Raw genomic sequence first — 57,671 nt, forward strand, 5'->3', positions numbered from 1 at the left:
GCAAGTTGGAAGTGCATTAGGTAGTGCTCCTGGTGCAGTGGCTGGTAGAAGTGTTGCTGCAGTCGGCGAAGGAGCTGTAGCTTTAGGAAAACATATTGGTTCCAGTGTAAAAAAGGGTGCGGACACGTATTCAAATCTAAATGGCGAATCTTATCCGGAACTAACCGATGAAGATATCGCACAGGATTTAGCTACAAAAGACTTTGAAAATTGGAAAGCAGATAATCCGGATTCTGCAGTTGCAAGCCGTTTAAAACAAGCATTCCCTGGTGCATCTGATGCAGAGATTGCTAAAAAAGTAGCGAAAACAAACAATGATCAAATGTCTCGTTTCTCAAATCAGCGGAAACAAGATTTACAAAATATGAAGAAAGCCGCTACACCATATGGAAATGCTAGAGATTTAGTAAACGCTGCAACGAATGCATTCCAAAAGGGGTATGAGGCAGACCATAAAGACACGTTTATGAGTCAGTTACCAGAAAATATGTCAGCAGAAGAGAAAGAGAAACATTGGAACGATCATCTGAACACAAAAGTACAAGGATTTAGAAATCACGCAGAACAGGCGGCAACAAAAGCGGGAGCTATGCCAGTTGATGCGAAGGACAAACAAGGAAATAATCTGTTTGATAAGTCCTATGTGAATAAAGATGCGTTTGCTTCTCGACTTGCATTAGGAAAAGTCGGAAAAGCAGTCGAGGATGTAAAAGGAGAAACGTTAGAAAGTGGCCATCAAAATATGGGACAAGTCGGTGCTCTTGTCGGTGCTTCTACTGCTGCATTTAAGAAAGCGTATAGTGCAGACCATAAGGCTGGATTTATGAAACAATTCCCTGCAGATATGCCACAACAAGAAAAAGAAGCAGCATGGAATAAGCATTTAGATCAAAAAGTACAAGGATTTCAAAATCATGCGCAACAAGCGGCAGCATCAGCTGGTATTGTACAGCAAAAAGACGGTACAAACTATGCGAATAAAGAAGCTTTCGCGTCTCATTTATCACAACAGTTACAAAAAAATCCTGGTTTAAATGCTATGGGTGTATCTAGTGTGGCAGGCATTCAGAAGGCAGTCAACGGCGTGAAAACGCATGGTTTGACAAGTGGAACAGGAAGCCAGCAAGCAAAACAAGTAAGTAATGTTGGGAACCTGGTACAAGCTTCTACAGAATCCTTTAAACAGGGCTATGCAGCAGAACAACAGGCAAACTTTATGAAAAAGTTGTCTCCAACTATGTCTCAACCACAAAAAGAGCAAGCTTAGCAGTCTCACCTGAATGAAAAAGGAAATGAATTTAAAGCAGTCGCACAACAAGCGGCAGTACAAGCGGGAGCGATGCCCGTACAGGCAAAAGATATGAGTGGTAAGAGTCTACATAATCAATCGTATATTAATAAAGATGCCTTTGCTTCGCAATTAACGAAAGGTTTACAAAGCCATGCAAGTCTTGGAACGGTGAGCCAACAAGTAGGTTCTGGAATTACTAGTGCGATTCAAGGTGTTCGTTCACATGGCGTTGCGACAGGTGGCGCAATCAATAAAGCTGTATATGCAGCGACACAAACGCAAGCGAGTATCGCACGTGCAGGAGATCTTTCCGTTGCGGAAATTGAACGCTCTTATGCAGATGCATCAACAAGTGTAGCGAACATTGCACAAAGTGCTGGTAAAATGTCTATCCCAACTTCCGCAGTGGGACGTATGACACAGCAAAGTACAAAACTTGGCATGAGTGTAATGGAAGGTGCGAAACACCTTATGCTTGCGGATCGCATTGATACGGTATCAAATGCATACTTTAGTGCCGCGAGTGCTGTTCAACAATCCGGAGGGAATGCAGTACAAAGAGTAATAAGTGGGACTACTGCTGCAGTTAATACATCATTAGGTGGGAATGCAGCAGAGCGCCACTATAATGTGACAAAAGGCTTAAGTTACGCCGCAGGTGTGATTGGTGGTGCTGGTGCTTATCAAGCAACTGCACGTATGGTAAGTAAACATAATCCGTATAACAGTGCAGTTCGTACAGAAGCAAAAGAGATTCAGGAAATTCAACAGATGGTACCGACAACAACAGATCATACAGGCGCGCAATCGGTTGTAAAAGGTGCCGTACGTCTTGTGACGACAAATAATAAATCTTGGATTGAAGCAAAAGACGCTAGTGGTATGACGCAAGTTGTATCTCGTTATGGTAGTGGAGATAGCAGTATACGATCTGGACAAGTCGTATATCAGGACTTAAATATTTCAGATGGACAATTAACGCAGTATCGTAATGGTGCGAAAGCATCTCCCGCTTATATACAAGATTCAAGTGGTGGAAAAATCAATATCAATCGCTCGATCAATGTAAATCCAAATCAATTAGTAGGAAACCAAAATCAAAGACCGTTACAACAGAAACCGGTATTTAATGAACCACCACTTACGGTCAATCACAAGGTAGACAATGGTCACTTCTATATGTCTGATTTAGACCAAGGTGGTTATAAAAATGTACAAATGGTTGTAGAAAGAGATCGTAGTTATATGGTTGCGACAACAACAGACGGTACAGTGTCACGTATTTCGCCGTTTGGAAAAGGAGATACGCGCTTACAAGCAAACCAAAGGATAGAAAGAGCTTGTGAAGTGAAAGACAGTAGTATTAAGCCAAGAGAAGAAATCTTAGTAACACAAACACAGGACGAAGTAGTCCGTACAGAGACGCATTTAAATTTATCAGAACATGACCCACAAAATCTGATTCCATTTGCACCAAATCCTCGCTTAGCACAGCGAAGAGGAAGAAATGCTCAAAATGGAAAATATGGTGTGATAAGTCTATGAGTCAAAATCCTAACGATCCAAATGAACAGAAAAAAAGTAATCCTTTAAAAGATGTAGCTTCCCACTTTATTAAGAAAAAAGGGATGCAAGCGCGTGGGAAGATGGCAAAATTGGCAGGAAAAGCAGGAAGGGCGGCAGCGAAAGCTGCTGCCAAACTGCTAAAAGCAGGTATATTAAAAATTGTGGGTGCTGTTGTGGCAGTGGTTGGAGTACCTGCCGCTTTGATTATGGGAGTAATTATTGCTGTGTGTGTGATTTTAGTCTCTTTTGTACCTTTTACCGATGATGAAGGTAAAACAGAGGAACAAGTAAAAAAATATATGGAAGTCTCAATGGCTTTGAATGTGGATTGGAAAGAGGTCGTCGCCTTTGACATGGCACGATATGATAATGATTTAACTGGTAAAGATCCGCATGATGCTATATCATATTTCTTGGATATCCAATATGAAGAATATACGGAAAAAGAGGTATGTGAGGCGGGACCGAATGGTCCTTGTGAAAAAAAGAAAAAAGAGATGCAAAAAACAAAATCTGAAAGTTACTCCGGACCAGATGTAAAAAAGATATTAGGAGATACAGATTTTAAGAAAAAAATAGATGAGATTAATGCGAGTGGAAGTAAAAAAGTGACAACATCTTCTCATGGGCTAGAGAAAGCTATGGAACTCGCAAAGTTTAGTAAAAGTCAAAAAGAGCGTGCGCGTGAGATATTAGAAGCCGGGATGTTAGAAGGTATGTATGGACATCTTGCTCCTACTACTGGTGGATTTATTGGTGGTATGTGTGTAGGTAATGTGAGTCCTGGCGGAGAGCCTGTTAACCTTAATGCAAAAGTTACAGGATATCTTCCTAAGATTAAAGAAATGGCAGAAAAACATGGAGTTGCTCAATATGTTGGTATTTTGGCTGCCCAAATGATGCAGGAATCAGGTGGAGCAGGAAATGACCCGATGCAGGCTTCAGAGGGCCATTATGGAGATATGAGCCCATCTTGTATAGGTGTAAAGGGGAATGCACGTGTAGGATGTATTAAAGATCCTAACATTTCTATTGAAGCAGGCGTACAAGAATTTAAAGATGTGTTAGCAAAGGCGAATGGAGATATAGCCCTAGCCTTACAGTCTTATAATTTTGGATCAGGATTCATTAGCTATGCATTAGCAAAAGGTGGATATTCAGAAGAAACAGCCATTGCGTTTTCTAGGGAGCATGCTCGTGAAAATCCAGCAGGTTGTTCTGATCCTAATAACTTCCGAACCAAAGTTGGAGCGTGTTATGGGGATTATACGTACGTTTCCAAAGTTTTGAAATATTACAAAGATTTAGGTTGTGTAGCAGATGTATCTGGCGAATGGATTTCGGATAAAGGTTGGAAATGGCCAACGAAATCAGGTCGTATTACAGATACGTTTGATGCTTTTCGTGGTGGAAAACAACATAATGCTGTTGATATTGGAGCCATGACAGCTGGAAAAGCTGGAGACCCCGTATGGTCAATGGAAGTAGGTATTGTAACAGCCCAAACAGGAAATGTAAATGGTGGTGGTCTAGGTGTCTATGTAGATCATGGAAATGGTATTGTATCTCGTTACTTACATTTGAGTAAAATCTTAGTTGCACCAGGAACTATGGTAACAAAAGGACAAATTATTGGGGAAATGGGCGGTTCTAACTTTGATAGAGATACAGGTTTCCTTAATATGAATGGATACGCTGTCCATTTAGATTTCCAAATTCGTATTAATGACCAACCAACAGATCCAATGAAATTCTTTAAGAAAAATGATGATCCAGGGTTATCATCTGGTGGTTCTCCTACAATGACAAATGCTAAACGACAAAAGGTACTGGAAGAAGCGAAAAAATGGATTGGGCAAGGGAAAGTGAGCTATGTATCCGGCGCTAGAAATCCAGCTGCAGGTAGTGCTGATTGTTCTGGATTCACACAATATGTGTTTAAAACCAGTATAGGTGTCCAGTTAGGAGATTGGACAGGTGCTCAAATTGGACAAGGAAAACAGGTTCCAGATATTGGTCGTGCACAACCAGGAGATTTAATTTTCTATGAAAATCCGAACCATGTATCTATTTATTTAGGAAATCAGAAAATGATTCATATTGGTGATAATAAAGGTGTACAAATTACAGGTCTAAACTATACGGCAAGAGGACAACATATGACGCAAGTCCGTAATGTAATAGACTGATTTGGGATGTGAAGATATGAAGAAAATTATGAATGTGTTAGCGAATCTGCCTCGTAAGTACTTAGTTATATTGGGGATTATTGTGTTGGTAGTAGGCGTTGCTACTTATAATACTATTCATCGTTACATGATGAAATCTCAAGTACAAGAGGAAGAGCAAGTAAATCAAGATGAAATCGAGATGCTTGGAGATAAGCCAAAGGGATTTGATACAAAAGAAGAGGAATATATCGCAAAGACAAAAACTGTAGAGGATTTACTACGAAAAATTTCTAATAGTAGTTATGATGTACCGTACTTGTTTACAAAGGCTGGATTTGGTATTGAACCAATGAAAATGACAAGTAATGAGCGTATGCTGGCTACTGAAGCTGTTCAACGATATTTCCTAAATGGGGATAAGTTTTACAATGCGCGAATTACCAAAATTGACCGTGGGAAAAAAGTAGATACGTTTCATATTGAAGTTTTAATTCAACAGGTAAACTTTTTGGAACCACGACAATTTAAAGTGCAGGTAAACAAATATGCACAAATTGTAACACCAATTGCACAAATTCCACATGGACAAGAAGAAGTACCTGTGGATTAAGAAGGAAATGAGGGTTGTGGAAGAAAAAACACAACCCTTTTATAAAAAAATAAAGAGTACCTAAAATAATTTATTGAATATTCATAATTTTTAGATATAATAAAACCATGGTTTAAAGAATTTTGTATATAACGCTAAATGAAATGGATATGGAGGAATACAAATGAGAATGTTAATTGGAACAGCTGCGAATTTTGTTTCGGGGTATTATATAGGACGAAATTCTGGATTATTAGGAACGTTGCTTGGATGGGCTTTTCTGTTGGGTGGTGGCTATCTGCTAATAGAGAATTGGGATAGTATCACAGTATGGATGCATAGTTTGAATATTGTACGAGGACTAGATGGTTACGAAGACATGAGCAATGGCTTTATTTTCGTCTGTTTGGTAGTAAGTGGCTTTATTTTTATCTTGATGTCCCCGATTTTCATTATTTTATTAATAGTTTGTTTTGTGTTAATGAATATTGTTGCTTGTACACTTGTGTTATTAACATCACCAAGTACGTACATAAAGAAGAAAGGTAAGGAGAGTGAGTGGGAATGAGTACAATTCTAGTTTTAGGTGGATCAAATGGAAGAACGTTAGAGAAGTTGGCCAAAAAAAGAGACTGCCAGGTTATTTTCCATGATGGGAAAAATCACGGAGGCGTAAAGAAAACCTTTCGAAGTGTTATAAAAAAATGCGATGTTATTGTCATTCAAAAAGGTGCATGTGGCCATGTATCTATTGATGTAGCAAAAGAGTACGCAAAGAAGTTTGATGTCCCCCTTTTATTTAATCAAGGATTTGGTGGAACTGGTGCGCTTGAAATGGGATTAAAGCATTTGAAGGTTGCATGAGGTTTGATACATATCTATGGAATTATAATTGTTAAATCAATATATAACATTTAAAAAGAGAGTGGAGGAAGATAGTGTTTAAAGATATATATGTATTATTTCCACCAGAAGGGAAAGAAAGCATCGAATTTCAATTCTTTTTAGATATAGAGGGAGAGAAGTTTTACGAATTTTATAAAGAAAAATATAAAGACCCTATGTCCGATATATCTGTATATTTTCCGATGTTTCAAAATACGTATGAATCCTATTTAGAGGGATTTTTGTACCCGTATATAAGTAGCTTTAAAGAAATCCGATTAGGACGGGATACATGGGAAAATGAAGGTATTTGGTTTGGTATTCATCAAGACGGAAGGGAACTGGGGATTCTTTTGCCTAGAGTTGATTTTACTTATTATAAAGGAGCTATATCCTACAAAAATTGGAGAACAAAATAACTGTACGAAGTCTTTATTTACATACAAAAAAGGAGAAATGAGAATGACACAAACAGCCGCATATCGTTATACAGTTCCGTCAGTAGATGGAGAAGGATGGGGGGGATTTTTATACAATTAATCCGGAGTTTTTACAGCTGTTACAGACTTCGGTAACTTTGCTCATTGGTTTTCATTAGGAAGAAACAAAAGTATAGAAGAATACTTAATTAGCCGAAGACCGGATCAGATACTTTGCAAAATTACAAAAGAAGATGTGGTTGATATTGAAGGAACCATTACTTATATCAAAAAGAATTTGCTATATGATCGTAGAGAAGGGCGCTTTACAGAAGATGATGCAAGGACAGAATGGAAGCTTATTGAGGAATTACAGGTAGATTTGGAAGAGTACTCAAATGAAGTAGCATTTCAATATTGGTACGACAAAACAAAGATACAACTTGACGACGGTTTTTTTCAGTACAAATATCCAAGTGCAGCTGTTCGATTTTCAAATGAAACATTTGTGAGGTTTCAAGAGAAATTGAAGGTGGAATTAAAAGAGGTGCAAGCATGAAGCCAACACTTGAAATGATAAAAGATGAACGTGGTGGAGTGGAGATGACTTATACAACAAGTGGAGGTAAGCAATGCTCTACTTACTTTACCGGTCCTCTAGAAGATATAGATCATGTTTGCTTGGATTATATGAAGGGACGTTTTGCAAATATTAGAACAAAGAAGCAAGTTGATTTCATAAAACGTAGATATAAAGAAGCATATCAAACGGTATTTGGTGTGATGGACGGATTAAAGGTAGGCGACAAGGTAGTAATGCACACTTGCTCAGAGTCAAAGCGTTATGACGGAAAAGTATGGACTTGTAGGACAGATCAGTTTACAGCAGAGAGTGGCACGCAAGTGATTTTTCTAGAAGAGTTTAGAGGGTACTTTGCAGTTAAGTTTTTACAACGAATTAGTTTGTTAGAAAACTAAGCAAAATAATTATGTGGGAGCGATTAGTAGCTGAAATGCTAGTTATCTAGCATTTTGTGCTTATTGTTGCTGTAATGAGTGGTATCGAAAAGATAAAGAAAGTGGAGGATGGAATTAAGAATATGAGTAGTGGTATTAAATATAAATCGGGTTTCGTCATTTTAATTTATTTTGTTATGACACAATTTGTAGGGATAATAGGTGTACTATTGCTAGCAAAGACAGGTTGGTATGATATTCAGGGAAACCAACAGCAAGCAATTCAACAACTTCTTGTGCATTGGGAACTAATTGGTTTTTCACTTATGCTGATAATCATTTTTCTTATATATAGTAAAGAATTAATAAGTGATCCAAAGTTATCGATTAAATTATCAAGAAAATCATTCATATGGATTTTAGTTGGGATTATATTCGTATTTTTTGCGCAGATGGTTGGTAGTGTATTAGATAAGAGTGTATTTCAGCTAACTACGCAATCAGCAAATACGTCTAATACAGTCGCTGCTGCAGCAATATCTCCTGTGGCACTTATTTCAATTATTCTTCTTGCACCGTTAGTAGAAGAGTTTGTTTTTCGTTATGCCGCAATAAACATTTTAATGTCTAAGTTTAAGCAAACTTGGAGCATAATAATAAGCTCATTGTTCTTTTCTATTATGCATTTTGATTTTCCATTTATATTTGGATATTTTTTAATTGGAATTATACTAGCTCTAGTGTATGTGCGTACCAATAGGTTACTGGTATCATTCGTTGTTCATGCTAGTATGAACTTAATTGTTGTGATACTCCAGATTTCTTGATGAAAAAGAAGGGGATATTTTTAGGTTGTTATGTTGTTCTAGCACGTGAAAATATTATTTGAACTACTCACCACGATTCCTACTTTAGTTTGGTTTTCGCAACTTCAGCAAACGTGGAGCAAAAGAACGTTGAAGATTTTACGGTTGCAACGTTTTTCTGCAACCAACCTCATATCTTCAGTTTTCAAAGAGCAATTTGTACAAGAATATGGTAGCAAACATGTTGGCTTATGACAACTGACATTTATATCCCACCTAAAATTGGTGTTTCACACCTTCACATTTTTGAGGAAGGAGTCTTCTGTTAGAAAACGATAAAAACTTATTATAAGCGATTTTTCATCTTGTTTTCTTTTTCTGTTACAAAATAAAAAACAGTGGATTCCCGCTACTTAATAGTATTTTAGGTTTTTTAATGTAAAATTTAGTATATGAAATGCTAACCTAAAGAAGATTTGTTTCTTTACAGTCTAGTATAGCTTGATTAATGCTAGTAACAAGGTAACTACGATAGTCTGTAAAGTAAAATTTAATATGTTTTATCCATATTTCATAAATATGCAGTTTACTTGATAAATGATTCTAAACGTAAAATTTTCTTAGAATCATTTAGTGATCCCCATCAAGTTAAAGTTTTATAATGCCCCCAAAATGAAAAATACGCTATTCTTTTTGTAGAATCATAGGAATGGATGGCGTATTTTTTTATTTTGTTTCGCTAACTTGATGTTGATGTGACGTAAATTTAAGTATTTAAAAAATTAAAAAGGTCCCTTAGTAATGTTAAAGGGACCTTGCTCATACAAATGATCTGTAAATCAATTTATCTTTGATATACAGATCATTTGTATGATAATTTTTATAAATAATTACTAAATAGTGAATTTACATAAATGCTTTTAGAAGTTCTTGAATTAATGGAATTGCTCCTCCTACAAATTTTAAAACTGCCATTGCGATTTCCATGTTATTCTCTCCTCTTTGTTCGTATTAAGATGTGGTGAATCTTGATAACCCTATTATAATTATAGCGAGCGCTTACAAATTTAACAATACGTTTTTTGCATGTTTATACATTTAGACAAAAATTAGACATCTATTAGTCATTCTTTAATGGTACCATAGCGAGGTGAGCATTTTTAAGGGTTCTACTTAATAGGAGGAAATATGGAAAGAGTGCAAGCGATTTACAGTATTCTAAAACTTAAGAGTTGGATTAAACAGGTATTAGCTGTAGGAGGAATATTAGGATTCTATTACTTGGTGTTATATGTTTTCAGTTTCTTAGTTGCTATGTAAATATCATACAACTAAACTAGTAGAGTCTTATCTAAAGAGGTAAGGCTCTTTCGTTGTATCTAAGATGAGCAAGCTACATACAATACCTCTAAGGTGTGTCAGATTACTTTGTATGGAGCCTTATTTCTCTATGTTCTAGGGAACCCCTAACTCCTAGCATTAAAAATAAATAAACTTCTATTTAAAAGTTTCCATTTATATTAAAAAAACAATTGTATTGTTGAACTACCCCCACTTTCACTTCGTTTAGAAGTAAAAGTGGGGGTAGTTCAATATATAGTATGCAAATAATTTACGTTAATTTATAAATATAAAAAATAATTCCCATTTAGCGTTAAGAAAGAAACTGAAGTTTGTAAGTGCTATATAGGTAAAATAGATAGATTATAGTGTATTTTTATAGAGTAGAAAAAGATCCTTTTTGACTACTCCGTAATAAAATACCGAGTAGTCAAAAAACAGTGTGATAAATTTAATCAGAAAACATATTTGGAAGTTGAAGTGATAAAGCTATATTTTGTACAGATAGTTAATAACGTTTTATTTATTTTGTAAAACTAATTTACCAGTACGGAATAATTCTTTTCTTTTTCCATCTTCATCATAGGTATTATATGCATAGACAATCATTTTATTTAAATCCAAAGTTTGGCTAACAGAAAATCCTTCTTTTTCCAGCCAATTAATAAAAAAGATACCTGGTGCTAGTTGACGGTAAGTAATATTTTCCTTTCCACTAGCACCTTTTGCCACTCCTTCAATACCTTCCCATTCAATTGTCTTATCATCTACATACTTAACTTTAAAAACATCATTTTCGTCATATGTTATTTTGAATGTTTTGCCAATAAATTCATGTTTATTTACAATAGGATTAATTAATTCTGTTGGCCAAGAGTTAATAGTTTGTTTTGCTGTTACAGTAACTTTTTCTCCTACCTCATATTTTTGTTGTTTAGAAGACTTGAAACTTATCAATTTATTTTCATTTATTAATTGTGATCGATTATGGCTTTTAAAGTTTAATGCATCTTCTCTATTTTTTATATCTGCAACCTCTACTAATTTGTTGTAAACTCCTACAACATACCCGGTGAATTGGATATCACTTTGGGAAATATTCTCTTGATGCTTCTCAATATTAGTAGCACTAACTTTCGTTGCTCCAGAATCATATAAATTGAATCCAGTAACTCCAGTTAAGATTAATGCTCCCGTTAAAATAATTTTTTTCATAATAAGCCACCTTTTTGTATAGTAAGTTGAATTTACAGGCAAATATAGAGTTGGAAATTCTATATTTGCCTGTAAATTCAACAGAAAGAATGAAATTGTTATAGTTACAATATAAATTACTATCAATAGTTCTTTAATATATTTATTTAGAAAGTTTGCTAATGAATTTTTGATAAGCAAGGCGAGTAAAAAAAACAGAGAAAAAACTAATAGTTTGAAATTTTCATATAAATTTATAAATGTAGAATTGCATAAGGTGTATAGGATTATAAGGAAATAAAGGTTTGTTTACTGTAATGATACATTCTCTTTATAGTAAACAAAGCAAGATGTTTTTAGAGTAGGATGAATTATAAAAATGAATACACAAACCCTATTGATGCCTAATAAGGTTTGTGTGACAGGTTATACACTTATTTTAATTAAAAGATTAAATTAGCTTTTTGTATGATTATTGACGTTTTATTAAGACCAAATCCATTTATCATCTTGTACTGTTGAAGTTTTTGTTTCATTAATTTTTTCTATATTATTTTCCTCTGTTAAAGAAATATTAGTTCTAATCCAGTCTACAATGTTTTTTACCTTTACCATGTCACCAACATTGAATTTGGCTTGTGATGATAAATCAACACGTACAGTATCGGATTTTCCAGATTTAGTTGGGTATGTTACAATCGCATAATTTAGTGATTTATCTGTATCATTGACTTGCTTTGTAATTTCTCCAATTACATAATCTGGTGCACCTTGACTATTATAATGTAATCCAGGAGTTAATGAGTTTGTTTCATTAATTTTCTCGACGGAAGTTGCATACATAAAGAATCTCATGTTTCTCCATAGAGTTCCAGTAGCCTTTACTTGATCACCTATTTTGAATGTATTAGTAGTGTTGTGCATTGTAATTGGAACAATATTATCCATATGGCCATTGTATTCTTTCGATTCTATATGAATTATGTTATCTTCCAATTCAACAACACGACCTTGAATTGTATCTAACTCAACAGAAGGTGCGCTAGTTTTGGTTAATGAATTTCCTTTATTAACTTTCTCGATGGAAGTTGCATCGAAGGATGTTGAATCACCAAATCCTCTCCAACCTCTGCCAGTAGCTTTTACTTGATCGCCTACTTTAAATGTGTTTGTGATGTCCCCTAGGTTAATTGCAAAATCTTTTTTACTAGGGTCACTATATTCATTTAATTCGATATGAACTACTGTATCGTAAACTGCAACAACATGGCCTTGGATTGTCTCTAATTCAATAGAATCGGCACTAGCTTTGGGAGTTTCTAAACCTGGAAGGTTTGTACCTGCAAGTGCTGTAAATCCTAGTGCACTGGCTAAAACTACTTTTTTAATATTCACTTTATAACATCTCCATTCAAAATCTATTAGTTTGCAACTCTCATCATGTAACTATTATAGTTTCATCTAAAGGGAATAGCGGTTACAAAAAAGTTACAGTTTATTTATGTAAAAAATAGAAATGAAAAACCTGTTTATTGATAGAAAAGGTGTTAAAGATGCCCCTTGTAAGAATTGTGTTTATATCTAAAATTAATGCTCTCTATAGAGTTAATTATCAATAGAAAAAATAATTTGTATACAAATAACATTGACTTGTTTAATTGTTGTAACTAAAATTGTTGCGACGCGTAATTTATTTGAAGGGAGAATTTAGACTTGAAGATTTTTAATGTATATATATTAATTAGCTTGTTTATTTTATTGTTAACAAGTTGTAGTGTCATAGATAATTCAATAATCTCTGCTACACAAAAAAAAGAAGTTAGTCAAACAATAAAAAGTGAAGTAAAAACAAAAGAAAAAATGGTAGAGATTGATGGACAGAGTATTTATTTTAAACAAATTGGGAAAGAAAAGCCGCCCTTACTTATGTTTCATGGATTTGGAAACTCTTCTGATGGTTTTAATGATATCTATTCAGATTTAGCACAGAATCATACCATTATTTCAGTTGATATATTAGGGTTTGGACGTTCTTCAAAACCAATTGATTATTCATATACATTTCCTAATCAGGCAAATATGTATTATAAATTAATGAAAAAGTTAGGATATGATACATTTGCTATAATGGGACATTCCTTAGGTGGGGAATTAGCATTAAATTTAACATATTTGTATCCTAGTGCAATTACAAATCTAATTTTAGTAGATGCACCAGGGGTAGAATCTTTACAAAAAGAGTCAATTTCGTCTAAACCAAGACTAATGGATGAATTAAATACAGTATCTGATATAAAGGATTATAAAGAAAATGATGTAAAGTATAAAAGGAACAATACAGAACATTATAAAGAACTGCGAAAAATGATAGAAAACAAATTATATATGGATCCGAGGGAAATTCAGGTTCCGACTTTGATAATTTGGGGAAGAAAGGATAAAAGTGTTTCTTGGAAAGATGGTAGCAAGTATCAACAATTAATAGCAAATAGTACATTACGAATTATAGAAAAGGGATATCATGCACCATTTCGGCAAGAACCAAAAGAGTTTATAAGATATGTTAATGAGTTTTTTAAAAAGCATCCGCTTTAAACACATAAAACCGCATTCCAACTACATTTCTAACAGTTGGAATGCGGTTTTATCATAAAAAAACATGAAAATATATCTGGAAAATTTCGATAGGTTGAAAAGTGTAAAAATAATATTAGATAGGGTTTTATATTATTGTACACATTGGTTGGATTTTGGATTATTTGATTCGAAACTAGTTCTACAGTGAAAGTATACTACATCTTCCAACCCTCCTTTATTCAAAATACAGTGTTTAAAAGAAATAAATTTCAAATTTAACATATGGTAAATTTAAGTGAATTTTATATCCCCTAGACAGTGCGAAAAAATTGCCTTTTTTTATTTGCCTTTTACCCAAATGCCCACTAAGTATACACTGTATTGGAAATAAAATCTTTACAGAAAAGTAACAAGTTATTGTATATAAAAAACTCTAGAGTTGCACTTAAATATATGTCGAATTACCAATGTTACTATTAAATATATTTATAGATTTCAAAATAGATTACTGTAAGATTGTAATATTTTTGTAACGACTATTCTTTTTATGAAAAGTATACTAATCATGAAATATCTAATGGATAACTTTATAAGGAGGACAAAAAATGTTAAAGAAAATTATTTTAGCAGGTGCTCTAGGGTTAACTGGAGTTGTTGGGGCTAATATTTCAGGGTTAGATTTACCAATAGCAAGTGCCGCAGAAGAAAAAAGTTTTGATTCATTGTCAGGAAAAGTAACAAAAATTACTGACCAAAACTTCGTTATGGAATTAACTTATGTAGGTAAGAGTAATAAATTGAAATTCGGGGATTCGGTCACTATACAGTCGGTTAACTCTAATATTAAGATTGGGGATAGAGTCAGCGTGAAAATGGTAGAAAGTGAGCTTGCTAAGGAGTCTTTGGAATCGATTGTAGGTTATACAATTGTAATTAATTCAGACGGAGTAATAACGGGAGAAATAACCAAGGTTACTGACCAAGGTTTTGAAGTCAATCCAGATCCATTAAAAAGTATAGATGTAGATAAGATTATTGTACAGTCTAATGTTAAAGTGAAAATTGGCGATACAGTCGAATTATTAGGTACTACATTCGGTTATCACATGAAGGGATTCCCGCGATCAATGGAAAATCCTAAAGTTACAATTATTAAAGAAAATAAAAATTAAATATATTAAAAAGCAATTTTTATTATTACCCATCTAACAGTTAATAATAGAAATTGCTATGGTTAACTCTTTAAAATTAGGCTTTAATAAAGAGTTAATTAATTAAGAGAGTATAGTTGCTCTTTTTTTTTATAAAAATAAGTGATTTATAACATGAACTTTTAAATCAATGAGAAATAGGTACATCGAATAATCAGTTAAAAGTATTCCTTTTTATATTTGATGTTTTCTATAATAGATTCCCTAAAAAGCGGGATATCATATAAGTTTTTTATTTTATATTAATATAAACGGAACTTCAAATGCAATTTCGGTCGATATTCATATAATATAATGAGGTGAACATATGAAAGGGAAAAGATTTTGTAAATTAACATCTATATTAGGAGCAACATCACTCATAACAATTGCATCATTTAATGCCGTTACATTGGCGGAAGAGAAATCTAAAATAAATGAAAATAACGAAAATAAAACATTCCAAAGAGCGGAGACAGATTCTCTAAATCAGAATTCAAATAAGGTTATGCTTCCAATTAAGAAATGGTTTTTACCAGAAGACAATTCTAAAGAGCGAACGGAATCCATTACTCATGTGCTTATTCATTTTATGTCAAATGCAGTTGCTAAACCTCAAAATCCTTACAATGTAAAAGATGCATATAATAGTTTTGTAGATAACGGATTGTCAGCTCATTATTTAATTGATAGAACTGGTTTCGTTTACCAACTTGTAAATGAAAATAGGGTTGCATATCATGCAGGAAAAGGAAGTATCCCTGATCAGCCAAATTATACAAATAGACTTAACGAATACTCTATCGGTATTGAGTTACTTGGCATTGGGACTTGGGAAGAAATGTCAATAATGATGTCTGAAGAAACATATAATTTAATTTCTCCTCAAAATATTGGATATACAGATGCGCAGTATAAATCTTTAAAACTATTATTAGATGATATTTATAAAAGAAATCCTAGTATTCCAAAAGACAGGAATTATATATTGGGACACGATGAATATGCAAAAGATAGAAAGACAGATCCAGGCTCTTTATTTGATTGGAATAGAATTGGGTTTAAATAACGAAAAAATAAACATTTAGAAATTTTTATTTTGATGGTACAAATACCTGATATTTGTATCATCAATTTTTTTAATTTGTTAAAAGAGAAAGGGATTCTAGGTGAATATAGATTAAGAATAATATTTCTATGTACACATTTTCTTCAATTTAATTAAAATAATAAAAATTGAAATATTTGGAGGGTAAATCTGTAATAATACAATACCAATTAAGGAGAAGGGATTTTACTATATCAGTATATCTATGGAGCATTAAAATAACAATACTTAGCTCAAGGTTTTAGCACTAAGTATCATAATCTTGTTCAATGTAGCTTCTTTTAAGCTGTCTAGATCATATGAAACAAACAATTAAACTACTCATCACTTAACGTCCTTACGGACTTTTTGAAGTGGGAGATTCCTAGGAACACCGATGTATCCACCGGTTATCTTAGCAGGCTCTGCCCGTAGTCCCTACGGTGAAAACATAAGTATCTTGTACGTTGGCTCACCACGCCTCCTACTTTAGCTTGGTTTTCGCAACTTCAGCAAACGTGGGGCAAAAGAATGTTGAAGATTTTACGGTTGCAACGTTTTTCGGCAACCAACCTCATATCTTCAGTTTTCAAAGAGCAATCTGTACAAGTATATGGTAGCAAACATGTTGGCTTATGCCAACCGACATTCATCTCCCACCTAAAATTGGTGTTTCACATCTTCAGATTTTTGAGGAAGGAGTCTTCTGTGGGAAAACGAAAAATATCTTGTATCCTTGTTAGTTGAGACAGAAGTGAGGAAATTAACAAATAGGATTTTATGTAAGTAATGATATGAAAATAAAAGACTTTTCTATTTTTTTAATTGGAACTACATACAAAAATCCTAGATTATTTCATACATTAGAGAAAAGTTAGTGAAGGTAAAAAGCATCCTTATTAGAAAAACGAAAGGTTTTTCAAACTGAAATAAACAGGGTGTGAAAGTGGTACAGGTCCATGAATCTGTTGGAATAAAAAGTAGATGTTCAAAGTTGCATTATCCAAATACAGACGTTAAAAATCTAAACTTTTCTGAGTGGGATTTTCTTTCTTGTGGCACACATCATGATAGAGATATTAACGCAGGAATGAGTCTCAGAAACCAAGAAATTCGTATCTTATCCGTAAGGACCACTGGGTTTGAATAATCAATTAGTAACTTCCACTCTAAATAAATATCTATTTCATTAAGCTGGGGTCTATTTAGATGTTTTTTGCTCTGAATATTTTTTCATAAAGTAATATACAAAAAAATCCAAATCTTGACTGCACGATAGAACATCTTCATGTCGTAAGTCCAATTTCTGTGTAAGAAATTGTAATTCTCTTTTTTTTTCTTCTATAATTACTTGTAGTTCGCTATTTTTTAGTTCCATATAAACCTTCCCTTTATAAAAAATTTTTAAAAAATACGTTGGTACTTTAATAACTTTATATTTCTGAGAAATAGGCTATCTATACTATGGTAAATTTTTACGTATTTTCCGAAAGAATTCTCCTTTCTAAAGTTTGTAAAAGGTGTAGCTCAAAGATAGGTGGGAGATGAATGTCGGTTTGGCATAACTAAAAATTTAATAAATTAGCTATATGAAGTTCTTTAATAACTTGATATAGAAGGTAACAGGAAGAAAATAAAGTACGAAAACCCATGCATAAAATATCAATTGTATCAAAAGAGCGTCCAAGCATTAAACATCTTGGGGTGGAACAAATCCAAAACGCCCAGGAAGTCGAACGGATACTTTCGTCGTGGAACTGAGAAGCTCCCACTTCAAGCTTTACTAAATGATGAGTAGTTCACTAGGATATGTATATTGTAAATTAAATATTGCGTAAAAAGAGTAACAAATAAAGTAATATAATTTACAGTTAGCTTTTGATAGAAAAAAACAAAAAATTGGATTTTTTGTTTAATGCTCTTCCTGAAGAGTCTTCACCATTTCTTTATATATTCCATTTTTAAATTATCGTAAAATCAATTGAAATTCAGCGACAATGTCAGTTATGGGGGGATAGGCAGCCTTATAAAGAGCTAAAGTTCCTGATTTTTTGGCTTTAGAATAATTTATTTTAAATATAAAAAAATCCTTCCCATAAATAGAAGGATTTTGTTTTTTCTATCTAATAGAGAGGATTTTTTTAATAGTATATGGACTTATGTAAGTCCAATTGTTTTATAAGTCAATTTAATATATGAAATAGTTAAAATAATAAGCGCCTAGAATACCTTTTCAATATTATCATTAGTTTCTGCGAATGATGATACTTTTAGCCATTCATTCATATTTTTGACTTTAACTATATCTCCTTTAATTATGTTTGAATCTTTTGTTATAACTTTTACATACCCAGTAGTATTACTACCGTTATTTATAGGATATTCAACCCATATAAATTCAAAACCTGCCGCTTTACCGATTTCAATAACAGAACCCATTATGTAATCGGATTCGCCATACTTATTTGTATAGACCCCTAAATTTATATTGTTTTTTTCCTTAGAACTATGAATTGGATTTGTTTTATCTTCTATTTTTTCCACAATCGAGGATTTAATACTAATCATATTATTAATAGCCACATCTGCTCCAGATGAATAATGAATATTTACTGTATCCCCAATGTTAATATTGTCTAACACTTCAGGTTTAAGAACATTTGTATTGTATATTGCATTTTTTCCTACTTGAATTGTTATATTTTTCCCACCTTTCTCGATAACTGTACCAGTTCTCTTCATATATTGTGTTTCTAATACATTTACATCTCCGTTTTTTTGGAGAATAGGGTTAAGAATTTGTAAGCCAGGATCTACAGAAGTACCCCCAAGACTTGTACCATAAATATTAATGGTATCTCCTACATTAATATTTTTTAGTAATTCAGGTTGAAAAGTTTCTGTAAAGTATTTTGTTCCATTTGGTGTTTTTATTAATATAAATACTCTATTGTTGTTTATATGTTTCTCAATAACAGTACCTGTATACTTATTGAGCTGCTGTAGAAGATTTTGTTCGGTAGATATAGAAATATTTTCTGAGGTAGCAGCATTTGCTGTTATTGTGTTTACTCCTGGAAGTGTAGATGTTACCAAAGTCCCTATACTCAATGCACTTACTAAAAGTATTTTTTTCATTATTATTTGCTCCATTCCACTTAATTTAGTAAAGTTACTATTAAATTTGAAAAGCTAACTTTGTAAACAGTATAGTTACAATAATGAATATTATCAATGGGAAATGCTTTTATAATATAATTTGTAACTTTTTTGTAACGTTTTTCAAATCATTACAAATTATAATTTTCATGGTATGTAAAAAATAAAAATTATATAAAGGATAGGGACTATATGTGGAAAATATTGAAAATATTAGGGATTATAGTTATATTAACTGGATGTTCAATAAATGAAAGACCGAAAAATTTAATATCTGCACCTTCTAGTGAGAAATGGTTAGAAGATTTGAAAAAACAAATAAATAAAAATCTTCCGATGAATCACCGTTTGCTTACACCGGTATCAAATAAGGATAAGCAAACAATTTGGCTTTTTGATTTAGAAGAAGGTGAAAAAAAAGAAGCAGTATTTATGTATAAAAAACCAAATGAGGACTGTAAAATTTATCTATCTATTTATCATCAAGTCAATGGTTCGTGGGAATTAATGGATGAACGTGAATTTATTGGAGATAAACTTGATGTTTTGGAGGCAGGAGATTTCACAGGGAATCATAAAAATGAAATCTTAATAGGTATTTCTCATAGTCATGAAGTTACTAAGAGTACAATGTATGCTTTATCGATAGAAAAGTACGGTGTAAAAGAAATTTATAAACAAGATTATACAAAAATATTTGTAGAAGATCTTAATCAAAATGGGATTGAAGATATCAGTTTAGTGAGTTATCAAGAAAACCAATATTTGAAAGTGAAGTTCATAGAAAAATTTAATATATTATCCGAGACTTCATTTAATTCAAATATAAATGGAATAGAAAAAATACAGTTAGGAAATGTATCTAAAAAAAATAAAGGAATTGTTATTGATAGTGGATTTGGTGCGCATTCTGGTATTACTTATATCGCTCTTTTCACTGAAAATCAATTTAAAAAAATATTTACAGATGAAGAAAATCCATTAATCACAGAATCATTAATAGAAAGTCAAGATGTAAATAATGATGGAATTATTGATTTTCCTAGTACATTTGAACCGAAGGGATGGGAAGATGAAGCTTATTCTGAACGTCCTAAGTTTGAACGATATTTACAGTGGGAAGAAAATGATTTTACACCAATTGAGGAAAGATATGTAAATGTAGAAAAAGGATATTATGTTAAAATCCCAAAGGAGTTAATCGGAAAAATTACACTTGCGCCTGATAATAAAAAAGGTTTTCAATGTTTACTTGATGTTGATACAAATGAACCATGGCTTGAGGTATATACATTCAATTCTAATGAAAATCTAAATCCGAAAAAATTCCAAAAGGTTTTGAAAAATACTTCTAGGATTATTGCTGTTCCTAACACATCAAATAACAAAAAATGGAAAAAATATATTAAACCGTTGACTGAATATCAGCAAGATTAAAGGAGTCGGACATATGCATACAATTTTAGTTTTGGAAGATGAATTAACAATTCGTAGTTTTATTGTTTTAAATTTACAACGTGCTGGTTTTAATGTATTAGAAGCTAGCACTGGAGAAGAGGCATTAGCACTATTTAGAGAACATCAAGCAATTGATATAGCATTATTAGATATTATGTTACCTGGAATAGATGGTTTTGAAGTATGTAGGAAGATAAGAAATATAAATAAACAATTAGGAATTATTATGCTGACAGCACGTGTGCAAAATCAAGAGAAAGTGCAGGGATTAACCTTGGGGGCAGATGATTATATTGAAAAGCCATTTAGTCCAATGGAGTTAATTGCACGTATACAATCATTATTAAGAAGAATAAATCTAAATACGGAAGATAGTGATTTAATCCATTCGGGTCCGTTTGTATTAAATATTTTGCAAGAAAATTTGTATAATCAAGGAAAATTAATAGAATTAACACGAACAGAGTATATGCTTTTATATTATTTAATAGGAAATGCATCTAAGACAATTTCACGTGACCAACTCTTAAACCAAATATGGGGAGAGCATTTTGCTGGAGAAACAAAAGTAGTAGATGTGAATATAAGGAGAATTCGTCAAAAGATAGAATTTAATCCTTCTGAACCTCAGTTCTTGTTAACTATATGGGGGAAAGGATATATGTGGAAGGGAAATATAATATGAAGAGAAAAATTAGTTTATATTTTATGACTGTTATTATTCTTATGCTTGTGTTGTTTGAGGGGGTATTTTCTGTTGCTATTTATCGCTATTATTATAATGGTCTTCTGCATTATGTTGAATCACACGCTAAAGCAAGCACAAAATTTTTTTCTGACTATAATTCTGTTTATGATCTTCGATTAAGAGAACATAGTGGTGAGATCATAAGGTCATTTCAATTGGAAGGAACAGAACTACAATTATTAGATCGATATGGAAATGTCATTCAATCATCAAGTGGATATAAAGTAAATGAAAAAGTGAAAATTCCATTATTAGTATTGGAAGGAGATATTTATCATAGAATTACTAACCAGAAAAGTACTGGAAAATCTTTAGAGGTATTAAGTCCTTTTATTCACGAAGGGCAAACTATAGGGATTTTAAAGTACACAACTAACCTAAAAGACGTAAATAAAAGGATTTTGGAAATTATCTCAGGTACTGTTTTAATGGGGATTATTATTTCGTTAATTGTTTTAATCGTAAGTAGACATTTAGCTAATATATTTATAAAACCAATCCATTCTATTATTAATGCTTCATCAGAAATTGCTCAGGGAACACTAAATTGTAAAATTAGAGAAGATTATCCTGGAGAGTTAGGTGAATTAGCTCATAGTTTAAATCATATGGTAAGTAAGATAAATCATTCAACAAACATGAAAAATGAATTTATTGCCTCTATTTCACATGAATTGCGCACCCCTTTAACTGGAATTAAAGGATGGAGTGAAACATTAGCTACTGTTGAGTGTTTAACAGATAAAGAAATAAAACAAGGAATGAGTATTATTACAGGGGAAACCGATCGACTTATTCATCTGGTAGAAAATTTGTTAGACTTTTCAAAGCTAGAATTAGATTATCAAGACTTGTGTAAAGAAAGTTTTCTTTTACAAGATTTACTTAATGAATCAATTTGGCAGTTAGCAACCAAAGCTACACAAAGAGAGATTGAAATAGTGACTGAATTAGAAGAGGTGGAGTTAATAGCTGATAGAGCTCGATTAAAACAGGTTTTCTTAAATCTTATTGATAATGCAATTAAGTACTCAGATAATAAAGGGAAAATTGAGGTTTCTCTATTAAAACAAGAACAAATCATAATCAGTATATCTGATCGGGGAATTGGGATTGCTGAAGAGCATTTACCATATATAAATGAATCTTTTTATCAAGTAAATAATAAATCATCTGGCTCAGGTATGGGGTTAGCAATTGTAAAGAAAATTGTTGAACTTCACAATGGTTTAATAGAAATTGACAGTGAGAAGGGAAAAGGGACAACGGTTACTATAAAACTACCTTTTGATACTCTTGCCTAAAAGGAAAGTCCACTATTCTATCGCTGATGGATTGTGGTGTGCCATCAACATTTTTACGAAAGAACGTTGTGTATTCACATGTATTAGCGTCTAGTTTTTGTCTGTATTTTCAAGCATAACCAAAAAAGCTTGTTTCTTTGTAAGCGGATTACGTAATCTGTAAACTAATTGTAAATTGATTAATGATTAGAAATTACTAGATAATTATATCATAATATAATCCTAACAGGAAAGGAATCTATTAATATGAAATATGAATTTGAATTAAAGTATGTAGTACTTGTACTATTTTTAATGGTATGCCTTGCAACATCTTTTTTTATATTTCAATCAATCACAGCCCCAACTTATGAAATAGTAAAACAAGAACATATAGTGAAGTTAGCTAATGAGCAAAAAAATGTTGAAATGAAAAAAATAGCCCCAAACTTTTATAATGGAACAGAAAGGAAAGTTGCATATTTGACTTTTGATGATGGCCCTGGAAAACATACGGCAGAATTATTGAAAATATTAAAAGAGACTGAAATAAAAGCAACTTTTTTTTTAGTTGGAACAAATATAAAATTATATCCTGAATTAGTAAAACAAGAATATTTAGATGGTCATTACATTGCTATGCATAGTATTTCACATAATTTCAAAAAATTATATACAAATGGTGATTATGTAAGTGAAATGGAAAAATGTCAAAGATTAATCAAAAATATTATAGGAAGAACTTCAACATTAACTCGACCACCGTATGGATCAAAACCAGGACTGAATGAAGAATTGCGTAATCAAGTTTTAGCATCTGGTTTTAAAGTATGGGATTGGACAATTGATTCTTTCGATTGGAAATACAATAAAATATCTATTACTACTGCTGTAGAACAAATTGCAAAAAATGTAATCTCTAATGCTACAAAAAATCGAGAAGTCATTTTAATGCATGATATTCATCCTCAATCAGTTGCAGCGGTACCGGTTATTATAAAAGGGTTACAAGAAAAGGGCTATGAATTTGAGGTTTATCGAGAAGAAAATCATTTCCCATTAAACTTTTGGCACGATAATCGAATTTAGTATATGGAGGAAGAAAGCTTGCAGTATAAAAATAGAATATTAATTGGACTATTGTCTTTAAATTTGTTAAGTGGTTGTTCTAGTGAAAAAACAGAAGACACTTTATATAGATTGTTCGAAGCCGCAGCAGAACAGGAAAAAGATTTGGCGAATAATGTGATAAAGCTAAAAAATTTTGAAATGCAAGATCAAAATATGTATGAGCAAATTCTTAAAGAGGGTAAAAAGGATAATACACTAGTAACAGAAAAAATAAATAAAGTTTTTAAAAATCTCAATGATCGCAAAGAGATTTTAAAAACAGAAGAGGAAATCATTGATGCCGGCTTAGCGGAATTTAAAAATACCTCAATGTATATAAAAAGGCTTAAAGATAAAGTGTTACAAGAACAAGCTCAGCAAGTAAAAGAATTGTATCAATCACGATATAAAGCTTTTAAAAATATGAATGATAAGTATTTGAAATTATTAGGTGCTGAAAAAGAATTATATGAAAAACTAAAAACAAAAGATACAAATTTAAAAAGAATTAAAGAAAAAGTTGAAGAGATTAATAAATTACATAAGGATATAGAAATTCAAGTGGAAAAGTTTAACCATAGCACACAAAAGTATAATGAGGAAAAACTCATTTTTTATAACCAGGCAAATTTGAATATAAAGGTTCAAAAGGTAAATAATTAGTATAATTAATTTCTAACGTATTTCTCGAAATTCATCCCCTTCCTCAAGCGTGTGAAGGACGTAGCGCAACGATAGGTGGAAGATAAATTTCAGTTTAGCAGAGCCAAGAGGCTTTGCTTTTTATTTTCCCTCTGATAGGATCAGTCCTATAAAGAATAAGAACTGATATATTATTGAACTACTCACCATTTAAAGTCCTAAAGGACTGTTTGAAGTGTGAGATTCCTGCGAACACCGATGTATCCACCGGTTATCTTAGCAGGCTCTGCCCGTAGTTCCTACGGTGAAAACAAAAGTATCTTGTACGTTGACTCACCACGCTTGCTACTTTAGCTTGGTTTTCGCAACTTCGGCAAACGTGGGTCGAAAGAACGTTGAAGATTTTACGGTTGCAACGTTTTTCTGCAACCAACCTCATATCTTCAGTTTTCAAAGAGCAATCTGTACAAGTATATGGTAGCAAACATGTTGGCTTATGCCAACCGACATTCATCTCCCACCTAAAATTGGTGTTTCACACCTTCACATTTTTGAGGAAGGAGTCTTCTGCCGGAAAACGATTAAAATTATATGAAGTAATAAAAATTCTGTGTTCTTGTTGAATTATCCTCTTGTATTGGTTGTAAAATACTGAAGAAATGTATTCAATAATGATTTATCATTCTAGCCAAGAAGACTCCTTCCTCAAGGAGCGTGAAGGGCCAAAGCCTAGTGAGTAGGTGGGAGATGAAGTGGCTTCGAACAAGGGATGGCAGGAAGCCATCTTAATTGTTCGATAGATAGTAGTCATATACCGAAATGGAGGTGAACCAAATAATGATTAATAAAACCTATAAGTTTCGTATCTATCCAAATCAAGCACAAGCAATTCTAATCAACAAAACAATTGGGTGTTCTCGCTTTGTATTCAATCATTTCCTATCCCTATGGGATCACGCATACAAAGAAACTGGGAAAACAAAACAGCGCCCCGCGCTTTAAATCTAAGAAGAACAATATACAATCTTATACCACAAAACAAACAAATGAAAATATTGCCGTTGTAGGAAACAAAATAAAGTTGCCGAAACTAGGTCTTGTTCGATTTGCTAAAAGTCGCGAAGTAGAGGGACGTATTGTAAATACTACAGTTAAAAGGAATCCATCTGGTAGATATTTTGTGTCACTATTAGTTGAAACAGAAGTACAAGAACTTCCGAAAGCCCATTCTTACATTGGAATAGATGTAGGACTAAAAGATTTCGCTATTTTGTCAGATGGAACACTCTATAAAAATCCTAAGTTTTTCCGATCATTAGAAGATACGTTGGCGAAAGCCCAGCGTGTTCTTTCTAGAAGAATGAAAGGATCTTCTGGTTGGAATAAACAACGAGTAAATGTAGCTAGAATTCATGAATACATATCAAATGCTAGAAAAGATTACTTGGACAAAATTTCAACTGAAATCATCAAATATTAAACTAAAGTTATATAAAGCAAAACAGAAAAACTATTAAATATTTAATATCCTTAATAAAAGGATATTAAGTTTTTTGAGAGTTTTAATATATTTATTGTGTAAAAATTTCATAATAAACACATATATATGTTATTAATATAAAAGTATGCTTTTATATTAATATTTAATTACTCCTTATTTCGATTCTAAGATTTAATTCTATGTTAGGATCTATTATACTGAGTGCTATTACACTTGCGAATGTAAAGATTTTAACGAATTTATTTTGCTAATCAGAATATGGTTATAGCAAGGTGTAAATACTTTTGATATAACAACCTGATTCTTGTCTTATTTTACTTTAAATTCTAATTCATTATGTAATTGAGACCTAAAGATTATACTAATTATTCCTGTGATTTTACCATTTTTAAATAATTGTCTATTCATAAATCCTCATATTAATTACCTCATTATTTTTGATGATTTCGGTAGTAATTGAACACAGATCGAATATAATCAAACGTTTTGTTTAAGATTTTTGCTTTTTATACGGGTAGATACAAAATTTGTATGGTTTTTTTAATAAAATTGATTACACCCTACTTTCTAGTATTCTTCTTAATATAAGAAATTAGACTTACACTTACAGAAATTCTTTTTTTACTTAAATATGTGTGTTTCATATTTATTAGAAAATGATAAAAAGGATATACCAAAACAAAAAATATTTGTTTTGTATGTTTTACATATTATTGTTTTAAATGTTTTATATGTTTTAAGAGTTAGAAATATGTTGATATATAAGTAATTTCAAGACTTAAAGATAACAAAAATGGTTCTAACTATAACAAAAGTGGTTGTAACTATAACAAAAATGGTTCATATACTATAACAAAAATGGTTCTAACTATAACAAAAGTGGTTGTAACTATAACAAAAATGGTTCATATACTATAACGAAAGTGGTTCTAACTATAACAAAAAGGTAACAAAATACTTTTTCGCTAAAGTATTTTTATTAAAAATGTTATATTTAATCATAAATATCGGAAAGGACGTATAAAAGGGTGTCCATAAGTCAACATCTTCAGATTCTTCAAATTAAAGAGAATAATATTGTTTCTAAATCTAATACGTTAATTGAAGCTAATTCACGATTAAATTTAGTTGAACAAAAAATAATACTGTGTTTGGCTAGCAATATTGAACCTAGTGATAAAGACTTTAAAACATATAGATTTCCAATAAAAAAGTTTCACCATTTACTTGGACTAAAAGGCTCTACCAAATATACTGAGTTAAGTAAAATTACAAAGGAATTATTATCAAAAGTAATTGAAATACGTGTAGGAGAGGAAGTAATACAAGTATCATGGCTTTCTTCTGCAATTTATAATAAGAATAAAGGGATTATTGATATGCGTTTTGATCCTTTGTTAAAACCATTTTTATTAGAATTAAGTAGTCAATTTACAAGTTATAAATTAGCAAATATAGTTAAATTAAAAAGCACATATGCTATAAGGCTTTATGAATTACTAAAACAGTATGAAGACATAAAAGAACGTACTATTAGTCTGGAAAATTTGAGATATTATTTAGATGCAATAGATTTATATGTTAAATATGGGAATTTTAAACAAAGGGTGTTAATTCCAGCCCAGGTTGAGCTAAATGAAAAAACCGATATTTTATTTGAATTTGAGGAAATAAAATTTGGAAGAAAAGTGCAAAAAATTAAATTTACAATTCGAAGTCGAAAGAAGAAAAAATCAAATATAATGAATTTTGATGAAGACCAGTCTCCAAATTCATTTGAACAAAAATTGAAACAGTTTGAGGACCAATGTAAAGAGAAAATATTTCCTAATGTATTAAAGAAATGGAGTGCACATAAAGCATTAGTATTAGAAATAATGGAAGAGATTCAATTTCGTTCAGATATTTCTTCTCCAATTGGATATGTAGAATACATGCTTAATTCAAGATTGGAAAAATTATTACATAAAAATCCTAAAGTTAAATTAGAAGTTGAAACGGAGGAAGTGGATAAAATTGATAGTATTCTAAATTCAGTAATTAGAAAATATTCATCATCAACAGGAACCATAGCTACATTTCTGGTTGAAGAAAAAGTTATTAAGGAGTTAACAAGTTTGGTGACTCTTGAAGAAGCTAATTTAATTTGGAAAAATAAAGGGAATATTATTATGGATAAAATTTATGAATGCATAAAGAAAAATAAACGAAAAAAATATTAGGTTCATGTTTTTAATTTTAATTTTGAAGACGTGTAATAATATAAAGGGTATTATTGAAAATAATTTTATTAATAGAACATAAGAGGGTTTAGATATGAAACAGTTTATTATATTGGGCGTTTTAGGGACATTAATACTTTTAGGGATAATTCTTATTAAGAGTTATAATATTAAACATGAAGAAACCCAAGATTACGTAATAGGCTATGTTAAGGAGCTAATCAAAGAGGAGGAATTTGATGATGCCGAATCTATACTAAAAAAATATGAATTTGTAAGAGTTGAATATACTTCGGAGAACGGAATTAAAAAAGATGTTCTAGTTAAATTGACAAAAGGTCAAAAATTTAATTTGGATGATAGGGTTAAAGTGGGTAATAAGAATAACTGGGAAAAAAATAGCAAGACTTATGATAATATTGAAAAGTATTATTGAAAACAATGGAATTGTAACTGCATTAAAAACTTATACAAATTGGTCTTGGTAGAGTGGACTCAAGTTAGTACATTTCCTTTGAATTAAGAATCTAATATTATCCTTATAAAAGGTTGTATGTAAAGTGGAATATAAAATTGTTACGTATTTGTAACGATTTTATGAGAAGCGTATGTTATGATATATTTAAATAGCAATTTAGTTTATTTTTAATGCTATTCTTGTTTTGTGTCTTGTGTATAGGTATGTGCACAGCAATTAAAATGGTATAACGAATTAATACAACAACAAAAAGGCATCCTTTCTTCCCGAGAAACGGATGTCTTTTTGTTGTTTTTATCATTTTAGCCAAGAAGACTTCTTCTTCAAGGGGTGCGAAGAGTCTTAGCCCATTGATTAGGTAGGAGATGGATTGGCTCCGAACAAGGGATGGCATGAAGTCATCTTAATTGTTGTCATTTATAAAGTGTTACTAGACAATTTGTCATGATCAATTCACTATCTACCGAACAAATAATCTATTCGTAATAGCATATAATGAAATTTAGGTAAATTAAATAATGATTAAAAAGTCTATAATTTTGGTATCTATCCAAATCAAGCAAAAGTGACCTTAATCAATCATTTCCTATCCTTATGAGATAATGCATACACAGAAGCGGGAAAAGGTTTGACATATGGAACAATCTATAAAAATCCGAAGTTTTTAGTATTAGAAGAGAAGTTGGAGAAAGCATAGCATGTTCTTTCTAGAAGAATGAAAGGATATTCTAGAAAGAATAAACAGTGGGTAAAGATAGCTAGAATTCATAAGTAAATGGAGCATACTAGAAATTTTACTTGAGAAAAATCCCAACTGGAATCATTAAAAACTACAATGTTATTAGTATAGAGGATTTGCAAGTATCAAATATGTTAAAGAATTATAAGTTAGCAAAAGCAATTAATGAGGTATCATGGTTATAGTTTCAAACCATGTGGAATATAAAGCGAAGTGGTTCGGAAAATGAGTCATTGTCGTATCGAAAACATTTGCTTCCAGACAATTATGTTCTTGTTTATGTTCCTGTTATGGATACCAAAACAAAGAATTTAAAAATCTAAGCCTACGTAAATGGGACAGTCTTTGTTCTAAACGAAGTGAAAATGGGGGGGAGTTCAAAGAAAGTTATTTACTGTACCATAACCAAACTGAAATTTATCTCCCGCCTATCGTTCGGTTATTTTATTTTTTCCCCTTGAGGAAGGAGCATTCTTTCGTTAAATTCGTTGAATCTTAGATAGAATCAAAAATAAAATTTTTTCAGTCTAGCAGATACAGGTTAAAATTAAGAAGTTTAGTGGACCTTGTAGGATTTGAACCTACGACCGGACGGTTATGAGCCGTCTGCTCTAACCAGCTGAGCTAAAGGTCCATAATTAAGGATTAAGAAATAATATTATCTTTAATATATATTTTATACTAAAAATTACTGAGCAAAGAAATAAAATCTAGGTCAGGGTATTCAATATACATACCTGAATTTTAGAAAATTTTAAGAGACAGGAGAATTAGACAATCTATGACTCTAAAGGGTAATTGTTTAAAGTCATGTATAGGAAGATGAAATGTTACTTGAGTTGTAGAACGGAATAGCCTCCCCTTATATATATTCAAAGTGTATCAATTCTTGTAACAGTAGCATTTTCAATGCTCGGGGAAATTTGATTTTCAAGTATATATCCATTTACTCTTACCTTATCGCCTAATTTAACGTCTGAATTTTTAGAGTGTACAACTATTTCATTCCAATCATAGTGAAAATGAATATTTGATATAAGGACTTTTTGGGGGATGCTAATTCTTATTAATAAATAATTACCCTCCCGATCAATTAGTTTTCCTTCTAAAATTATTCGCTTGAGTTTGGTAGAAGTATCCATGGAATGATTAAATTTAAATAAGCTCAATGCAAAAAGGCTTCTTTTTAACATAACGTGTCCTCCTTATGTTTATTTTTACAGTATGGTTCCTGAGTGAAACATTAATTGCGAAAAAGGGTATTTAAGATTTCTCTACTTCAAATTGGAGTGGAATTGAAGCTGAAAAATGGTTTGAATCGTATAATTATTACATCTTAGTTGTTAAATTATAGTAGTTTGATTTGTGAAATATGTAAAATTTTCATTTGCTATTTCTCGGATACTCAGAATTATTTTAGTTAAAGAACTATAGAAATTCAACAACATTTTGTTTACAATATTCTTCTGTACCGTAAACAATAAACCTGGGTCAATTGACAAACATATTCTATCTAAAATGAATATTGAGTGAAGAATTATCTTAATAAAAAACAAAAATAAAATTTAATATTAACTCGAGATTCGAAATAAAATCGTTACTTTTTTGTAACGATTTTATTTTATAGAAGGATTATAATTGTTAATACCTTAAGTTACATTTAGGTTAATGAATAATTAATGTTTTTTACTAGTTTTAGCGTATGGAAGATGCTGGGCTATTAAAAGATGATTAAATTAAGTTAGAATTAGATAGTTTGTTGAGTTATTATTTGAAGAAAATATTAACTCAAATAGTGTATAGAGGATATCATCCCCCTATATAAAGTGATAGATTCTACACATTGAAACCATCTATAATTGTGTACTTAACAAAAAATACAAGAAGTTTATCTATTTATAAAAGAAAAATAATAGATAAGCTTCTTGTATTTTTATAAAGAAGTACATAAAAATTCCTATTTAAGGGAATGTAACTGACGGTAATAATTAATTATACAAAAACGTTGAACTACTCACCATGCTTCATACTTTAGCTTGGTTTTCGCAACTTCAGCAAACGTGGGTCGAAAGAACGTTGAAGATTTTACGGTTGCAACGTTTTTCTGCAACCAACCTCATATCTTCAGTTTTCAAAGAGCAATCTGTACAAGTATACGGTAGCAAACATGTTGGCTTATGCCAACCGACATTCAACTCCCACCTAAAATTGGTGTTTCACACCTTCACACTTTTGAGGAAGGAGTCTTCTGTCGGAAAACGATAAAATATTATTTTAAAATCTTCTTATATTTTTTTCAAAATATGTTTATTTTTATGACTTTTTTAAATTTCATAAAAGATATTCATTTTTATAAATTATGTAACAATAGTCAATAAGCTATATTCTTCCTTTTTCATACATTTTATTATATTGTAGCATTAATTTATTTTACCTTAGTAACCACTTATACCATGTATTTGATTGAGTTAAAAATAAAAGTAATAGAGAGGAGGAAAGTAATTAGGTTATTATTTCTAATTACTACAAGAAGTTATGAATATAATTAACGATCGTCAAAACATGTTATTAAGTAAACTTGATAGCGAAAAAAGGTATTTTACTATGAAAGAATTATCCCTATATTTAAACTGCTCAATAAGAACTATTAAAAGAGATATTGCTGTTATACAAGATTTTTTGCCTAAAGAATGGAAAATTAAAATTGTAATGAGAAAAGGAGTAATTTTGAAAAAAAATTTGTATACTTCACCCTTTCAAAGTGACATTTTATGTTTTAAACACTCTTATCTCTTTCAAACATTTAAAATAATAATGGAAGAAAATGTGGCATACATTCCTCACTTAGCGGATGCGTTATATTTATCAACATCTGCTGTGTATCCAGTTTTAAAGCAGGTTGATGAATATCTAATTAAATATAAATTATCTCTTCAAAGAAATCCATTGGAAATTAAAGGTGACGAAACACAAATTATTCTAATGTATTATGAACTTTATCAGCAAGCATTTTCTATTAATGAATGGCCATTTAATGATTTTTCTAAAGAATTTATCTGCGAGTGGATTCAACTTATAGAAGGATCTTTAAATATTCAATTCCACATAACTACTAAACAAAAACTTTCATATTTAATGTCGATTTTTTTAAGAAGAAAAAAATTAAACAAAAAAATATACATGGACAGTAATATGTTAGAACGTATAAAACAATCAGGGTTTTATCGTGAAATATCAGGAGTATGTGTCAAACTATTAAATAAATACGATTTGGATTTAACTACAGAAGACTTTGCATTTCTAACTATTGTAGTGGATTGTTCTAGATACATTCACAAAGATACAGCAAAACACATAAATGAATGTATTAATATTTTCAGGAAAGAAAATCCAATAACATACAAACATATACAGGAATTTATCCTTACATTAGAAGGTATTTTCAAAATACCTCTCATTAATAATGATAAATTAATCTTTCTAATTATTGATTATCTCAAACGTATTTCTTATCAAATGCAATATTTATCAAAAATTGAAAATCCTAATGGGTTAACATCTAAATACATACAAAGTAACTACTCTTATACTTTTCAAAAAATTAAAAGTACATATGAGGAATGGATTGGGAAGCATACAAACTTAGATGTATTCTTAAGGAGTATGCCTGATGAAGATATTGCACAAATAACCATGCATATAGAAGCTACTAAACTCTTTTGCAATACACAGCAAAAAAAAGTATTGCTTGTCACTGAAGAAGGAGATGCCTGGAAGCGATACATAATAGCTTTCCTTAGTAATATATTTCAAAATAAATTAATTTTTGTAGATACGTTTGTTACAGATATTGAAAGCGAAAAATTTAAAGATGTCGATTTTGTTATAGCTACTATCCCACTTGAAGTAAATTGTTATTCGGTAGTTTATATTTCTACAATTCCTACAAATAGGGACATAGATACTATATCCAATCTTATTTAATTTTTTTATTGATTTACAAAACAAAGTATAAAGGTCCTACCACAAAAAAAGAATTGACGAATAATATAAAATAATGTATAGTTTTGTCGAACAAAGTTTTATATAACAAAACTATATGGAGGAATTCAAAATGAATCAATATATCGGCAATTTAGTTATCCGTATCGTATTAGGGATAACTTTCTTTGCACATGGTTTAGCAAAGTTTCAATCAGGAATTGATAACGTAGCTGGATGGTTTACTAGTATTGGGTTACCAGGTAGTCTTGCGTATGGAGTAGCGACAATTGAATTGGTTGGTGGAGTATTGTTAATTATTGGTTTAGGTGTAAGATATGTCGGGCTTTTATTTGCACTTATTTTATTTGGAGCAATTGTAAAAGTAAATGGATCTGCTGGTTTACTAGGTGATGGAAAAAACCCTGGATTTGAATTGGATCTTGCATTATTAGCAATGGGTGCGTACTTATTTATTGCGAAAGTAGAAGGAAATATAGATGGTTTCATACAAAAAAAATTAACAAGAGAAAATTAACAAGGTTTTTATTCTTTTGTTAATAAGAAAACATATAAATAAAATTCTTTTATATGTAAAACGTTATTCTTTTGGCAGATTCATTTGTTAAAGGGATAGCGTTTTTTTATCGTTTTCCGACAGAAGACTCCTTCCTCAAAAGTGTGAAGGTGTGAAACACCAATTTTAGGTGGGAGATGAATGTCGGCTGGCATAAGCCAACATGTTTGCTACCATATTCTTGTAAAGATTGCTCTTTGAAAACTGAAGATATGAGGTTGGTTGCAGAAAAACGTTGCAACTGTAAAATCTTCAACGTTCTTTCGACCCACGTTTGCTGAAGTTGCGAAAACCAAGCTAAAGTAGGAAGCGTGGTGAGTAGTTCAATATTTAGACGATGATAAAAAATTCATTTATACTTGTATCACAAACTTTCATCCAGATCATTATTTTGGAGTAATGAATTGAAGAGACTCATAAATATCTGATTGTAAGTGATGGAGTTCTTGCAACAGCACTTATAAGTGAAGAAATTCCAACTGAAAGAGTTTATTTTGAAAATACAGTATCTGTTGAAAAAGTACAATCCACTGATTCATTACATCAGGGAAGTTATTTAGAATATATGGATGCATACGAATATGAAATAGGGCATATTCCAGGATTAGACAGATATGAATCTTAATTAGAATAATTTGGTTATGGAAATGTACAATATACTTTTATGGAAATGGAAGAGAAGTTTTGATTTCCTTGACACAAGAGCAAAATTTTAAGTAGTAATAATATAAACAGTACATATATCATAGTTAAGTTGTAATTTTTTTGTAAATATTTTTATGAGCGTTTCTGTTAAGATTAACTGCATAGTGATTTCATTTGTTTTCTAAATTTACTTTTCTATATCTATAACAAGGGGACGGAATACTAAAGTGATTTCACTTCAGTTTTTTGTTGAATAATATTTTAATATACCAAATATTATGTTAGTTAACACCTGGTTGGTATAGTGAAGTTTAGAGACATGTAAGATGAATTGTTTCTAAAAAGCATATAGGATAGTTTTATCTTTTGTTTAAGATTTTCATCATTTTGTATCAGTATATATTTTTTAGTGATACTAATGATTATAGTGAATACCCTCTCAAAAAATAGTGAAATACAGTAAATTTAGCGGAGGCGATAATATGAAATTTAAACAATTAATACTTTGTTGTGGTATGGTGTCTACATTAATATTGGGCAGTAATGTTTATGCAGCAGAAGTAGATACATCAAAGGATACAATTAATATTACTGAGCAACAGACAAACCCATATATTGATAAGAATTTATTATTAAGTCAAATGGTTGAATATGTTGGGGAAATTAGTACTTCTTTTATATATAATGAAGGTACTAATTTAAGTTTTTTTATAAAAAATAATGGCAATCATAAACTAGGATACAGTGTTAAAGGTCCTCATAACGAACCAATTATAGGTGGTTATTTAAAACCTGGAGAACAAAAAATTATTGTTACAAATGTACAAACAGCTGTATCACCATTACCAAAAGGAACATTTAAACTTTATATTTCAAATGATGATAATAATAAAGCTAAAGGTGGGATCCAAGTCATAGTGAAGTCTTCAAAATAATAAATTGAAATATTGCTAGAATAGGAGATCAATTGAAACTACCTAAAATCTGACTTGTGAAGTTTGTAAAGAATCGCGAAATAATGGGAAGTATCTTAAGCGCTGACGTTAGACGAAATCCAATTGGTAAATATTTTTTACCTATCTTAGTTGAAAATAAAATAGAAGAATCACTCAAAACTGTATCTTTTGGTTGGGTTGATATAGGCATAAGGAGTATTGTAATCCTATAAACTATATACATATAAAAATCCTAAATGCTTTCGCACATTAGAAAAAGATAGCTGAAGCACAACATATTCTTCTAGGAAGAAAAAGGTGCTTCAAACTGGAGTAAACAACAGGTAAAAGTGATACAAATTCATGCACAGCTCATAAATATGTTTAATCCTGATAATACACATCAATGATCTATCTGAAATTGTTACGACTTTGTAACGATTTTTATAAAATGGTATGTTATCCTGAAAACAGTTAGCTTATCATCTACAGAAGGCTATCAGTGTTGTTTGAACAGTACTCCATTCCCTACTCATTTAATACAACAAAAAGCATCTTTTCTCATAAAAGGAAGGGATGCTTTTTGTTAATTTTATAAGGAGAGAATTAGATCGTTATTACTTTAATCAAGGTATTTATTATGAGTTTATAATGATTTGATTTTTTATTAGATCGACACATTTGCTATGTTAACCAAAAAATGTGATGAAGAAAAGAGAAGTAACGGCGGGACATTATTCTTAAAATAATATTGGAAAACCATTAATTCTACCCTCTATATTGATGGATGGACTACGTTGCTATTAGCAATATTACAGCATAGTATTATTCAATTTAAAAATGTAGATTCAAAGTATACTATAAAAATATCTCTAAGATTTATATTTTTATAAATACTTATTGTATTCTAATGATTTGAAATATATCTATTCTATATAACAGTAAAAAATATTTTTATCCCAGTACGAATTGATGAACTCATATCAAAGGAGAGTATTTACTATGAAAAAATTTATCAGTGGTATAATTACTATTATGTCTGTTTTATCTTTTTCCTCAACGGCATCTGCTCACGAACATCATGGGTATTCCCACGATAAAGAAATAGGATATACCAATCCTAATTGGATGTCTAAGATTAATGATGATGTTAGATTTAGTGATTTATCTATTCCTGGTACGCATGACACAATGTCAATTGGTTATGGTGGAGATATAGCTCAAACACAATCTATGTCTCTGAATGCTCAGTTAGATGCTGGAATTCGATATATCGACATTCGCTGCCGATATACAGATGGTTCATTTGCTATACATCATGGTCCTATATTTTTACATAGTATGTTTGGTGATGTGCTGAATATAACAACACAATTTTTAGATAATCATCCTGGTGAAACTGTATTTATGCGTGTCAAACAGGAACATAGTAGTGTTTCTAATGATATCTTTAATCAAACTCTTAAAGAATATATAGATAGATATCCAGGTTATTTTTTTGATAGCAAAAATAGAACAAATACAGATCCTACTTTAAGAGAAATGAGAGGGAAAATCGTTATTCTTCTAAATGTTGGGGGATCAAGTATTGGTTTAAATTATCCTCATGACTTTACTATCCAAGATGATCACCATTTGTCTAATAACTGGGATTTACATGACAAATGGTTAAAAGTAAAAAATCAATTAAATCAGGCAAATACAGCGCATCAAACTATGTCTAGAAAAAAATTTGTAAACTATTTAAGTGGTAGTGGAGGTGCACTTCCGTATTTTGTTGCGAGTGGGCATAGTAGTCCTTCAACAGGGTCCCCTAGACTTGCTACAGGTTTAACTACCCCCGGTTGGTCAAATTCATATCCAGATTTCCCTAGAGTAGATTGTTTCATTGGGATATGCACGATTCCATTTGAAGGTACAAATGTTCTTACAGCAAATTATATTGCAGAAAAACCTTTTAATTATACAGGGATTGTCGTTTCTGATTTTCCTGGAAGAGAATTAATAAATAATGTAATTAGAGTTAATAAAAATCAATTATTTTAGCCAAGAAAACTCATTTCTCAAGGAATGTAAAGTGGTACAGAGCAATGATTAGATACGAGATTCCTAAATACGGTAACCTAATGAATTTTCAATAAATATGTAATTTATTAAAAGAAAAAGTATTCAAATTTGAATACTTTTTTTGAATTAATAACTGTATCGTTAAGTTCTCGATTAACTATATGAATAAACTACTCGCCACTTAACGTCTTAACGAACTGTTTGAAGTGGGGGATTCTCGGTTAATCATTACTTTTGATAGCTAACGAATTTGTTCTAAGACAGCTGAGTTAATTTCTTTATTCCAAAAGTTATTCTATTACTATTTATCCTAGCGCTAATAGGCGTATTGCTTCATTTTTGATATTGATAGCTGCGTTATAATCTCTATCGAGATGTACACCGCATATACGAAAATTGACTCGTTCAGACAATGTCATATTTTTTATAAGTTGTTTTTCTTGGTCGTTTAGTTTATAAGCTAAGAAAAAAGTGAACATACCCCATCCATTATCAGCGACACTTTTTCTAAAATGAGGTGCTTGCGACATTCCTTTCATGTTTAGGTCTACAATAGCTACAAAATCAAAATGGACAGCTAATTTTTTAGACTCATGATGAAGGGAATGCTTACGTTGGTTATCTACTTTCTCATCCTCAGAACTAACGTACAATTCATTCAGCGCAAAGCCGTTTGGCTCCGCCAAACTGAAATTCATCTCTCACCTATCGTTGCGCTACGCCCTTCACACGCTTGAGGAAGGAGGTGAATTTCGGATAATACTTTAAAATTGGCAATCTAGTAGATGTTAACTGGTAGCTTAAGTATATACAGTAATTTTAATCTATAAAGAGATTTGTAGATTGTTATGAAAATAGATAATTGTTTTAAATGACAATAAAGTTAGTACTTTTTAATTAAAATCGCAGTACATAAATTAATAATTTGCAAAAAGAACAGCATTCAATACATTTGGGTTATTATGATACCTATAAATTTTTAAACTAATAGGCCTCGCGATATATGCCCATTAAGTTACGAATTTTATAATAGGATTTACGCTAACAAAGATGAAGTTTAATTATAGCTCAAGAATTATTATATGTTCACAGTAATATTTTTGCTATTAGGCAAAAATAAATTCTCTCGTATATTACTCGTATCCTCATTTTGCCTTTATTTATAAATTTATTGAACAAAATATAAATATACCATTTTTTTTAATAATCTATAATAAAGGTAATAAAGGTAATAAAGGGTGATAAATTTAATATATATAGGCATTTAAGAAAAACCCTTTGTAGGGATAATAACCACTACTAACGCTTATTAATGTACAGACAGAGTAAGTTTGGTTTTAAATAACTTAATAGTTATTTGAAAAATAGAATTTATTATTAATGATTAAAAGGAGAAAAAGTTTATGAATTTAAAATCTATATCTAAATGTTTAGCTACAACAGTAGTACTTAGCCAATTTATAGCGCCTAATGTTTTACAAGCTCAAACAATGAATAATTATGAAAAAATTTCAAATGAAATAGTGAGTCAAGAAAACGGAGTAGATAAATCAGAAAAAAAAGTTGATGGAATAACAGAAAAATATATTAAAGAAGCACATTCCTTTGTAAAAGTAGATTCTCGATTTAGTAGTGAGGGTGATTATAGTTCTGCATTTATGACTGCTATTCACTTAAATGCAAACAAACCAATTGAGTGGACATATAAAGGATTTATAAATGGTCAAGAAATGGAGATAAGTACCCAACAAGATGAAAATGGATCTGTGAAAATTGTCCTTGAAAGTCATCCTATTGTTTCGACCTATGTTGAAATCTATGCTATAAAAGAAGGGTTAAATCCTGTTAAAGTAGCTGGAAATGAATTGTATTCTATAGAAGGGGCTCTAAAGTTTAAAAATGCAGGTGAATCTGGCGAAATTGAACCTCAGGGCAAAATAAATTTAGTAGTCGAAGGGCAAACTACTCCAGTTCTTCTGTGGTGGCAAGCTCAAAAATATCGATCAGAATATTATACACAAGATAAACCTTACGCGTTTAGTAAAACATTTAGATCTTTTAAGCCAATTGATGGAAAAACAGATATTAAACTTAGTGCCAATGTAACAGAACAAGATTATGGATTAAACCCAGATGATACACTAGCATTTGGTGATAATGACATAAGGCATATAAAAGATACTACTGGATATGTTACCTTTACGGGTGATGATTCAAATGCGGATTCTGTAAATATAAGTTACCATATTACAAAAAAATAATTGCTTTTAACATATAAAAATACGTTTAAACTAAAATTACATGAACAAAAATTAAAAAAACTGTAGTGTTTCTACAGTTTTTTTAATTAAAATATCTATGTTAAATTACTATTTTTTCTAATGGCATGAACTAGTTGATTTAAGGAAATGAGAATTTTCTACTTGATTGCATGTGTTTTTTGCAAAAAAATGAAATTAAGCTATGTGACTAGAATTGAACTACTCACCACGCTTGCTACTTTAGCTTGGTTTTCGCAACTTCAGCAAACGTGGGTCGAAAGAACGTTGAAGATTTTACGGTTGCAACGTTTTTCTGCAACCAACCTCATATCTTCAGTTTTCAAAGAGCAATCTGTACAAGTATATAATACTTGTATCTCAAAATTTTAAATTTAAGATATTTTTTTTTGTAAAATATAATATTGATAAACATTTCCTTTGTAGACACTTACAGATCGTTGGATTTGCAAACCATATTTATCAGCAACATACTGAATATTTATTCTTACTGGGGTATAGCCAAATATAATAATTTTTCCATCCCAATTTAATAACTGAATAAGATGTTCAAATAGATTATACGCTTGTGTAGTTGTCACTACTTCCATATTTAAGAATCGGAAAAATAGATAGTCTACTTTTAAATTACTTGGAGTGGGGCTAGATGCTTCTGCCTGAAATACAAAGTCTATTTTTTTATTTGCAATATCAGCCATTCTTTTAGATTGATCAGAGCCGATATATTTTGCATAAGGGAAATTTGCCTTCAAATGTGCTAGAAATGCTCCGGTAGAGCAAGCTGGATCATAAAATACCTTGTTACAAGTTTCCTGAGTATGTAAATACTGAACAGTTATATCTCTAAAATGATTTTCATTAGCATCAAGGCTTTCCAATTGTTTATCGTCTAATGAATCCCAAGTTTCAGCAGTTATTAAGTGTTCTTGAAAATCGTCGTTCAAAGGAGAAAATGGAAATAATATATCTGCTTTTTCATCATGTTGCAATGTTAAAAATACGTTTTCTATTTCGTTTTGTGTACAAGGTGTGTAATATAGATATACTTCATTATCATTTACCTGAAACGTTTGAAAGTGTCCTAAAATCATATTTGGATAAATTTCAGGACTTATGTTTACCGTATTAGATTCAAAATCAACGGCTTTAGCATATTTTCTGCCACAAAATATATGATTTGAAGTTTGTAATATAAAGAGGTTTTCTCTCGAAAAGTAAGGTTCTATATATACATTTGTAGAATAGCAGTGTGGTACCTTTTCATTACTTTTAAACTCATCTAATATAACTAGTTCGTGGTTAAAACGAGTACTATAATCTAGTACTGGCTTGTTGTTAATGGTATTAATTGTTTTTCCTCTATCTGAAGGGAAAACAATTTGTCCAAACAATACATTAAAGAATCTCTCTGTATTAGGTATAATAACATTTACTAGATGAACCCCATTAGTAAACTTTTGACATATTGAATAATATATATCAAAATTATGTTTATTTAAAAGTTGAGTAAGATACTCTAAATACATGTCAAGATTTTCTAAGGAGTAATTAGATATTGTTTGAAAGTCAACATGTTCTATCTCGAATGCGTTTAATAGAGTGGTTGTATTAAATTCAGCACATACGTACTGATTTGGAAAACCCTTTAGGCAATTAATATTTTTAATTATTTCTTTATGTGCAATTTGGTATGTTTGTATCATATGATAACTTTGAACAAGTTCAGAAATAGCTCTTTTTACTGCGTAGTCTCGATATAATGAAGCGCCACTACCATAAATAGGGATTCCGAATTTATTGTGTTCTAGTATTGCAAGGATAACAGGAATATCTAATTCGGTCGTTAGATTAACTAGAGAAATTTTTTGACCAAGTTCCCTTTCAGCATTTCTTAAAAAATCTTTTACGTCTATTGATAGAGTGTCACGTTTAATTATCTTTAAGGTATCATTATTACGATAATAATAATATTTTAATAAAAATAAAGATAAAGCATCACGTTCAATAACTTCATTACTAGCATGAATGATTGCTTCGTTTAAGCTACAACCAATAGCAGTTCCACTATTACTGCTATAACGTTTTAATTTACTATAATTTATCTCTTTATCAAGATATTTTGGTTTATCTGCGTAAAATGGATTCGTAATAAATGTCGGGTACCATAACTCGTTAGAAGTTTTTTGCAGGCTTATATACTTTTGACATGGGATTAATTTTTCTCTATCAGAATCAGAATATAGTAATTGAATAACTTTTTCGCTATCACAACATTTTATATTGGGGATTTCTTCAAGTGAAAATAATTTTTGCTTAGAATACTTAATCTTATACTCTGTTAAATAATGTTCCAAGGCTTCAAATAAAGCACCGACTTTACTGGTGAGTCCGCCTCCTTTTCCAACTCCGGATGTTAGCTTTTTCCCTTGGGAATCGAATAATTCAGCATATTCTGTTTGAAGGTGGTTTCCTATATTCTGATAATTTATTGTTATATCTAGTTCTTTACAAACTTCAGTTCCTTTATAGAGCGCGTCATTAATGTTATATTCTCTCTCCCAATTTTTTTGCATTAAATTCTTCCTCCTAACATGAGTGGATAATAGACAAGGCGAAACTTCCTCAAAAAGGAGATTTCGCCTTGTTCTTAATTACTTTGTTTAGCTTCTTTTAGTTCAGTTGTTGTTAATTTTTGATCTCCATTTTTTGGAGACATTCCTGAAAGCAAGTATCCCATTTTATTCACCTCCAATTATAGTCGTTCCTAGAATATTAAAAAGTTGTCATTTACCAGGTAAAAAATCTAAAATTCTGATAATTAATCCGATTTAATTACCTATTGACAAGTATATTTTAATTGTTTTTTCATACATAGGATATTCATATTTCGCCCTTTTTCATGAAAAAATATGACTAGACATGTTTTTTGAAAATTTATATAATTTTTATTTGTGGAAGAAATTAAAGTTCAACTATAATAATTAGGAGAGAATTGCTTGGAAACCCTATTTAGAGAAATTAAAAAATATAAATCTTTATAGGGGATCAGAGTAAACTATTAAAAAATTTGTATGCAAAATAAACTTTAATGGATTTCTTTTTTTAATTAAGACACTTTAAAACGGCTAGATAACTGAGCTAAAGATGTTGTAGTGACATTGGGTTTTTATACATAAAACGACTAAATCCTTTTCTTAGTATTTACTGATTGGTTGCACGAAACAAACATCTTTAGCAAGATCCTGTAAGGTATCTTTAGATAAAAAAGCCTTGAATCTTTTGAGCAAATAGTTGCAATTCATCAGATATAGAGATGAGTTCCAAATAGAAAAACATTAAAATTTTGTGAGTAGCATTGTCCCTTCTTGTGGAAAGCTTCACGATAGGGATGTTAATGGAGAATTGAATTTTCACCACGGAGTAATTTGGCCACTAATCATAGAAAATAGGGGGATAACCTAAATTTTTGTATTTATAAATCTTATAATTTTAATGTTATATTAGAGTGTTAAAAATTAGAGAGTTCAAAGGGATAAATAGCAAAAGAATATATTGTTACCTTTCTGTAAAGATTTGAGAATAGATAAATAGTAAAATATATCTAACAGGTATAGGAAAATAGTTTATAACTGAAGGGTAAAGTTTTAAGATTATTGCATTTTAATGTGGGATATTATGCTTGAAAAATCATTTTAGCATAAGCTATAGTAGTGCAAATTACTAGGGATTTGAATTGGAAGTTAGTACAGTTGAACAGAATTTTAAATTGGAAATAATAGAATTTGTGTATACAGCAAATAAGCTGGGATTTAGTGGGAAGGATTGTATACATATGCATTAATTCTATTTAAAGGTAATAATTAATTTTACTAATTTTAACCACGAAGTTTATATATGGTGAAAATTATGGGAAGTTTATTTGTTAAACAAATAGAAAACTTATGCTTTTCATAGAGTGGGAATGTATTTTTGGGAGTTAAGAGCCTCCTACTATAATTAAATAAACTAAATATATAATAATGTACAATTCCCTCAATCCATATAATAAACAGACAGATTATTCGTATGTTATTAAATTGAATTAATAGTAGTGATTGTATAAGGAGTACAGGAAATATGAGAAAAAAATACTATTTATTATTAAGTTTTATTTTATTTGTATCATTATTTATTAATGATACAGCATTTGCAGATACAAAGCAGAATAATCAATATTCTAACATCTTGATTGACACTAGTGGAAATCCCGTGTTAACAGGAAAAAGATATAATATTAAAGTTTTTACGAGTAAAGATAATTATGAAACTGAATATAGGCTTATTGATGCACCATGGACTGATCGTTGGGACTGGTTAACTTTCTTTAAACCCAATATGTATTCTCCAAAATATGACAATAGATTACATGTAAAAGGGAAAAAAGATGGTTCAGTAGTTTTCACAAATGATAAAATAGCATTTGAACGTAAATTTCCCTATTTTGGTATAGACAATTATGATGACTATCAATATAAATATTGGAACCTTCAAAAGCCATCTTTTTGGTATCCTAATGGCGGAATTTATTTAGGTAAAAAATTACAGTATAACAACATCTCAAATATTCAACCAAATGGTATGTTTGAATATAAGATGGATTCACTTCCTATAAATGCTAATATAGGGAATTCACTTTATCTAACTGCAAAAATGAGCAGTACAACATATAAAGTGAGATTCCAATTGGAAGCATACTAACAATTTTTCAAAAAGCTAAACAATGAATTTATAATATCCTACTATAGAACTTGTATTTTTTAGTCCTGTTATCCTTCTAAAAACATTCTGCTTTCCTTCCTTGTATATTATAAGAATATTAGGAGTGAAGAGATGAAAAAAGTAAATAAATGTGTCACAGCGATGGCAATTTGTTCAACAATTGCGCTGGGTGGCTTACAAGTTCCGTCTGTATCGTACGCAGCTTCATCAGCCAATGCAGAAATAGAGCAGTCGGATGCTAAATTATTAGAATCTTTTAGAAAAGAATTGAAAAAAAATATTGAAAATCATAAAGAGAACATTAAAATTACATACAAAACAAAAGATAACAATATTACGGATGTGATGAACAAGCTAATTCAAGAGTATCATAAACTTTTAGATACAGATGAATATATAAAATATACTATAAAGCGTTATGATTACGGGGCAATTGGAAGTTCGGGAAACTATAATTTTTCATTAAATATTACGTATGGTGAATCAAAAGAGCAAACCCAATATGTAAAATCTCAGGCGAAAGCAATTGTGAATTCTATCATTAAACAAGGTATGGATGAACATGAAAAAGTGAAGGTAATTCATGATTATGTTGTGAAACATGTATCCTATGATACTTCTTATAAAGCATATACAGCTTATGAAGCGCTAGCAAATCGTTCTGCTGTTTGCCAAGGTTACGCACTATTAACCTATCAATTACTAAAAGAAGCTGGAATTGAGAATCATTTTGTAGAAGGAACTGGAAATGGTCAGCCTCATGCATGGAACTTAGTAAAGATTGAAAATAAATGGTATCATCTTGATACTACATTTGATGATCCAGTTCCAGATAAGGCTGGACGCGTAACATATTCTTACTTTAATAAGTCTGACAAGCAGTTAAGCAAAGACCATGAATGGGATCGCAGTAAATATCCAGCAGCCACTACGAATTACTACAATGAATTAACAAATAAGATAAGTACAGGTAGTTCAAAGTCTAATTTATATCAACAAATGTTAAAAGATACAAATTTAGTATATCTTTCTGCACAATATGGGGCAGAAAATTATATCGAATTAAAGCAAAAACTCCAGAAGCAATTTGCTTTAAAACCAGAAAAAGTAGAAGTACGATATAAACAGTCTGTGGATATGACCATGCAAGATCTAAAAAAAGTATTAAATGAAATTACTTGGCCAAAAGGAGCAAAGAGTGTTTCTTATAAAGTAGCACCATATAGTGCAATGGCAGGTTATTCACTAGCGACAATTACATTTACGTATTAATAAAAAAGTAATTATGAGAACCTCTTAGCTTTTAGAAGAAGGGAGGTGTTTATGTAATATCACACGTCTGTTATTTTGTCTAAAATATTAAGATTTTATAATTTTGAAGTTTAATGGATCCTTTACTAATTAATTTGAATTCCATGTTTGAATTTTCTTGTTATTAAGGGTAATACTGGTTGATTTATAGTAAACTATGTAAGTCTGTTTTTTGTTTTAATTCGTTTTTTATATTGAGTGCCCCATTTTGGGGCCTTTTTTTATTAAAAAGAAAAGATATCTTTTATAAACTCATCTCTTATGTAATTTAATTAGAAAAATAATAGTGTCATATAGAAAATATTTAGATAAGAAATTCAAAACCTTTGTAGATTAATGGTACTCCCACCCCTAAAGTGGCGGTTAACTAGTGTCATTGGGATTCTCGCTACCAAAGGAGGAGATCATTTCTGGTATTGTTGACGTGCAAGATTTAGGTGTGCGATCATCATTATCACGACAGAGCGTATAGGTTCGGGTTCTGATGTTTTAGCGTCTTGTTCTTGACGACACATATTATTTTCAAGGAAAACAATGTTGTTTTTAAGGTTTGTACTTGTCTATAGTTTTATATATAACCAAAACATAACTGTTTTTCTATGAAAAAGTGATCCTTTTACCCAATGCTTGAACTACTCACCACTTAAAGTCCTAACGGCCTGTTTGAAGTGGGAGATTCCTGCGAACACCGATGTATCCACCGGTTATCTTAGCAGGCTCTGCCCGTAGTCCCTACGGTGAAAACAAAAGTATCTTGTACGTTGACTCACCACGCTTGCTACTTTAGCTTGTTTTTCGCAACTTCAGCAAACGTGGGGCGAAAGAATGTTGAAGATTTTACGGTTGCAACGTTTTTCTGCAACCAACCTCATACCTTCAGTTTTCAAAGAGCAATCTGTACAAGTATATGGAAGCAAACATGTTGGCTTATGCCAACCGACATTCATCTCCCACCTAAAATTGGTGTTTCACACCTTCACATTTTTGAGGAAGGAGTCCTCTGTCGGAAAACGATTAAGTCCAATATAAGCTTTCCTATATCGCAAAACTTGAAATCAAACTAGTATTTTGAAGCGTTCTCAAAACATAAAAGATAAATAAAAGGTGGTTTATTATGAAATATATAGGGGTTACTCGTAAAATAGATCGATTAGGACGTATTATTATTCCAAAGGAGATAAGAAATAATTTAGGTATTATAGAAAAAGATTCAATAGAGATATTTGTGGAGGGGGATAAGATTATTCTACAGAAATACACAAATTATAATACATGTCTCATTACGGGTGATATTTCAAAAAGAAATATTTTATTTGCAAATGGAAATATTGTTCTGAGTCCAGAAAGTATCCAATGTTTAATTGATCTGCTCCAAAAATACTTAATGAAATAATAGATAGTTATTATTTTATTGCGGCCTTTAAGGCTGTAATTTGAGTTTCACCCTTAACTTATGGATTATGACTCATATATGTAGACATTTCGGAAGCTTTAAACCTAATAAAACCTTAAAAAACACATTTTTACTCCTATTACAAGTGCGTTTGTAATAGGAGTAATGTTATATATACATCAATTAATTGACACTTCTGCATCTAGAGGGTACAAGATAACTAATGTTAGTGGAATTCTTGTTACCAAAGGAACAAGTATATAATTCTTACTCCTTACGTTGACAAATTGAATTGATATTTAATACATAGAAATCATTTTTTGTATTCATCATTATAATTCCTTAAAATTATAACGGCTAGCGTGTATTTATATGAGAAGTTAATTAATATACTTCTTTATTCCTCCACTATGTTTCAAATGCATCATTTACTCCTTTTGAAAAAGAAACGAAAACTAAGTAAATATAAAGCGGTCTATATCATAAAAACGGACGAAAATCTCATTGATATGAGAAGAAAACAGTCTTTGATATATTGGGTGTCGGGTACAATTATTTCGTTACTCATAATCATATAGATTAATTTAAAAATAAAATCTGTTAGGATTTTATTTGATATGCCAATCTTTAGAAAGCTGATATCAATTCTTTAGAAAACAGAAAAAATCTAAATGATATGGTGACCCAGGTAGGCATTTACTATATCTTAGGTTGATGGGCAGGACTCTATGTACTATTAATGCAGAAAATCATATACATAAAATTCATAATAAATAAATTTTAACTTCACCCAAAATACAGATTACTGGTATACGATAAAACTATCCTAATATGAACAATAAAAATTCTTAATATAACAACATTCCATGAAGGTTATATCTATTTAATTAAATAAAAATTGGAAGAGAGGATAATTTATGAAGAAATTTTCGTGTGAAAATGCAAAAAATCAAGTTTCCGAAGAAGACGTTGAACTATTAAAAGTAATGGCGCATCCAGTACGTCTAAAAATTATAGTTGAGTTAACCGAGAATATAACATTAAACGTAACACAGTTAGTAGAAATTCTAAATATACCACAATCTACTACATCCCAACATCTGTCTAAATTAAAAAGAAACGTCTTAAGCGCGGAAAAAAAGGGAACAGAGGTATACTATTACATTCGAAATTCAAAAGTTAAAAAAATAGTAGCAATACTACAGCATACTCAATATTAATGTAGGGATAAATCTAAGAAATAAAGAAATCAATCTTCTAACCGTAGGAACTACGTGGATATCATATCTATGCATAGGAATTTCCCACTCCAAACAGTCTGTTAGGATATTAAATGAAGATTAGTTTTTAAATTAGAGATCAAGCTAACAAAATACCCCCTTCAAAATAAAAAAGTTAGCTATTCATTATGTAGAATCATAAGAAAGAATAGCTTTTGGGCACTAGAATAAATACTTGGAAATTCGAGGTAATATTAACAACAGTTTGGTGGTGTTCGCAATGAAAGAAACAGCTTTATTGGTAATGAGGATAATGGAATTAAAGGATTCATACACTAGAGGGCATAGTGAACGTGTAGCAAATTATGCTACTATTCTTGCTAGAGAAACAAATGAATATGATGATAATTCTTTAAAACAATTTCATTTTATTTGTTTATTACATGATATAGGGAAAATAGGTATTCCTGATGAAATTTTAAAGAAGCCGTCTTCTCTCACAGAAGACGAATATAATCTTATTAAGGCACACCCACAATTAGGCTCGGAAGTTTTCAAAAATATATCTTTAATAAAAGGTGGTGAAGACATAATTCTTTCTCATCATGAAAGATGGGATGGAAATGGTTATCCTCAAAAATTAAAAGGAAATCAAATAGCATTATGCGCAAGAATTGTTGCGATCGCAGACGCATTCGACGCAATGACTTCTTCAAGAGCATATCGTCCGGTTCTATCTCCTGAAGAAGCTTATAAACGGATCATAAAAGGATCCGGTACACAATTTGATCCATCTATAGTAGAGATTTTTAAAAAGGTATTTCCCTTATGGAAAAACATGGTCCCGAGGTCTTTTAGTTAAAAGTTCATGCCTCAGATTAATTCATATTAAAATTAAAAAAGGTATTTTTTCATATATGAATAACTTTTTAGTAAATTAAGTCCTTTTCTCAGTTCTTCATTCTCACGATAGAACTTTTCATTTTATATTGAGTATTACCATATCGTTATCAAGCTAATAAAAATAAATACTGCTAAAATTAAAAAATACGCTATTCTCTCTATAGAAACATAGAAAAGGATGGCGTTTTTCATGTCTGTTTGTGTGTCTAACGAATTAAGACTATTTACTCAAGAGATGTAAAGTTTTTCATCGCTAAATATCTTACTGGATTTTACTAGAGATGTTGTTATTGTACGGTGAACGAGTAAGTACCAAGCAAAAGATTTAGTATTTTTATGCGTATTTTTATTTTAAATGCAAAGGGATTGGAGATATACAATTACATTCAAAATCCTAAAGCCAATTAAATCATAGAAATACTAAAACATAGCCAATAGAAAAACTACTTACCATTTAACTGTTCGAGAGATTGTTAAATAGTGAGTAGTTTTTCTATTTGATCAAAAAAATAAAGAATTATTTGTGAAAAACTCCCAAAATTAATATGTTGTATTTTAGTCAATATATATTTTGCCACTATACAATTAAAATTTTAAATTTCGAATATTAAATGCATCATATATATTTAAAGTAATAATATTCTCAATCACAGTCAGAGTATATTAACACAAGTAATATTTAGTTGAAGGAGGGTATTTAGTGAAAAATGAAATCACTAAAGGTTGTATAATAACATCACTTATTTTTGGGGCAGCTGTTTCTACCAATGTTTTCTTAACTCCTGTAGTTCTTCAGGCTGAAACTCAACAAGAACGAACGGATATTTCTCCATCTTTACAGCAATTAGGTGTACACTCTAAGTTAATACAAGCACATATAGATCAAGTTTTGACAACTCCTAATATAGAATTGGAGGAAATCCCAGTTTTAAATACAAATCAATCCTTAATTAAACAGGATATGAAAGAATGGTCATCGAAGATTTCTCCAAATTTATTTCTATTAAATTCAAAGAATAAAGGATTTGTAACTAAATTTAATAACTATTATTCAACATTAAAAGGATTTGTGGATAATAAAAAAGATAAAGAAGGATTTGTAGATAGACTAGAAGTCCTTCAAGAAATGACTATTACGAACCAAGAAAACTTGCAACGTCAGATTAATGAATTAACAGATTTTAAATTACAGCTTGATAAAAAAATTGAAAATCTTGATACCAATGTAAAAAAAGGGCATGAGGCACTAGTATCAGATGGAACAAAAAAAATAGACCAGATAGAAAATGAATTAATGAATACTAAAAAATCAATTCAAAATAATTTACAAGGAATAGCACTTTTACCAGGAGCTTTAAATGAGCAAGGGTTAAAGGTATTCCAAGAAGTCTATCATCTATCAAAAGATATCATTGAACCAGCTACTCAAACAGCAGTAGCAGCGTATAACAAAGGGAAAGAAATAAACAACTCCATTGTTGAAGCAGTGAAGAAAGCCGCGAAAGAAGCGAAAGAACAAGGTAAATCTGAATTAGAGATTGAAGCTGCCAAAAAAGAAGCACGTGAAGCAATTGAAAAAAGCAAAAAAGGTGAAATGGCTGCAGCTGCGGCTGCAGAAACGCAGGAGTATGACCTTATGAAAGCAGTTGATCCTGAAAAAATCAAAAACACACTTAGTACTTTTGCTAAAATTAACAAACTAACGGCAGATCAGCAGGCTCATTTAAATGATTTAGCGGAACAAAACCAAAAGTTATATGACTTAACAAAGAAACTAACAATTGCAGATTTACAAAAATCAATGATTCTTTTTATGCAAAATGACTTACATACATTTGCAGATCAAGTGAATTTAGAACTTGATCTAATGAAACGCTATAAAGAAGATTTGAATCTAATCAAAAACAGTATTACAACTTTATCTACTAATGTTGATACTACTAACCAGGCATCTCAAAAAGATACATTAAGACGATTAAAAAATATTACAAGTTACCTTGGTGAACAAGTTGATAAGTTTTAATTTTATGAAGCTTATAAAAACTACAGAAGAATTATAAGAATCTATTGAAGAATAGGGAGGATAATTAATATGATGAAATTTCCATTTAAGGTCATAACATTGGCTACATTGGCAACGGTTATAACGACTACTAATGGTAGCGCTATTCATGCACTTGCACAAGAACAAACTGCACAAAAACAAACTGCACAAGAACAGAAAACAGAAAATTATATGTTAGGGCCTGAAGGGCTAAAGAAAGCGTTGGCTGAAACCGGCTCTCATATTCTTGTAATGGATTTGTACGCAAAAACAATGATCAAACAACCAAATGTAAATTTATCAAATATTGATTTAGGTTCAGGAGGAGCAGAATTAGTCAAAAACATTCACCTAAATCAGGAATTGTCACGAATCAATGCGAATTTCTGGTTAGATACAGCGAAACCAAGCATTCAAAAGACGGCACGTAATATTGTAAATTATGATGAAAAATTTCAAAATTATTACAATACGCTAGTGGATACTGTAAAAAAGAAAGATAAGGAGGGCCTCAAAGAAGGTCTAGGTGATTTAATCGGTACAATTCGTACAAATTCAAAAGAAGTTACGGAAGTCATAAAGGTGTTACAGGATTTCAAATCAAAGCTGTATACAAATTCTACAAATTTTAAAAAAAATGTTGGTGGCCCAGATGGGAAAGGTGGACTAACGGCAATATTAGCAGGACAACAAGCTACAATCCCACAACTTCAAGCTGAAATTGAGCAACTCCTTTCTACTCAGAAAAAACATTTTGACGATGTATTGGCATGGTCAATTGGCGGTGGGCTAGGCGCAACTATTTTAGCTATTGGAGCTATTGGAGGAGCAGTACTAATTGTTGTGACTGGCGGTACGGCGACAGCAGCTGTTGTCGGTGGCCTTTCGGCTCTTGGTGCAGCTGGAATTGGTTTAGGAACAGCAGCAGGGGTTGAGGCAACTAATCATATGAACTCCTATAACGAAATTTCAAATAAAATTGGAGAGTTAAGTATGAAAGCTGATCGTGCTAAACAAGCAGTTATTTCACTTGCTAGCACAAAAGACACTTTGACATACTTGTATCAAACAGTGGATCAAGCAATTATGTCTCTGACAAATATTCAGCAACAATGGAATACGATGGGAGCAAATTATAAAGATTTATATGATAATATCGATCAAATGCAAGAACATAAACTAACTTTAATACCGGACGATTTAAAGGCTGCTAAACAAAGTTGGAATGATATTCATAAGGATGCAGAATTCATTTCAAAAGACATTGCTTTTAAACAAGAAAAATCAAACTGAAAATAAATATCAGGAGGAATTAAGGTGAAAAAAAAAATCCCTTGTAAACTACTTGCTGTATCGACGTTTTTCACACTGACAACAACGCCTGTAGTTTCCCCAGCAGCTGCTTTTGCAAGTGAAAGTGAAAATAAAGTAGAACAAACAAGTACTAAAGATATGTCTCTTTCTGTAAACAATGAAAAGATGAAAAAGGCTTTGCAAGATGCTGGGGTATTTGCAAAGTCCATGAATGATTACTCTTATTTGTTAATTAATAATCCGGATGTTAACTTTGAAGGAATTGATATTAAAGGATATGCAAATCTGCCTAGTCAAATTATACAAGATCAAAAAAAGGCAAGAGAGCATGCTACGAAATGGGATTCACACATAAAAAAACAACTTTTAGATACACTAACGGGGATTGTAGAGTATGATACTAAATTCGACAATTATTATGACACATTAGTAGAAGCAATTAATGAAGGGGATGCAGATACATTAAAAGAAGGCATTACAGATTTACAAGGTGAGATTAAACAAAATCAAGTATATACAAAAAAATTAATACAAGAACTAGCTAAGTTAAGAGATAATATTGGAGAAGATGTCCGAGCATTTGCCGGTCATAAAGATATCTTGCAATCTATTTTAAAAAACCAAGCATCTGGAATAGATGAGGATCAAAAACGCCTAGATGATCTTTCAGAGCAAATAAGACATTTTAAACAAGTAGAATCGGATGGAATAATAACTGTATTAGTCCCTACACCTCCTACTTGGATTTCTGGTGGTATAATGATAGGGGTAGCAAGAGATAATTTAGGTACGTTAGAGCCGTTATTAGCACAATTATGTCAAACTATAGATTATAAAGTAACGCTAAATCGTGTAGTTGGTGTTGCGTATAATAATATTAATGAAATGCACGATGCTATTGGATCAGCCATTAATGCTCTTACCTATATGTCAGCACAATGGCATGATTTAGATTCTCAATATTCAGGAGTACTTAATCATATTGATAAAGCATCCCAAAAGGCAGATCAAAATAAATTTAAATTTTTAAAACCTAACCTAAATGCAGCGAAAGATAGTTGGAAAACATTAAAAACAGATGCATTTACTTTAAAAGAAGGAATAAAGATATTAAAGATATCTTCTAAAAATAAAGCGCAAGTATAAAGACTATAATATATGAGTATTTAGAAGCACTTAGTCCCAAGAGTAATAAAACAACCTCTAAGTATACATATTTATTTTATCGTTTTCCGACAGAAGACTCCTTCCTCAAAAATGTGAAGGTGTGAAACACGAATTTTAGGTGGGAGATGAATGTCAGTTGGCATAAGCCAACATGTTTGCTACCATATACTTGTACAGATTGCTCTTTGAAAACTGAAGATATGAGGTTGGTTGCAGAAGAACGTTGCAACCGTAAAATCTTCAACGTTCTTCGCCCCACGTTTGCTGAAGTTGCGAAAACCAAGCTAAAGTAGGAAGCGTGGTGAGTCAACGTACAAGATACTTTTGTTTTCACCGTAGGGACTACGGGCAGAGCCTGCTAAGATAACCGGTGGATACATCGGTGTTCGCAGGAATCTCCCACTTCAAACAGTCCGTAAGGACATTAAGTGGTGAGTAGTTCAACGTAAACTAATTTTAAATTAACTTCCTACACTTAAATATTTTAAGCTAATTGAGAGAGTAAGAATTTCTTATTTAAGAGAAGAGATATGATAAAAGAGCAGTATATTCTATATATCGTGTGTAAATGGGCATGTTATTATCCTTTTCTTCTTTTTATTCGGAAGAAAAGGATAAGGTGTGTATAACAATAGAACAAAATCATTCAATAAGCATTAGCGGACATTAGGAACCTGTTCTATAAAGAACCGGGTTCCTTTTCTGTCTTTATATATTTATTTCTTTAGAAAGAATAAATAAATATTGTCCTACTATATTAATATGTCTAGGATCTAATAGTGAAAGTCTAGTAATATGATCATTATTAATAGCATAATCACGATTTCAGAGTAATTTTTGCACAGATCCTATATATCGGGTATACCATACTACAATTGTATTTACTACTAAACCTGAAGTTTTCCCGATAGCGTTGTTGAAGTTCTCTACGTTTTCCTTAAAATTTTATATAATATGCTTTTTCTATTCCAATTAATTTTTAAGCCAGAAGTAGATCAGTTATTACCATAATATTGAATATATATAATGCTTCTATATTATTAATGTTTTTATCTGTATTTGGGAAAATTGAACTACCCCCACTTTCACTTCGTTTAGAAGTGAGGGATTCCTAAGTAAAGAGTTCTATCGAACTCTAATTGATTAGGCTAACCCCGCAGTCCTTGCGGTTAGAAGCCTTATCGCTTCATTCTTTAGATTGATACTTGCGTTAATATCCCTATCATGGTGTGTACGACAAGAAGGACAGTCCCATTCACGTAGGTTTAGATTTTTAACGTCTTTATTTTGATATCCACAACACGAACATAATTGGCTGGAAGCAAATGTTTTCGATACGACAATGACTTGTTTGCCATACCATTTTGCTTTGTATTCTAACATGGATCGAAATTGCAACCAAGATACCTCACTAATTGCTTTTGCTAACTTATGATTCTTTAACATATTCGATACTTGCAAATCCTCTATACCGATAACATCGTGGTTTTTGATGATTTCAGTTGAAATTTTGTCCAAGTAATCTTTTCTAGCATTTGATATGTATTCATGAATTCTAGCTACCTTTACTCGTTGATTATTCCAGCGAGAAGATCCTTTCATTCTTCTAGAAAGAACACGCTGTGCTTTCGCCAATTTCTCTTCTAATGATCGGAAAAACTTCGGATTTTCATAGTGTGTTCCATCTGACAGAATAGCGAAATCTTTTAGTCCTACATCTATTCCAATGTAAGAATGTGTTTTCGGAAGTTCTTGTACTTCTGTTTCAACTAATAGTGACACAAAATATCTACCAGAAGGGTTCCGTCTAACTGTAGCAATTACAATACGCCCCTCTACTTCGCGACTTTTGGCAAATCGAACAAGGCCTAGTTTTGGCAACTTTATTTTGTTCCCTACAACGGCAATGTTTTCATTTGTTTGTTTTGTGGTATAAGATTGTACGTTGTTCTTCTTAGATTTAAAGCGCGGTGCGCTGTTTTGTTTTTTGAAAAAGCGTGTATACGCATCCGCAAGGTTGCGAACAGACGACTGAATCGCAATACTATCCACTTCTTTTAGCCAAACAAACTCTTTCTTCATGGCAGGAAGTTTGGCAGAACATGTACCATATGTTAAACCTTTCCCAGTTTCTTTATATGCGTGATCCCATAGGGATAGGAAATGATTGAATACAAAGCGAGAACAACCTATCGTTTTGTTAATTAGAATTGCTTGTGCTTGATTTGGATAGATACGAAACTTATAGGCTTTATTAATTATCATTTGATTCACCTCCATTTCGGTATATGACTATTATATACCAAACGTACATTCGATGGATAGTGAAGTAACACTTTATGTATGTCGAACAATTAAGATGGCTTCTTGCCATCCCTTGTTCGAAGCCAATTCATCTCCCACCTACTCACTTCGCATTCCTTGAGGAAGGAGTCTTCTTGGCTAAAATGATAAAAAGAGCAAGTTTACTGGTTTCGAACTTATAGGGGGCACGTAGCTAAAAGTACAAAATTGTACGTTTAGACATAATGTCATGTTTTGTACAGAAAATCCTATGTTATTGAACAGGGTATAACACACAATTATATCAACGTTTTATGCCATTATTTTGTTCATAAACCCATTTCGAAATAAATGTCTACATTAAGCTATAGCTTTTATGTTTCTGGACATAACGAAAATTCGATTACATCAAGGTTATAGGCTCTTAGCGTACAATTTTTCACTGTGGCCCCATGTACAAAAGAAAAGACACCCTAAGGTGTCTTCCTTCAACCTGAACCACTTTAATTTTAATAACATCATTTTACAATCACAAATATATCTTTAATCTTTCATATAATATTTTATCATTTTTTTCAGTTAATTGCATGTAACTAGAGAAAAATATGCTATTTCTTGTAAATTCCTTTTCTCCATACCCACTCAATAGGACCATAACGGAAATATTTACTCCAAATTTTGCTGAACATAATTTGTACAAAAATAATTAAAAGCCCAAAGATACATAGTTGCCAGTAATATACGTGTGAGACATCTTTAAAGCACCACGAAAGAATGACAAGCGTAAGTATGCTTTGAGTGATGTAATTCGTTAAAGCATACTGGCCAACGTTCATAAAGGGGTGCAAGCATTCTATATATTTTTTATTCTCACAAATTCTCAGCAGAGTACAAATATAGAATATAGCTAGCATTTTCCCTCCAAATAGAATCCATAGTTGTACATCCTGAGAGTAATAGACATCTGTTTTTATAAAGTAGTAGATAATAGGATAAGAGAAAAGGCATGAGATACATAACGAACTCAACTGTAAAAATCTAATTTTCTTTATTAATTCCGGTACCCTTTTAAAAATATTTTTCATACCAGCCCATAACCCTATTAAAAATAAGCCTATATATTCCGGAATTCCTATTAGTAGTTGCTGGAATTCCTGAGTCATTAGAAAGAAAAGACGTGCTTTTACTTGATGAGAATAATGTATAAATAGATTTACAGTGTGATTGGTAGTGTTACCTGTGAACATATATTGATAGTAATTTGGTACTTCAGGAATAGAAGAACTTGCTCGTAAAAATACAATAATATGTAATACATAACTAACCGTTAGGAAACTACAACCAGTTATAAAAATAAGCTTAGTAGATCGCTTATAAAAGA

Annotated in this window: 39 protein-coding genes, 1 tRNA gene and 6 pseudogenes (1 of these 46 running past the window's edge); 36 read left to right on the forward strand and 10 right to left on the reverse strand. The window is 31.2% G+C overall.

Features of this window, described 5'->3' with window-relative positions:
* The 9 genes and pseudogenes from ACTFRM_RS24335 to ACTFRM_RS24375 all read left to right on the forward strand — a co-directional run.
* Nucleotides 1-2,836, forward strand: a pseudogene (locus ACTFRM_RS24335) (hypothetical protein); the annotation flags it as partial.
* Nucleotides 2,833-5,046, forward strand: coding sequence for a lysozyme family protein (locus ACTFRM_RS24340; protein ID WP_440021225.1), 2,214 nt, complete (start codon nucleotides 2,833-2,835; stop codon nucleotides 5,044-5,046). The pseudogene ACTFRM_RS24335 and the gene ACTFRM_RS24340, both read left to right, overlap by 4 nt.
* 16 nt (nucleotides 5,047-5,062) lie before the next feature.
* Entirely contained in the window at nucleotides 5,063-5,638 is a 576-nt protein-coding gene (locus ACTFRM_RS24345; protein WP_000723401.1) for a hypothetical protein, read from the forward strand.
* Between the two features lie 163 nt (nucleotides 5,639-5,801).
* Entirely contained in the window at nucleotides 5,802-6,185 is a 384-nt protein-coding gene (locus tag ACTFRM_RS24350; protein ID WP_001242524.1) for a hypothetical protein, read from the forward strand.
* The gene (locus ACTFRM_RS24355; RefSeq protein WP_000104238.1) at nucleotides 6,182-6,481 is read left to right on the forward strand and encodes a DUF2325 domain-containing protein; all 300 of its coding nucleotides are present in this window, start codon (nucleotides 6,182-6,184) and stop codon (nucleotides 6,479-6,481) included. The genes ACTFRM_RS24350 and ACTFRM_RS24355 overlap by 4 nt, the downstream gene beginning before the upstream one ends.
* A 74-nt stretch (nucleotides 6,482-6,555) precedes the next feature.
* Nucleotides 6,556-6,921 carry a hypothetical protein gene (locus tag ACTFRM_RS24360; RefSeq protein ID WP_000471736.1) on the forward strand — a complete coding sequence of 122 codons (366 nt, stop codon included), beginning with the start codon at nucleotides 6,556-6,558 and terminating at the stop codon, nucleotides 6,919-6,921.
* Between the two features lie 298 nt (nucleotides 6,922-7,219).
* Nucleotides 7,220-7,480 (forward strand): hypothetical protein, encoded by a 261-nt coding sequence (locus tag ACTFRM_RS24365; RefSeq protein WP_440043639.1) that lies wholly within the window; start codon nucleotides 7,220-7,222, stop codon nucleotides 7,478-7,480.
* A complete protein-coding gene (locus tag ACTFRM_RS24370; RefSeq protein ID WP_440043640.1) occupies nucleotides 7,477-7,899 on the forward strand; it encodes a hypothetical protein in 423 nt (140 codons plus the stop codon). The genes ACTFRM_RS24365 and ACTFRM_RS24370 overlap by 4 nt, the downstream gene beginning before the upstream one ends.
* Nucleotides 7,900-8,021: 122 nt before the next feature.
* On the forward strand, nucleotides 8,022-8,705 hold the full coding sequence (locus ACTFRM_RS24375) for a CPBP family intramembrane glutamic endopeptidase (RefSeq protein WP_000094346.1): 684 nt from the start codon (nucleotides 8,022-8,024) through the stop codon (nucleotides 8,703-8,705).
* A gap of 1,839 nt (nucleotides 8,706-10,544) precedes the next feature.
* Here the strand turns inward: ACTFRM_RS24375 and ACTFRM_RS24380 are convergent.
* A complete protein-coding gene (locus tag ACTFRM_RS24380) occupies nucleotides 10,545-11,240 on the reverse strand; it encodes a MoaF-related domain-containing protein (protein WP_000720651.1) in 696 nt (231 codons plus the stop codon).
* Between the two features lie 465 nt (nucleotides 11,241-11,705).
* Nucleotides 11,706-12,614 (reverse strand): hypothetical protein, encoded by a 909-nt coding sequence (locus ACTFRM_RS24385; protein WP_001022269.1) that lies wholly within the window; start codon nucleotides 12,612-12,614, stop codon nucleotides 11,706-11,708.
* A gap of 318 nt (nucleotides 12,615-12,932) precedes the next feature.
* On the opposite strand from ACTFRM_RS24385, the gene ACTFRM_RS24390 reads away from it, so the two are divergent.
* The 4 genes from ACTFRM_RS24390 (at nucleotide 12,933) to ACTFRM_RS24405 (ending at nucleotide 17,223) form a co-directional block, all read left to right on the forward strand.
* Nucleotides 12,933-13,814, forward strand: coding sequence for an alpha/beta fold hydrolase (locus tag ACTFRM_RS24390; protein ID WP_000689170.1), 882 nt, complete (start codon nucleotides 12,933-12,935; stop codon nucleotides 13,812-13,814).
* 587 nt (nucleotides 13,815-14,401) lie between these two features.
* Complete coding sequence (locus tag ACTFRM_RS24395) at nucleotides 14,402-14,968, forward strand: hypothetical protein (RefSeq protein WP_000913739.1); 567 nt, start codon at nucleotides 14,402-14,404, stop codon at nucleotides 14,966-14,968.
* A 346-nt stretch (nucleotides 14,969-15,314) separates the two neighbouring features.
* A complete protein-coding gene (locus ACTFRM_RS24400) occupies nucleotides 15,315-16,055 on the forward strand; it encodes an N-acetylmuramoyl-L-alanine amidase (protein WP_000676874.1) in 741 nt (246 codons plus the stop codon).
* 964 nt (nucleotides 16,056-17,019) lie between these two features.
* Nucleotides 17,020-17,223, forward strand: a complete 204-nt coding sequence (locus tag ACTFRM_RS24405; protein ID WP_440043641.1) for a hypothetical protein — start codon at nucleotides 17,020-17,022, stop codon at nucleotides 17,221-17,223.
* A 51-nt stretch (nucleotides 17,224-17,274) separates the two neighbouring features.
* On the opposite strand, the gene ACTFRM_RS24410 is transcribed toward ACTFRM_RS24405, so the two are convergent.
* Together ACTFRM_RS24410 and ACTFRM_RS24415 are read right to left on the reverse strand one after the other, a co-directional pair.
* Nucleotides 17,275-17,451 carry a Spo0E family sporulation regulatory protein-aspartic acid phosphatase gene (locus ACTFRM_RS24410; RefSeq protein ID WP_000421099.1) on the reverse strand — a complete coding sequence of 59 codons (177 nt, stop codon included), beginning with the start codon at nucleotides 17,449-17,451 and terminating at the stop codon, nucleotides 17,275-17,277.
* Between the two features lie 842 nt (nucleotides 17,452-18,293).
* Nucleotides 18,294-19,211, reverse strand: coding sequence for a hypothetical protein (locus ACTFRM_RS24415; protein ID WP_002183150.1), 918 nt, complete (start codon nucleotides 19,209-19,211; stop codon nucleotides 18,294-18,296).
* Between the two features lie 213 nt (nucleotides 19,212-19,424).
* Between ACTFRM_RS24415 and ACTFRM_RS24420 the strand changes: the two genes are divergently transcribed.
* From ACTFRM_RS24420 to ACTFRM_RS24460, 9 genes and pseudogenes are all read left to right on the forward strand, one after another.
* Nucleotides 19,425-20,669, forward strand: a complete 1,245-nt coding sequence (locus tag ACTFRM_RS24420) for a hypothetical protein (protein WP_000265497.1) — start codon at nucleotides 19,425-19,427, stop codon at nucleotides 20,667-20,669.
* A gap of 13 nt (nucleotides 20,670-20,682) precedes the next feature.
* Entirely contained in the window at nucleotides 20,683-21,375 is a 693-nt protein-coding gene (locus tag ACTFRM_RS24425) for a response regulator transcription factor (protein WP_000556932.1), read from the forward strand.
* Complete coding sequence (locus ACTFRM_RS24430) at nucleotides 21,372-22,742, forward strand: HAMP domain-containing sensor histidine kinase (RefSeq protein WP_033689969.1); 1,371 nt, start codon at nucleotides 21,372-21,374, stop codon at nucleotides 22,740-22,742. Before ACTFRM_RS24425 ends, ACTFRM_RS24430 begins: the two co-directional genes overlap by 4 nt.
* A 246-nt stretch (nucleotides 22,743-22,988) precedes the next feature.
* A complete protein-coding gene (locus ACTFRM_RS24435; RefSeq protein ID WP_440021218.1) occupies nucleotides 22,989-23,810 on the forward strand; it encodes a peptidoglycan-N-acetylglucosamine deacetylase in 822 nt (273 codons plus the stop codon).
* An 18-nt stretch (nucleotides 23,811-23,828) separates the two neighbouring features.
* The gene (locus tag ACTFRM_RS24440; protein WP_001199628.1) at nucleotides 23,829-24,494 is read left to right on the forward strand and encodes a YkyA family protein; all 666 of its coding nucleotides are present in this window, start codon (nucleotides 23,829-23,831) and stop codon (nucleotides 24,492-24,494) included.
* An 816-nt stretch (nucleotides 24,495-25,310) separates the two neighbouring features.
* Nucleotides 25,311-25,947 (forward strand): annotated as a pseudogene (locus ACTFRM_RS24445) (RNA-guided endonuclease TnpB family protein); the annotation flags it as partial.
* A 1,055-nt stretch (nucleotides 25,948-27,002) separates the two neighbouring features.
* Nucleotides 27,003-28,196 carry a replication initiation protein gene (locus ACTFRM_RS24450; protein ID WP_440043642.1) on the forward strand — a complete coding sequence of 398 codons (1,194 nt, stop codon included), beginning with the start codon at nucleotides 27,003-27,005 and terminating at the stop codon, nucleotides 28,194-28,196.
* Between the two features lie 94 nt (nucleotides 28,197-28,290).
* Entirely contained in the window at nucleotides 28,291-28,632 is a 342-nt protein-coding gene (locus ACTFRM_RS24455; RefSeq protein ID WP_440021215.1) for a hypothetical protein, read from the forward strand.
* A 670-nt stretch (nucleotides 28,633-29,302) separates the two neighbouring features.
* Nucleotides 29,303-29,753: pseudogene (locus tag ACTFRM_RS24460) on the forward strand (transposase); the annotation flags it as partial.
* A 220-nt stretch (nucleotides 29,754-29,973) separates the two neighbouring features.
* Here the strand turns inward: ACTFRM_RS24460 and ACTFRM_RS24465 are convergent.
* Nucleotides 29,974-30,047, reverse strand: a tRNA-Ile gene (locus ACTFRM_RS24465).
* Between the two features lie 238 nt (nucleotides 30,048-30,285).
* Nucleotides 30,286-30,606, reverse strand: a complete 321-nt coding sequence (locus ACTFRM_RS24470; RefSeq protein ID WP_440043643.1) for a hypothetical protein — start codon at nucleotides 30,604-30,606, stop codon at nucleotides 30,286-30,288.
* A gap of 1,369 nt (nucleotides 30,607-31,975) precedes the next feature.
* Here ACTFRM_RS24470 and ACTFRM_RS24475 point away from each other — a divergent pair.
* The 4 genes from ACTFRM_RS24475 to ACTFRM_RS24490 all read left to right on the forward strand — a co-directional run bounded on the left by ACTFRM_RS24475 (nucleotide 31,976) and on the right by ACTFRM_RS24490 (nucleotide 37,597).
* A complete protein-coding gene (locus ACTFRM_RS24475) occupies nucleotides 31,976-33,397 on the forward strand; it encodes a BglG family transcription antiterminator (RefSeq protein ID WP_440043644.1) in 1,422 nt (473 codons plus the stop codon).
* Between the two features lie 130 nt (nucleotides 33,398-33,527).
* The gene (locus ACTFRM_RS24480; protein WP_440043645.1) at nucleotides 33,528-33,932 is read left to right on the forward strand and encodes a DoxX family protein; all 405 of its coding nucleotides are present in this window, start codon (nucleotides 33,528-33,530) and stop codon (nucleotides 33,930-33,932) included.
* 1,166 nt (nucleotides 33,933-35,098) lie between these two features.
* Nucleotides 35,099-35,551, forward strand: a complete 453-nt coding sequence (locus ACTFRM_RS24485) for a hypothetical protein (protein WP_440039867.1) — start codon at nucleotides 35,099-35,101, stop codon at nucleotides 35,549-35,551.
* Between the two features lie 1,002 nt (nucleotides 35,552-36,553).
* Nucleotides 36,554-37,597, forward strand: coding sequence for a phosphatidylinositol-specific phospholipase C (locus ACTFRM_RS24490; protein WP_440043646.1), 1,044 nt, complete (start codon nucleotides 36,554-36,556; stop codon nucleotides 37,595-37,597).
* Nucleotides 37,598-37,923: 326 nt separating this feature from the next.
* Here the strand turns inward: ACTFRM_RS24490 and ACTFRM_RS24495 are convergent.
* Nucleotides 37,924-38,265, reverse strand: a pseudogene (locus ACTFRM_RS24495) (RNA-guided endonuclease TnpB family protein); the annotation flags it as partial.
* A gap of 756 nt (nucleotides 38,266-39,021) precedes the next feature.
* Here ACTFRM_RS24495 and ACTFRM_RS24500 point away from each other — a divergent pair.
* Nucleotides 39,022-39,879: a hypothetical protein gene (locus ACTFRM_RS24500; RefSeq protein WP_440021209.1), complete on the forward strand. Its 858-nt coding sequence runs from the start codon at nucleotides 39,022-39,024 to the stop codon at nucleotides 39,877-39,879.
* 392 nt (nucleotides 39,880-40,271) lie between these two features.
* On the opposite strand, the gene ACTFRM_RS24505 is transcribed toward ACTFRM_RS24500, so the two are convergent.
* Complete coding sequence (locus ACTFRM_RS24505) at nucleotides 40,272-42,470, reverse strand: YcaO-like family protein (RefSeq protein WP_440043647.1); 2,199 nt, start codon at nucleotides 42,468-42,470, stop codon at nucleotides 40,272-40,274.
* A gap of 1,543 nt (nucleotides 42,471-44,013) precedes the next feature.
* Between ACTFRM_RS24505 and ACTFRM_RS24510 the strand changes: the two genes are divergently transcribed.
* The 9 genes and pseudogenes from ACTFRM_RS24510 (at nucleotide 44,014) to hblA (ending at nucleotide 53,986) form a co-directional block, all read left to right on the forward strand.
* Nucleotides 44,014-44,634, forward strand: coding sequence for a hypothetical protein (locus tag ACTFRM_RS24510; protein WP_440021206.1), 621 nt, complete (start codon nucleotides 44,014-44,016; stop codon nucleotides 44,632-44,634).
* A gap of 132 nt (nucleotides 44,635-44,766) precedes the next feature.
* Nucleotides 44,767-45,927: a transglutaminase domain-containing protein gene (locus ACTFRM_RS24515; RefSeq protein ID WP_440039870.1), complete on the forward strand. Its 1,161-nt coding sequence runs from the start codon at nucleotides 44,767-44,769 to the stop codon at nucleotides 45,925-45,927.
* A gap of 1,153 nt (nucleotides 45,928-47,080) precedes the next feature.
* The gene (locus ACTFRM_RS24520; protein WP_000873927.1) at nucleotides 47,081-47,359 is read left to right on the forward strand and encodes an AbrB/MazE/SpoVT family DNA-binding domain-containing protein; all 279 of its coding nucleotides are present in this window, start codon (nucleotides 47,081-47,083) and stop codon (nucleotides 47,357-47,359) included.
* 241 nt (nucleotides 47,360-47,600) lie between these two features.
* Nucleotides 47,601-47,942 (forward strand): annotated as a pseudogene (locus ACTFRM_RS24525) (IS4 family transposase); the annotation flags it as partial.
* Nucleotides 47,943-48,276: 334 nt separating this feature from the next.
* Nucleotides 48,277-48,579: an ArsR/SmtB family transcription factor gene (locus ACTFRM_RS24530; protein ID WP_000714555.1), complete on the forward strand. Its 303-nt coding sequence runs from the start codon at nucleotides 48,277-48,279 to the stop codon at nucleotides 48,577-48,579.
* Nucleotides 48,580-48,859: 280 nt separating this feature from the next.
* A pseudogene (locus ACTFRM_RS24535) lies at nucleotides 48,860-49,441 on the forward strand (HD-GYP domain-containing protein); the annotation flags it as partial.
* Nucleotides 49,442-50,182: 741 nt separating this feature from the next.
* Nucleotides 50,183-51,505 carry an HBL/NHE enterotoxin family protein gene (locus ACTFRM_RS24540; RefSeq protein ID WP_440021203.1) on the forward strand — a complete coding sequence of 441 codons (1,323 nt, stop codon included), beginning with the start codon at nucleotides 50,183-50,185 and terminating at the stop codon, nucleotides 51,503-51,505.
* 69 nt (nucleotides 51,506-51,574) lie between these two features.
* Entirely contained in the window at nucleotides 51,575-52,819 is a 1,245-nt protein-coding gene (gene hblD, locus ACTFRM_RS24545) for a hemolysin BL lytic component L1 (RefSeq protein ID WP_440043649.1), read from the forward strand.
* Between the two features lie 24 nt (nucleotides 52,820-52,843).
* Entirely contained in the window at nucleotides 52,844-53,986 is a 1,143-nt protein-coding gene (gene hblA / locus ACTFRM_RS24550) for a hemolysin BL binding component B (RefSeq protein WP_440043650.1), read from the forward strand.
* Nucleotides 53,987-55,150: 1,164 nt separating this feature from the next.
* Here hblA and tnpB read toward each other — a convergent pair.
* A complete protein-coding gene (gene tnpB / locus ACTFRM_RS24555; protein ID WP_440043651.1) occupies nucleotides 55,151-56,272 on the reverse strand; it encodes an IS200/IS605 family element RNA-guided endonuclease TnpB in 1,122 nt (373 codons plus the stop codon).
* Between the two features lie 626 nt (nucleotides 56,273-56,898).
* Nucleotides 56,899-57,671: the 3' portion of a DUF418 domain-containing protein gene (locus ACTFRM_RS24560; protein ID WP_440043653.1), read on the reverse strand. Its footprint extends 373 nt past the window's final position; only the last 773 of its 1,146 coding nucleotides appear in the window; its start codon lies off the right edge, out of view — the gene reads right to left on this strand; the stop codon is at nucleotides 56,899-56,901.

The organism is Bacillus cereus group sp. MYBK227-1 (assembly GCF_051916325.1).
In the GTDB taxonomy this organism is placed as follows: Bacteria; Bacillota; Bacilli; order Bacillales; family Bacillaceae_G; genus Bacillus_A; species Bacillus_A cereus.

What these genes read in the sequence shown, in the direction of transcription:
- ACTFRM_RS24520 (WP_000873927.1), top strand. Translation starts at nt 47,081, where the DNA reads ATGAAATATATAGGGGTTACTCGTAAAATAGATCGATTAGGACGTATT.
- ACTFRM_RS24370 (WP_440043640.1), top strand. Translation starts at nt 7,477, where the DNA reads ATGAAGCCAACACTTGAAATGATAAAAGATGAACGTGGTGGAGTGGAG.
- ACTFRM_RS24475 (WP_440043644.1), top strand. Translation starts at nt 31,976, where the DNA reads ATGTTATTAAGTAAACTTGATAGCGAAAAAAGGTATTTTACTATGAAA.
- ACTFRM_RS24470 (WP_440043643.1), bottom strand. Translation starts at nt 30,606, where the DNA reads ATGTTAAAAAGAAGCCTTTTTGCATTGAGCTTATTTAAATTTAATCAT.
- ACTFRM_RS24345 (WP_000723401.1), top strand. Translation starts at nt 5,063, where the DNA reads ATGAAGAAAATTATGAATGTGTTAGCGAATCTGCCTCGTAAGTACTTA.
- ACTFRM_RS24500 (WP_440021209.1), top strand. Translation starts at nt 39,022, where the DNA reads ATGAATTTAAAATCTATATCTAAATGTTTAGCTACAACAGTAGTACTT.
- ACTFRM_RS24410 (WP_000421099.1), bottom strand. Translation starts at nt 17,451, where the DNA reads ATGGAACTAAAAAATAGCGAACTACAAGTAATTATAGAAGAAAAAAAA.
- ACTFRM_RS24425 (WP_000556932.1), top strand. Translation starts at nt 20,683, where the DNA reads ATGCATACAATTTTAGTTTTGGAAGATGAATTAACAATTCGTAGTTTT.
- ACTFRM_RS24340 (WP_440021225.1), top strand. Translation starts at nt 2,833, where the DNA reads ATGAGTCAAAATCCTAACGATCCAAATGAACAGAAAAAAAGTAATCCT.
- ACTFRM_RS24355 (WP_000104238.1), top strand. Translation starts at nt 6,182, where the DNA reads ATGAGTACAATTCTAGTTTTAGGTGGATCAAATGGAAGAACGTTAGAG.
- ACTFRM_RS24530 (WP_000714555.1), top strand. Translation starts at nt 48,277, where the DNA reads ATGAAGAAATTTTCGTGTGAAAATGCAAAAAATCAAGTTTCCGAAGAA.
- ACTFRM_RS24485 (WP_440039867.1), top strand. Translation starts at nt 35,099, where the DNA reads ATGAAATTTAAACAATTAATACTTTGTTGTGGTATGGTGTCTACATTA.
- ACTFRM_RS24455 (WP_440021215.1), top strand. Translation starts at nt 28,291, where the DNA reads ATGAAACAGTTTATTATATTGGGCGTTTTAGGGACATTAATACTTTTA.
- ACTFRM_RS24400 (WP_000676874.1), top strand. Translation starts at nt 15,315, where the DNA reads ATGAAAGGGAAAAGATTTTGTAAATTAACATCTATATTAGGAGCAACA.
- ACTFRM_RS24490 (WP_440043646.1), top strand. Translation starts at nt 36,554, where the DNA reads ATGAAAAAATTTATCAGTGGTATAATTACTATTATGTCTGTTTTATCT.
- ACTFRM_RS24375 (WP_000094346.1), top strand. Translation starts at nt 8,022, where the DNA reads ATGAGTAGTGGTATTAAATATAAATCGGGTTTCGTCATTTTAATTTAT.
- ACTFRM_RS24510 (WP_440021206.1), top strand. Translation starts at nt 44,014, where the DNA reads ATGAGAAAAAAATACTATTTATTATTAAGTTTTATTTTATTTGTATCA.
- ACTFRM_RS24395 (WP_000913739.1), top strand. Translation starts at nt 14,402, where the DNA reads ATGTTAAAGAAAATTATTTTAGCAGGTGCTCTAGGGTTAACTGGAGTT.
- ACTFRM_RS24480 (WP_440043645.1), top strand. Translation starts at nt 33,528, where the DNA reads ATGAATCAATATATCGGCAATTTAGTTATCCGTATCGTATTAGGGATA.
- ACTFRM_RS24420 (WP_000265497.1), top strand. Translation starts at nt 19,425, where the DNA reads ATGTGGAAAATATTGAAAATATTAGGGATTATAGTTATATTAACTGGA.
- ACTFRM_RS24430 (WP_033689969.1), top strand. Translation starts at nt 21,372, where the DNA reads ATGAAGAGAAAAATTAGTTTATATTTTATGACTGTTATTATTCTTATG.
- ACTFRM_RS24380 (WP_000720651.1), bottom strand. Translation starts at nt 11,240, where the DNA reads ATGAAAAAAATTATTTTAACGGGAGCATTAATCTTAACTGGAGTTACT.
- hblD (WP_440043649.1), top strand. Translation starts at nt 51,575, where the DNA reads ATGATGAAATTTCCATTTAAGGTCATAACATTGGCTACATTGGCAACG.
- ACTFRM_RS24350 (WP_001242524.1), top strand. Translation starts at nt 5,802, where the DNA reads ATGAGAATGTTAATTGGAACAGCTGCGAATTTTGTTTCGGGGTATTAT.
- ACTFRM_RS24515 (WP_440039870.1), top strand. Translation starts at nt 44,767, where the DNA reads ATGAAAAAAGTAAATAAATGTGTCACAGCGATGGCAATTTGTTCAACA.
- tnpB (WP_440043651.1), bottom strand. Translation starts at nt 56,272, where the DNA reads ATGATAATTAATAAAGCCTATAAGTTTCGTATCTATCCAAATCAAGCA.
- ACTFRM_RS24435 (WP_440021218.1), top strand. Translation starts at nt 22,989, where the DNA reads ATGAAATATGAATTTGAATTAAAGTATGTAGTACTTGTACTATTTTTA.
- ACTFRM_RS24505 (WP_440043647.1), bottom strand. Translation starts at nt 42,470, where the DNA reads ATGCAAAAAAATTGGGAGAGAGAATATAACATTAATGACGCGCTCTAT.
- ACTFRM_RS24415 (WP_002183150.1), bottom strand. Translation starts at nt 19,211, where the DNA reads ATGAAAAAAATACTTTTAGTAAGTGCATTGAGTATAGGGACTTTGGTA.